This is a genomic window from Paraburkholderia monticola (assembly GCF_001580545.1).
Classification (GTDB): Bacteria; Pseudomonadota; Gammaproteobacteria; order Burkholderiales; family Burkholderiaceae; genus Paraburkholderia; species Paraburkholderia monticola.
Genome location: NZ_LRBG01000036.1, coordinates 115,343 through 172,177 on the forward strand (window position 1 = coordinate 115,343; position 56,835 = coordinate 172,177).

The following is a 56,835-nucleotide window of genomic DNA, read 5'->3' on the forward strand; positions in this document are numbered from 1 at the left end:
GTTTCGGTGACTTCTTCCGGCGTGTTGGTCAGCACGATGCCGCGGCGCGTGAGCTCGGGGACATCGAACGCATCGAAGCCGGCCGAGATGGTGGAGGCGACCTGAAGCAATGGCGCCGCGTCGAGGATCTCGGGGGTGATCTTGAGATTGTTGCCGATCATGCCGTGAGCCGTGCGGAGCGCACGTTTGAACGGCGCCAGGTCCCCGGATGACACGTCGACCTGCTCGACGGAACAATACTCAAGCAGTAGCCTCAACACGGCAGGAGATAACGATCGGTAGGCCACGACATGCTTCATGAAGACCTCGGCGCAATGCGTTTGAAGGGAAGTGGATCGGCGGTATCGACCGCGAGAAAAAGAACTGCTTGCCGACAGACTATAAGTATCGGTAACATCATCGTCAAGATTATTGATAATCGTATCGAAGATCAAGGAGCGGCAATGAGCGACAAGAAAAGCGGTTTGCGGCAGGGCCTGACGAACTACGGCGACGAAGGCTTTTCGCTGTTTCTGCGCAAGGCGTTCATCAAGGGCGCGGGTTACACCGACGACGCGCTGTCGCGTCCCATCGTGGCCATCGCGAACACGGGCAGTGCCTACAATCCGTGCCACGGCAACGCGCCGCAGTTGATCGAGGCCGTCAAACGCGGGGTGATGCTGGCGGGCGGCCTGCCGGTCGAATTCCCGACGATTTCGATTGCCGAGAGCTTTTCGCACCCGACCAGCATGTATCTGCGCAACCTGATGTCGATGGACACCGAGGAGATGATCCGGGCTCAGCCCATGGATGCGGTGGTGCTGATCGGCGGTTGCGACAAGACCGTGCCGGCCCAGTTGATGGGCGCGGCGGCCGCGGGTGTGCCGGCCATTCAACTGGTGACGGGCGCGATGCTCACGGGCTCGCATCGCGGGGAACGGGTGGGCGCATGCACGGACTGCCGTCGTTTCTGGGCGAGCTTCCGCGGTGACCAGATCGACGCAGCCGAGATCGAGGCGGTCAACAATCAGCTGGTCGCAACGGTCGGCACCTGTTCGGTGATGGGAACCGCAAGCACGATGGCGTGCATCGCGGAAGCCATGGGCATCATGTTGCCGGGTGGAGCGTCGGCTCCCGCCGTCACCGCCGATCGCATCCGCATCGCGGAGCGCACCGGTGCGCAGGCGGTGGCGATGATCGGTCAAGACCTGAGCCCCGCGAAAATCCTCACGCCGAAAGCGATCGAAAACGCGTTGCGGGTGCTGCTCGCCATCGGCGGCTCGACCAACGGCATCATTCACCTGACGGCCATCGCGGGCCGGCTCGGGATTCGCATCGACCTCGAACAGCTCGACCGGATGGCGCGTGAAACGCCGGTGCTGGTCGACTTGAAGCCGTCCGGACAGCACTACATGGAAGACCTGCATCGCGCGGGCGGTTTGACCACGGTCATGCGCGAGATGAAGGGGCTGCTGCATCTCGACGCGCTCACCGTCACCGGTCGCACGCTCGGCGAGGAACTGGATGCCGCGCCCCCGAGCTTCGCGCAAGAAGTAGTCCGCCCGTTTGATCGCCCGATCTTTCCGCAGGGGGGCATTGCGGTGTTGCGTGGCAATCTCGCGCCGGGCGGCGCGATCATCAAGCAGTCAGCGGCAAGCGCGAGCCTGATGGAGCACGAGGGCCGGGCTGTCGTGTTCGAGGATGCGGAGGATCTGGCTCGCCGTATCGATGATCCGGAACTGGACGTGCAAGCGCACGACGTGCTCGTGCTCAAGCGCATTGGCCCGGTCGGCGCACCCGGGATGCCCGAGGCGGGCTACATCCCGATCCCGCGCAAGCTCGGCCGCCAGGGCGTCAAGGACATGGTGCGCATTTCGGACGGCCGCATGAGCGGCACGGCGTCCGGAACGGTGGTCCTGCACGTCACGCCGGAGGCGGCGATCGGCGGTCCGCTCGCGATCGTGCAAAGCGGCGACCGGATTCGCCTGAGCGTCGCCAGGCGAAGCATCGAGCTCGTCCTCACGGACGAAGAAATCGCCGCGCGTCTCGCGGCCGTGCCGGCGCGCCAGCCCGATCCCAACGAGCGCGGCTACCGCAAGCTGTTCCTGACGACGATCACACAGGCCGACGAGGGCTGCGATTTTGACTTCCTGCAAGCATCGCAGATGACCGCGACGGTCCCCGGCAATGGAAACAAGGGCTAACGCTCGCCATTTCGTATAGGCTCGCGGCTTAAATCAATCTGGGTACTTTTTTTATGAGCAACGCTGCCAGGTCCCAACGCTCCGATGCACTTGCCGCGAAGCCGGCCGAACGCGATCGCAATATCGACGAGACCCTGCGCAGCGTCTCGGACCAGCTCGAGGAAGAGATCGTCCTTGGCGTTCTGCATCCGCGCGAACGGCTCGTCGAAGACGATCTGTGCGAGCGCTTCAATCTGAAGCGCCATGTCGCTCGGCTGGTGCTGGCGGAGCTGGAGCGGCGCGGGCTCGTGGAGCGCCGCAAGAACGTCGGCGCGCTGGTCAAGTCGTTCACGGCGCGCGAGGTCACCGAACTGTACGCGCTACGCGAGTTGCTGGAAGCCGACGCGGCGAGGCGCATCGTTTTTCCGGTCAGTCGCGAAGCGCTCGATAACTTGACGGCCATTCAGGCGGAGCACGACGCCGCCGCTATTGCTGGCGATCTGCGGCGTGTGTTCCGCGCGAACATGGCTTTTCACCACGCGTTTTTTGCGTTGTCGGAAAGTCAGGTGCTAACCGAGGCGATTCGCGAATACGAACGCCGCACGCATGCGATCCGTTCAGTATCGATCGTGTTTCCGCAGTACCTGGAGAAGGCTCGCGCCGAGCACCACCAGATGATCGAGGCGCTGCGCACCGGCGACCGAGAAGCGTTGATCGAACTGTGCCGTGAGCATTTGGTGCCAGCGCGCGATGCGTATCTTGAAGCGTACCACCGGCGCTCGGCCGCGCATGCCGCACGCAAAGGTGCAACCGATTAGGCGCATTGAGCTGAATCACAACAAGAGGAATCGATGACTCGAGTACTGATCACCGGCGCGGCCGGTCACATTGGGCGTGTGCTGCGCGCCGGTTTCCAGGGTCACTATGATCTGCGTCTCGCCGACATCGCGCCGCAGGCCCAAGCGCAGGCCGGCGAGGAGATCGTGAGCGCGGACATCACGCGGCTCGAAGAACTGCTGCCGGTCATGGAGGGCGTCGACGTCGTCGTGCATCTCGCGGGCATTCCTGACGAGGATCGCTGGGAGCGCATCCGCGATATGAACATCGAAGGTTGCTACAACGTGTTCGAAGCCGCGCGGCAAGCGGGCGTCAAGCGCGTGGTGTTCGCGAGTTCGAACCATGCAGTGGGCTTTCATCGTCGCGACCGGATGCTCGACGACACCGTTGCGCCGCGTCCCGATAGCCGCTATGGCATCTCGAAGGTGTTCGGCGAGGCGCTTGGCCGGATGTACGCGGACAAGCACGGCATGTCGGTGGCGTGCATCCGGATCGGCTCGTTCCGCCCGGACGATCGACCCACCGTACCTCGTCACCTGTTCACCTGGATCAGCCATCGCGACATGGTGCAGGTGGCGCGCCGCTGTATCGACTATCCGGACCTTCACTTTGCGGTCGTGTATGGCGTGTCCAATAACGCACGCAATCGCTGGGACAACGCCAACGTGCGCTATCTCGGCTACGAGCCGCAAGACGATGCCGAACTGTACGCGGCGCAGATCGCGGCCGCGGGGAAGGTGGAAGACCCGCGCGAGGCGCTGTTTCATGGCGGCTTCGGCTGCCTCGTCGAATTCGACGGCGATCCGCTGCGGGTCGATTGAGCGCGTCATCTTCCAGAGTGACGCCCATCACGACGAAAGAAAGCGCACCTGGGTAAGCTCTTCGCACACCTGCCACAGTCGTGCGGCCGTTGCGGCGTCTTTCGCCTGACGCGCGATGCCCGCCTCGCCGATCGTGCTGCCGCGTGTCTCCAGAAATCCCTGTGGACCATAGTAGCCCGCGTCGCTGACGTCGGGCGAGGTCGCCGCGTAAAGAGTCGGCAGCGCGCCTGCGCTATCGGTGTTCAGCACGGCGCCGATGATAGGGCCAATGAGCCCGCGAACAGCGCCCGAAAATGCCGAGTAGTCACCGCTTCGAAACAGATTCGTGTTTGCGACGCCAGGATGAGCGGCGACCGACATGACGCGCGAGCGGGCAGCGCGCAAGCGCCGGTCGAGCTCAATCGCGAATATCAGATCGGCGAGCTTCGACTGCCGGTAGGACCGCATCGGCGAATACGCCTTTCTCGATTGGAGGTCGTTGAAATCGATCTGTCCTTGCCTGTGCGCGATGGAAGCGATCGTGACGATGCGCGGCCGGTCAGGCGATTCGGCCGCGGCTCGTTGGAGCGCCGGCATCAGCAGCGCAGTCAGTGCGAAGTGGCCGAGCACGTTGGTGCCAAACTGCAACTCGAAGCCGTCGGCAGTCTCGAGCCGTTTGGGTGGCGCCATGACACCCGCGTTGTTGACCAGAATGTGTATGGGGCGTTGCGAGGCGAGCTCGCTCTGTGCAAACGCGCGTACGGCCGCGAGGGAGGCGAGATCGAGAATCGCCAGTTCGGCGTGAGCATCGGGCGCGGCGGCGTGCAGACGGGCTAAGGCCGCTTCGCCGCGTTGCCTGTCCCGGCACGCAAGTATGACCTGTGCGCCTTGGCGTGCGAGGGTCAATGCGGCGTGATAGCCAATGCCGCTGTTCGCGCCAGTGATCAGAACTCGCTTGCCGATCTGCGACGCAATATCGTTTATGGTCCATGGGTTGCGCATAGTTTTGATCCCGGCTCTCATTCCATTTTCGTGCGAGGCTTTTCCGGCTTTGGGTCGGGCCCGCGGCTTCTGAATCTCATCGTCAGCGACTTATATCGTACAGGGGGCTCGTCAGTTTGGTACGTGCCTAACGCGGATAGCAGCGGTCGTTGCGTTATAGTATTCGGGACAGGGCAGGCGCGATGGTGCGCCTCGACACCGGGCAGGGTGCAAGTTGACCAACGAGACAAAGAAAAGAGCGCCGCGTCGCAAGTCGAATGCGATTTCCGTCATTGATGTCGCGCGCGCGGCAGGCGTATCGACTGCGACCGTTTCGCGTGTGTTGAATGGTAAAGCAACGGTAGCGGCGGAATTGCAGAGCCGTGTGCGCGACATCGCGCGGGAACTCGGCTACACACCGCACGCCGCGGCGCGCGCGCTGGCCTCGCAGCGCTCGAAAACGATCGGCGCGGTGATTCCTTCGCTGGAAAACCAGAACTTCGCCATCGGCGTGTTCGCGCTGCAAAAGCGCATTGGGGAAGCCGGCTATACATTGCTGCTCGGATGCTCGTACTACGATCAGGAAGATGAGCTGAAGCAGGTCCGCGCCCTGATCGCCGATGGTATCGCCGGGCTGATGCTGGTGGGTCGCAGCCACTCGCCCGCGCTCTACGAACTGATCGAAAAGGAACAGATTCCGCTCGTCAACGGCTGGACCGTCGATCACGACCATCCGTATGTCGGCTTCGACAACGTCGCGGTGGGCCGTCGCCTCGCCGAGTATCTGCTCGATCTCGGGCATACGCGCTTCGGCATGATCACGCAAATGACCCAGCATAGCGATCGAGCGGCTGATCGGATCACGGGCGTGCGCGCGGCGCTACAGTCGCGCGGGCTGCAGTTGCGCCACGAGCATTTGATCGAGATGCCGCACAAGATCATCGAAGGCCAGATGGCGATGAAGGCGCTGATGAACGGTCCCGACCGTCCTACCGCGGTGATCTGCGGCACCGATCTGCTTGCGATCGGCGCGCTGGCCGAGGCCCGCGAAGCGGGTATCGACGTGCCGGGCGAGCTGTCGATCGCGGGCATCAACGACATCGAGTTTTCCAGTTTCACATCGCCGCCGCTCACGACAATGCGGCTTGCCGCCGACGAAATCGGCGCGCGCAGCGCCGAGTATCTGCTCGCGCGGATCGAGGGACGGCCCGTCAGTTCGCAGAACATCGTGCCAACCGACCTGATCGTGCGCGGCACGACGGCGCGTGCACGCAACGTCTAGGTCGACCTGGCGCGGCATGCCGCCATCGCAGTGCCTGGGGTGCCGCTTTGCGCCGATAATCTGATGGATCGTCGTTCGACTGGAGCCCCCGTCATGAACCTGGCCCGTCTTCGCGTTCCCTCTCTCGATGGGCTTCTCGCATTCGAAGCCGCCGCCCGCTATGGCACGTTCGAGCGCGCGGCCGAGGCGCTTTGCATCACCGGCAGTGCGGCGGCCAAACGCGTCGCGGCGGTCGAGCAGTTGCTTGGCGTGCAACTGCTGGACAGAAGCGGCAAAACGCTGGTGCTGACCGCCATCGGCAGGGAATATCTTCAGCAGGTGGCCGGCCCTCTGCGCCTGCTCGCGGCGGTGCCGTTGCATCGGTCCGATGAGAAACGCAAAGCGCGCCTGCGCGTATGTGCGCCGCCCACGTTTGCACGCCAGATCGTTGCGCCGAAGCTCCACGAGTTCACGGGCCGTGATGCCTCCGTCGAGCTGGAGCTGGTCCTGAGCACGCCGTACCCGGACGCCCCGAGCGCCGCGACGGACCTGTGGATTCGGGGCGGCGACCCCGTCGAGGCCGGTTGCACGATCCTGATGCGCGATTGCGCGACGCCACTGATCGCGCCTTCCCTGCTGCGCTCGATCGAACCGGTGCGCAGTCCCGCCGACATGGCGGCGGCGCCTCTCTTGCGAACCTCGCTGGAACCCTGGATTCCCTGGCTGCACGCGGCCGGGCTCGATTGGGCGGAGCCGCAGAGCGGCCCCCAGTTGATGGACCTCGGCCTGTTACTCGAAGCGGCGGTGAGCGGCCAGGGCGTCGCGCTCGGCCGCCCAACACTTGCGCTCGCCTGGCTGAAGACGGGCGCACTCGTGCCGCTGTTTCCCGAGATTGTGTGCGCTGTGCCGCCGTACTATCTGATGCCTCATGCGTCTTACGGGGCAGCGGGCGAGTTCGCGGACTGGCTGGTCGAGATTTGCGCACGGACAAGCAAGGAGGCAGCGGAATATCTTTCGCACTGCTCCCGAAAAAATGTCGCGGGTCGGAGCGAGGCCGGCACGTAGCATCACTCCGATACAACTGGAGTGAGACGAATGTCCGACCCGATCGCCTGTATTGAAGATCTCCGCGCCGTGGCCGAGCGGCGCATTCCACGCATGTTCTACGACTACGTGGACTCCGGCTCGTACACCGAGTCGACCTATCGCGCCAACGAGGCCGATTTACGGCAGATCCGTTTGCGCCAGCGAGTCGGCGTGGACATCGGCGCCAGGAACCTGACGACCGTCATGGCCGGCCGCCAGGTCGCGATGCCGGTCGCGCTCGCGCCGACCGGCCTGGCCGGCATGATGCGAGGCAACGGCGAAATCCTCGCGGCGCGCGCCGCGCAACGTTTCAACGTGCCGTTCACGCTCTCCACCATGAGCATCTGCTCGATCGAAGACGTCGCCCAGAACGTCACTGCGCCGTTCTGGTTTCAGCTCTATGTGATGCGCGACCGCGCCTTCATCGAGCAACTGATCCAGCGCGCGGCGGCCGCAGGCTGCACGGCGCTCGTCGTCACGATGGATCTGCAGGTGGGCGGCCAGCGCCACAAGGACGTCAGGAACGGCCTTTCCACGCCGCCGCGCATGACGCCGGGCAATCTCCTGAACATGGCCGCGAAGCCGGCCTGGCTGTGCAGCATGGCACGGGCCAAACGTCGCCATTTCGGCAACATCGTGGGCCACGTCAAGGGCGTCGACGACATGTCTTCGCTAGCCTCCTGGGTGAAGGACCAGTTCGACCCCACCATGACCTGGGCGGACATCGAATGGATTCGCAAGCTCTGGCAAGGAAAGCTGATCGTGAAGGGGATTCTCGATCCCCATGATGCGCGGCGCGCCGTCGAGGCGGGTGCCGATGTCATCGTCGTGTCGAATCATGGCGGCCGCCAGCTGGATGGCGCGGTGTCGTCCATTCAGGCGTTGCCCGCCATCGTGGACGCCGTCGGCGAGCGCGTCGAGGTATGGCTCGATAGTGGCGTGAGGACGGGGCAGGACGTGCTGAAGGCCGTCGCGCTCGGCGCGCGCGGCACGATGATCGGCCGGGCGTTCCTGTATGGACTCGCGGCGGCGGGGGAGGCGGGCGTGCACAAGAGCCTCGCGATCATCGCCGCTGAACTCGATACCACCATGGCGCTGTGCGGATGCACGGATATCGCCGCGGTCGGCCCTGACATTCTGGCGATGCGTGGTGTGTAGCGGCTGCGCATCGAGCCCACAAATGTAAATTTTCTGACGGTCTCAGCGCGATTTCCCGGGCAACGTGTGGTCGTGGGAAAGACGCGCGCTTGCGCGGTTTTCCTCACACCAGGCTTCGTCGCAAGTGCGAAGGCCAGGTCCAAGACGATTCGCAGTTCGAATAACCATAAAGGTTGGAGTTCTCACATGAGGAAGGCAAGGAGATCGTTCGTCAGTGCCGTTCGTGGCAGGCGAAACCGCGACGCGCGGAAATTACCGCGCAATACCACCGCGTTGCGCCGGCAGGTGCTGGCCGGCGTAATTTCAACGGCGACGCTGTATTCCATTTCGGCGCACGCCCAGTCGTCGGTGACGCTCTATGGACTCGTCGATGTCGGCATTCGCTATACGACGCACGCGAATCCAGCCGGCGACTCTCAGGTTCAGATGCTGAGCGGCGCGAGCGAGAGCGCGTTCGGCATCAAAGGCACGGAAGACATTGGTGGCGGCACGAAGGTCGTGTTCGAGATGGAGAACAGGTTCTTCCCGAATACAGGACAAACCGATCCCGCTTATCCATTCTTCAATACCGCCTTTGTCGGCTTGCAATCGAACACCTACGGCAAGCTGACGATGGGACGCCAGATCAATCCTCTCGCCGACGCCGTGGTCGGCGCGTTTGCGTCGAACCGTTGGCTGCCCACGTTCTATCAGTTCCGTCCCGAGGTCATGATGGCTCAGGGCGTCTGGACGAGCAACATGGTCAAGTACGCGGCGCGCTGGCAATATCTGACCGGCGAGGTCTCCTATGCCTTCGGCGGTACGGCGGGCCAGTTCGGCGCGGGCAGTCAGATCGGCGCGTCGCTGCTGTTCCTGCCTCCGGCGCCAATGAACCTCGCTGTCGCCTATCTCGACTCGCGCGACGCGGTGAACACTTCCGCGCACCTGAAGTCCTGGACGGCCGGCGGCTCGTACACGTTCGACTCGACGACGGTGAACGCCGGTTGGTCGGTCAACCGGCAGGATGCCGGCTTTGTCGGCAACTTCCCGAACGGCCCGTTTTCAGTGCCCGCGTTGACCGCACTGAAATTCAACACCTTCAGCGCGCGGGAAATGTTCTTTGGCGGCGTAACCCAGTTGATCGGTACTGCCACGCATCTTTCCGCCAATGTCTGGCGCACGATCCAGACCGGCAAGACCCCGTCCGCGGACGGCAACGCCACGCAACTCCAGTTGGTTGCCGACTATAACTGGACCAAGCGCACGGACACGTATCTGGAAGTCGACTACTCGATGTATAGCGGCGGCATGATCGGCGCGCAGTTCCAGGGCATCAACGCCGTGAGTTCGGCGTACAAGTCGACCCAGCTTGGCGTGACGGCGGGTTTGCGCCACACCTTCTAGGCCGCGAGGGCGCGGTCTTCAATCGTCCTGAAACGACGCGAGCAGGTCTTTCGAAAGAATCTCGATTCGACCATAGCGCAGCGCGATCGCGCCTTGTTCCGCCATGGCCTTCAGCTCCAGCGACAGCGTCTGGCGCGTGATGCCGAGCATCATCGCCAGCGTGTCCTGAGACAGGCTCACATCCAGGCGGCTCTGCGGCGAGAGCGTGGCGTCGCCTGAGGCCACCAGCAGCAGACGGCGGGCGATGCGGGCGCGCGTCGAATGAAGCGTCGCGTCTTCGACCATGCGATAGAGCCAGTTCATATGAAGCGACTGCAACTCGGCGATGGCGCGTACAAAGGCGGTGCTTTGCATCAGTTCCTCGAACGCGGCCGCTCTCACTACCAGAAGCGTGGCACGGTCGAGCGCCACGACATCGCGTGGACGCGGCTGCCGGCTCGTCAAGGAGGTTTGTCCAAACCAGTTGCCCGCTTCGATGACGGAGAGGATCGCTTCCTTGCCGTCTTCGCGGACTGTGAACGCCTTGAGCCGTCCGCTGACGATTCCATAGAAGCCGGTTGCCGCATCGCCCCGGTGGAACAGATATTCGCCAGGGTGCAGCGTCAGCGCTTCGCTGCGTCGAATGAGCGCCTCGCGCTCCTCGGCTGGCAGCGCGCTGAACCATTGGTTCGTCCGCATTGCTTCGGACGTGTCGGTCATGAGAGCCATAAGAAACAGTCAAGGGCGGAACGAGGTTCGGGCGCGGCACGATGGCCCTGCGCGAGACGAATATTATCGATCGAACGGCACGAAAAATTCTGCTCCATGGGAGAAATCGAAAAGGGCGCCCGCCGCGATTGCGGCGGGCGCCCCGGACCTCGGATCGGCGGTCAGGCTTATTTCGTATGATCGACGAGGGTCTTCAGGTCGGTCACGCTGTACGCCATCGAACCGCGGAAGCCCACACCAACGCGCACGGGTGCCAGATCAGAAATCTCTTCGCCATCCGCGAGCGGCAGCGACAGCTTGCCTTCTCCGGTCCACACGTCGGCGATCTGCGCATTGTCCATGACGGAAAGCACGAGCTCGTTCACGGCCGGCGTGTCATGCTGGCCGGCGGCAAGGCGCGGGAAATAGCGCAGGTTCACGACCGGGCGGCCGGCGATGCTGAGCTTGGACACGTCTTGCACCGCCGTCTCCAGCTTCACCTCGGCGCGCGCGAGCCGCTGGCCCGCGGCCGATGCCGTGGCGGCCAGGCGCGTCCCCGCGGCGAGCGGCGCCGCGGCCGGGCTCATTGCCGCGAACGTGCGGGTCTGGTGCACCTGGCCATAGCGCTTCGGGAAACCTTGAATCAGGCCGCGCATCATCGCGGAGTCGTTGTCCACGAAGATATACGGGCAATAGGAGACCGGCTTGCCGTCGTACAACGCGTCGACGAGGATAAAGAACTCGCGGTACTGATAGCGCGCGGGATCGAGCATCTCGTCGTTGCCGCCGGTGAATTGCCAGTCGATGAACAGCGCCGTGGCGTGTCCAGGCGATGCCGGATCGGCGGTCAAACTCTTGGGCAGCACGGCAGCCGCAGCGGCGGGATCGGCCCAGAACTCGACGAGGATGAAGTCGCCGGAATAGTGCCACGGCGGCGGGGGCGCGATGCTCGAAAGACCGCGGGGCGAAAGGGGAACGGCGTATTGCTTCGACATGATGACTCCGGATGGAATGATTGAACGAACTGAAGGTTGCGGCGTGCGCGCTTTAGCGGGCGGCTGCCTGGGCGGACGCGTCTGCCGCGGGAATGACGGAGTTGCGGCCCGCTAGCCCTTTGCCGGGCGACCAGTTCTCACTGGCGACTTCGATGATGTTGATAAACACATCCGCCGGATCGACGCTGAGGTTCGCCTGTAGCTTCGAGACAAGGTGCTCGTAGAAGCGTTGCTTGTCTTCGGCGGTGCGGCCTGCGGTTAGCGTGATCTGAATCAGCAGAAGGTTCGGACTCCGCTCGAACGGGAACGTCATGTTCGCGAGGAAGTTGGCTTCCTCGTGTTCGGTGATCGTCATGAAGAACGCTTCGGGGTGAACACCCAATGCTTCGTGAAGCGATTCGTGAATGTCCTTCAGGACGGTGGTGCGGAATTGCGCAGACTGACCGCTACGCATCGAGACATGTGTCATCGGCATGGAAGACTCCGTAAAGTGGTTGCTGTGGCGATTGCTGTGGCGATTGCTGTGCGTCAGCCGTCGATCAATCCGTTGACGGCGGCCTCGGTCGCTGCCAGATAGGGCGCACGCATCAGCAGATTCGATTCGCCGCCCGCGCTTTGAATGACGACGGGTTTCGCGTGGCTGAACGTGCGGTAGCCAAACTCGCCGTGATAGTGGCCCATGCCCGACGCGCCTACGCCGCCAAACGGCAGCGAGTCGAAGAACACGTGCGTCATGGCATCGTTCACGACGAGTGCCCCGGACGTGGTGCCCTTCGAAACGCGTTCCTGCCCGGCAGTGTCGTCTCCGAAGTAGTAGAGGGCTAGCGGACGCGGACGTGCGTTGATGTAAGCCAGCGCTTCGTCGAAGCTCTCGTAGGTCACCACCGGCAGCACCGGACCGAAAATTTCCTCTTGCATCACGCGCATGCTTTGGGTCGTGCCGGTGATGACGGTCGGCGCCATCTTGCGCACGGCCGGATCGCTGAGGTCTTCGTGCGCGGGCGCGAGGCTCACCACCTTCGCGCCTTGTTGCCTCGCATCGTCGACCAGTGACAACTGACGCTCGAAGCCGCGCACGTCGATCATGGCCGTGTAATTCGGATTCGCGCGAATCGATGGATACATCCGCGAGACTGCCGCCTTCGCGTGCTCGACGAACGCATCGGCGCGTCCGGCAGGCAGCAGCACATAGTCCGGCGACAGGCAGATCTGCCCGGCATTGAAGGTCTTCACCGTCATGACGCGCTCGGCGACGCGTTGCAGGTCCGCGTCCTCGCCCACCAGCACGGGCGACTTGCCGCCAAGCTCCAGCGTCACCGGCACGAGGTTGCCGGAGGCCGCGCGCATCACGTGGTGGGCGACCTGCGTGCTGCCCGTGAACACCAGGTGATCGAACGGCAGCGCGCTGAACGCCGCGCCCGTCTCGGCGCCGCCCAGCACGGTGGTCAGCTCGTCGCTGTCGAAGTCACGCGCGATCAGCTCGGCCAGCAGCTCCGAAGTGGCAGGCGTCAATTCGGACGGCTTGATGATGGCGCGGTTTCCCGCCGCGAACGCGCCCGCGAGTGGCCCGAATGCCAGCACGATGGGGAAATTCCAAGGGCTGATGATCCCCACGATGCCGAGCGGCTGATACTCGACCCTGGCCGCTACGCCGGGAAACGGCTCGCTCGCGGCCGGGCGCGTCATCCATGCGTCCAGATGCTCGTGATTGAAGCGCAATCCCTCGATCGACGCGAGGAGGTCCGCGAGCAAGGTTTGCTGCTTGCCGCGGCAGCTGTAGTCGGCGTTGATCGCCTCGACGAGTGCGTCCTTGTTCGAGCGCAGCAAGGCAATCGCGCGCCCGATACGGTCCTTGCGCAATGCGGCCGTCGGCGCACCGTCTCTGAGCTGCGCCGCCTTCATTGCATCGAGCTGGGTGTGGATTTGCGCGGCGGAAGGCGCCATCGGCAGCCTGAAATTCATCGGCATGGTTGATTCTCCTGGTTTGCAAAAAGGCGGCTTAGATGACGGCCTCGATCAACATCGGGCCGCGGCGCTTCATGGCGTGCGCGAGTGCGGTATCGAAGGCCGCTCTCGATTCGGCGCGGACAGATTCGACGCCCATGCCGCGCCCGAGCGCGACCCAGTCGAGCGACGGATTGCCGAGATCGAACATGGAGGCGGCATGTGCGCCATCTGTGCGGGCGCCCACGCGTTTGAGTTCGTTCGCGAGGATCTTGTAGCCGCCGTTCGAGTAGATGACTGTCACAATGTCGAGGTTTTCGCGCGCCATCGTCCACAAGGACTGCAGCGTGTACATCGCGCTGCCGTCGCCCACGAGATTGACGACCTTGCGTTCGGGACACGCCACACTGGCGCCGACCGAGACCGGCATGATGTTGCCGATCGCGCCGCCCGTGAGGGTGAGGAAGTCATGAGGAGCGGCCGACGCGGCCAGCCCGTAGTACGCCATGGCCAACGACGCCTCTTCGGCGACGATCGCGTTCTCGGGCAGATGCCGCGCGACACTGCGCATGATCGACTCGCCGTCGAGCGGACCATGCGTCGAAAATTCGGTTTCCTTCAGATCGGTCGTGCGCGCAATCGCTTGCTGCGCGCCGAGCGCTTCGACCAGCGATTCGAGTGCGCCCGTGCCGTCTTCATGCGGATGAGCGAGGACCGCGATGCGGCATCCTTGCGGTGTCAGCCAGCTCGGCTTGTCCGGGTAAGCGAAGAAGCTGACCGGCGGCTGCGCGCCCACCAGCACGAGCAGTTCCGTGCCCGCGAGGAAGTCGACCACCTGTTCGGCGAAATACGGCAGACGCTCGACCGGCACGCGACCGGCGCCACGCTGCAAGCGCGGCGTGAAGGTGTCGCACAGCAGGCGCGCGCCTGTCTTCGCAGCGATGCGGCCCGCCGCGCGCAGCCCGGGCTCCTGCAAGGCCTTGCCTCGCAGCAGGAAAGCGATTCGCACGCCGCTTTGCGCCAGCGCGGCAATCCGCTCGATGGTTTCGCCGCTCACCCGTGCGGGCGTCGGCGTGGGCAGCGGCGTGGCAACGGCGTCCGCGGGAGACCAGGCCGTGTCGGCAGGCAGGATCAGCGTGGCGACCTGGCCCGCGCCTTCCATCGAAGCGTGCACCGCCCGGGCGGCATCGGCCCCCACGGTCAATGCGCTGCTCGACGAGTGAATCCAGTCCGAGACCGGCCGCGCGAAACCTTTGATATCGGAACTCAGCGGGGCTTCGAAGCGGGCATGCGTCGATGCATGGTCGCCGACGATATTGACGACCGGGCTCGATGCGCGCCGCGCGTTGTGCAGATTGGCGAGTCCGTTGGCCAGTCCGGGTCCGAGATGCAGCAGCGTGGCGGCCGGCTTGCCCGCCATTCTTCCGTAGCCGTCGGCCGCACCGGTGACGACGCCTTCGAACAGGCCGAGAATCGGGCGCATACCTTCGACCGCGTCGAGCGCCGCCACAAAATGCATTTCGGACGTGCCCGGGTTCCCGAAGCAAACATCCACACCACTCGCGATTAGCGAACGCAACAGACTTTCAGCGCCATTCATAAGGATCACCTCGATATCGAACGAATCAATCAGGCCAGGCACCCTGTTTTCAGGGCGCGAGACGTCGTGCATCGACGAACGAACCGATCCTAACTATTGCGGCAACATGCGAAAATACAGTCTGTTTGGAAAATTTGTTACGTCATGCGCAAAAATCTCGACTACGGCGTGCTGCATGCGATGACGGCGTTCGTCCGCGTCGTGGACGCCGGCAGCTTTACCGCGGCGGCGGAGCACATGGAGCTGACGACCGCGCAGATATCGCGGCTCGTTGCGGGGCTGGAGAATCGCTTGCAGACGAAGCTGCTGCAGCGAACCACGCGGCGCATGTCGGTTACGACCGCCGGCGAGCGCTATGCGGAGCAGTGCCGCACGATCCTCGAACTGGTGGCGGAAGCGGAAAGCGAAGCGAGCGGCGCGCATATCCAGCCGACCGGGCGCCTGAAAGTGCTTTGCATGGCGAGCTTCGGCGACCGGTATGTGGCGCCGCTCGTGGAGAAGTACTGCGCGATGTATCCGAAGGTGAGCGTGGAGTACAGCGCCTCACAATACGTGCCGGACCTGCTCGCGGAAGGTGTGGATGTCAGTGTCTATCTCACGCATCGCCTGCCGGACTCGAGCATGGTTGCGCAACGTCTCGGCTCGGTGCATGGCGTGCTATGCGCCACGCCGGGCTACCTGGCCCGTCACGGCACGCCCGGCAATATCGACGATCTCGCTAGCCATGCGTGCCTGCGTCTCGTGAACCCCTCGACCACGCTCGACTGGGAGTTGACGGACGGGAAGTCGAGGCATTCGTTTCAGCCTGAGGGCCCGCTGGTCGGCGATCGTCCCGAGGTGGTTCGGCGCGCGGCTTGCGGCGGCTTGGGCATTGCGCTGTTGCCGGCATTCGTGGTGGTCGACGAGTTGCGCAGCGGCGAGCTCGTGCATGTGATGCCGCAGTGGCGCTCGCCTGAAGTCGGCGTGTATGTGCTGATGCCGTCAAGGAAGTTTCTCGAAGCGAAAACGCGGGCGTGGATCGAGCTTTTGAAGGCAGAGCTGCCGATCGCTTTGGAACGTGATGCGATGGCCGTCGATGCAGCCGTCAAGCCGGCAGGAAAGCCGAAAAGAAGCCGCTCGGGTAGAGGGAAAGCAACACGTTGATCTGGACCCGGTGAAACCTTGAAGATTCGGCGCAGCAGGTCGTTCAACGCGGCTTCAGCTCGACGGGCGGCTCAGCGCGATAGCCGCCGCCCAGTGCCTTCGTCAACGCAATCTCCTGACTGAGCATCTGGCCGTTGAGCGTGAGCAGCGCGACCTGTTCCGCGATCACAGGCTGGCGCGCTTCGAGCGCCGCGAGCTGGCTCGTCAGTCCGCGTTGGTAATAAGCCTCGACGCTATCTCTCGTGAACGCAGCCATGCCGATCCGTTGCTTCTGCAATGCGCTCTCTTCATCGAGGTCCTGCAAGCGGCTACCCGTCTGCGCGACATCGCGTACCGCGTTGAGGACGGCCTGGTTGTACTGCTCGATCAGCAGATTGCTGCCCTCGCGTACGCCGTTCAGGTTCGCGTTGAGCCTGCCGCCGTCGAAGATCGGCAGAGACAAACCAGGAATCAGGTTGATCTGCTGGCTTGCGTGGGTGAACAGATCAGCGAGGTGCAGGGCATTGACGCCGAAAAACGCCTTGATGTCGAAGCTCGGATAAAACGCCGCCTTCGCCGCGTCGATCTTGTCGAACGATGCCTGTACATACCAGCGCATCGCCTGCAAGTCGGGCCGGCGCGCAAGCAGTTCGTACGAGAGCATCGCCGGCAACGCCGCCTGTGAGGCCGGCAGCGCGACCGGCTCGATGGCTGGCAAGCCGTCCGGTCCCGCGCCGATCAGCGCCCGCAGCGACTCGCGAAGCTCCTTGATCTGCGCCTGCGCCGCCACGATCTGCCGCTCGATGGCCAATTGCCGAGATCGTGCCTCTTCGAGCTGGGTCAGTGCCTCGAGGCCGCGCGTCCCGCGCGCTTCGTGTGCCTGCACCGCGAAAACCGCAATCTGGTGCGACTGGTTCAGCAGATCGATCAGCTGATAAGTCGTCTGGATACCGTAGTAAAGCTGCGCGACATCCGCCGACATTTCGAGCTCGACAGCGGAGGTCTCGGCAAGCCGAGCATTGTGCACCCCGAGCGACGCGGCAATCTCCGCGCGCTGTTTACCCCAGATATCGATGTCGAGGCTTGCGCCGAGCCCGACAATGCCCTCGGTGTACCACGGACCCGTCAGTCCCGCTTCGGGCTCGTTCCTCGCGAATGGGCCCAGAAAGCCGTTGGCGGAAACATGGGTGCGATCCAGCGACGCCAGCGCAACCATCTGCAGGCTCGAACCCGCCGTGATCAACTCCACATCCGACTTGGCCTGCGCGACCCGTGTGCGCGCAATGACGATCGTCGGCGCGCCGGCAAGGGCCTGATCGACCAGCGCGTCGAGCTGCGCATCGTGATAGCGCGTCCACCAGCGCGCGGCGGGCCAGCCGTCGCGCGCGAGATGGATATCGTTGGCGAGATTGATCTGCTCGGGCGCGATCTCGTTGTAGGGCGTGCCGTTGTGATGGATCAGCGCGCATCCGGTCAGCGCGCTTGCGATCCACGCGACGCCAAGCAGGTATCGACGCCATCGCATAGCGCATACGCTCCATTGCGCGTTCATGTTCGTACGGTCGGTAACGCGGCGGCCGCCATCGGTGCGTCCAGACGCCATTCCGGTAGACTCGCGACCTGCCGCGACAACTCGAGCGCCGCCGCGATCGGCACGCTGTCGGCGGGCGCCACGGTTTGCGCTTCGATCGGGATGCGTCGCGGTGCGTGGGCGTCCGGCGGGCTGGCGACAAGCCCGTCCGCATAGCGGTTGAGTTCGACGAACGCCTGCTCCTGCGTGGAGCGCATGGCATCGGCCATGCGTGGACTCCACGGCCCCGCCGGCGGCACTTGCAGGTTGCGCAGTACGTTGGCCGCCAGCATGATCTCGCGACCCTGGGCGAGAACCGTTTGCGCGCGCAATGTCAGTTGCGCCTGCTCGCCTTCCTGCCAGTTCGGTTCGAGGGCGACACGCGAGAGCATGGCCTCGCAATCGGCCAGCATCGCCCACGCCTGCAACTGACGCTGCGAATAAGGCAATTCGTCCCGCTCCGCGGCGTCCAGCCGGCTCGCGTGCAACGGCGCGGCTATCGCGCGCAACATGCCTGCAAGCTTTTGCCGCAGCATATCGCTCTCGCCCTCCCGCCAGAACGACATCTGCACGAAGGTCGCGACGCCGACGCCCAGCATGATGCCCACCATCCGGTCGCGGATTTCGGTCAGATTCGAGCTTGGGCCGAACTCTCCGAGCAACGCGAGCGAGAACGTGAAGATCACCTGAATGCCGGCATAGCCGATCCGCTCCGAGCCGGCCGCGATCCACGCCGCGAGCGCGACAATGGGCAGCGTCATTAGCAGCAGACCGACAATGTCGTCGAGATGCGGCACGACGAACACCACCATGAACAGCGCCAGCGCACTGCCGAGCGCGGCTCCGGCGATCCGCAGCAACGCACGCTGGGTCGAGGCACCGAGGCTCGGCAGCGCGACGATCAGACAGGTCAGCATGATCGTGTGAACGCCCTGCCAGTCGACGGCGTTATAAAACACGTAGCAGACGAGCACGGCAAGCAGCGTCTTCAGCGAAAACCGTAGGTAGACGGGATTGGTCCACGCGTCGGGTACGATCATCGGTTCGCTAGCGGGCGGCTTGCCGGATGCCGCGTTGCTTGCGCTCAGATCGGCGAACGCGTGCAGCGCGCGCTGCAACTCGGCGGCGGCCGGAATCGCGTCGCAGGCATTGCGCTCTTCAGGCGTCGTCGTGCTCACGTAACGATAGGGCAAGCCTGACATCACGGCTTCGTCGAGCGCGCGGCCGTTTTCGCGCAACTCGCGCAACATCGCCAGTTGCGCGGCCGACGGGTTGGGCCAGCTGGGCGGCAATTCGCTCGCGCCGCGATAAAGACGCGACACCGTCGCAACACAGGCAAGCTGCAACGCCTGATGCTCGCGATAGTGGGCATCCCGCATCGTCGTGAAGCGCAGCAGCTTCTGCAGCGTGAGCGCGCCTTGCTGCACGGCGGTCAGCGTGATCGGCTCGATGTCGCGGGTGCCGTCGATCAGTTGCGTCAGGCGCGTGTCGAGCGCCGCGAGCTGCCGATGAATCTCCGCCTTGAGTTGCAATTGCGGTTCGGCAGGCAGCAGCAACGTATTGACCACGAGCGTCAACGCGATCGCATAGTTGACGGCGATCCACACCCACAACACCGAGCGGATCAGCAGGTCGGCCTGATCGGTCTGATCCACGAAGCTCTGCACGTAGATCACGACGATCGCGACGATGAAGAACACCACGCCGATTTTCAGCACCCGCATCAGATACACGCTGCCGAAGAACAGCACACTCGCGATCACGATGCGCAGCAACGGATAATCGAACGTGAATTTGAGCAGCACGATCGACGTGCCGATGGCGAGTGTCGAGCCGACGATGAACATCGCGCCGATCAGACGCGTGACCACCACATTCGATTGGGTGACGTAGAACACCAATAGCAGCGACAGCGCGAGCTCCGGCACTTCGAGTGTCATCGACGCGACGATGACGATGGCGCTCGTCAGCAGGCAACGCAACATCACATTGACGCGTCCAGGGAAGGGCGCAAGCTCACGTCTCAGGAAGGCGGCGAGATCGCGCAGCATGATCGGCAGATAGTCAGCGGTGGTCATGGGCTTCTCAATTGCGCGCGCCGTCGTTGCCGCGTCCGGGTTCCAGCACGGCCACCGCCGAGGTACCCACTCGAAACAGTTCCGGGTTCGGCTTGTCGATGCGGATCTTCACCGGGAAGCGTTGCGACACATGAACCCAGTTAAGCGTGCGTTGAATGCGTGGCAATCCGCCGGGCAATGCAAGGCCGCCTTCATCGGATGAAATGCCGTAACTGATCGAATCGACCGTGCCCTGGAAGCGCTGGCCGGTATCACTCATCAGGTAGACCGTGGCGGGTGTGCCCGCTCGAATGCCTTTCAGCTCGGTCTCCCGAAAGTTCGCAATCACGTACCAGTGGCGGGTGTCGATCAGCGTGAATACAGGCTTCAAGGCCGTGGCGAACTGGCCTGTCGATGTCTTCAAGGACACGACGCGCCCGTCGAACGGCGCCCGCACCGTCGCATACTCCAGGTTCAATTCGGCCAGCGAGATCTCCGCCATCACGACAGCGCGTTGCGCGACCAGCGCATCGACACCGCTGACCGCCGCCGCGGCCTGCTGCGCTTGCAGTTGCGCGGCGCTGAGTTCGGCCTGGGTGGCGCGTTGCGCGGTGCGCGCCCGATCGACTTCTTCCGCCGACACGAACCCTCGCGACAACAACGGTTCCATGCGATGCAGCGTATCGGACGCCTGACTGGCCGCCGCTCGCGCGCGTTCGACGGCCGCCTGCACCGACTGCGCGTTGTACTGCTGCGCATTGACCGTGCGCTGGGTCAGCTCGATCTGACGGTCGAGCGCGACGAGCGACGCCTGGCTGCGCGTCAGTGCATCCTGATACGGACGCGGATCGATGCGAAACAACAGGTCGCCCTGCCGGACCAGCTGGTTGTCGCGCACGGCCAGCTCAACGATGCGTCCGTTGACCTCGGGGACCACGTCGATCGTATCCGCGTAGACGTAGGCATCGTCGGTACGCGGTGCGCGATCGAGCACGCGCAGGACGTAGACGAGCAGGACCAGCGTCACGACGACCATGACGAGGGCCAGCCATTTCTTCTTCGATGTCCTGTCGGCTATCGTCGTCATGCAGTCCCCGAAGGCGATTCAATGTTGGAACAACATCAGCCAGGTCGCGAGCGCAAAGAACGTGACCAGCGTGGGATACACCACGGCTGCGGGGGCGATCAGATCGTTGGCCTGAAAACGCCCGAGTATCAGATGAATGACGACCGTGAGCACGACGCCCGCGACGATGCAGAACAGCCAGTCGGGAAAGTACGCGCCCAGCACGTTGATCGATGGCGAGTTGACGCAACCCGACAGCAGGGGGGCGGCGAGCGCGGCCATGCCAATTGCACGCGTTGAACCTTGGCCTCTGGTGACTGACATGTGTCGTTTCAAACTCGTCCCTGTGGCCCGAATCGACGTCACGCGCAGACATGCCGATCGGCGTCAACCCGGATTCTGGGTTTATGGGCTACTGAGGAATGCGCCTTGGGAGGCGCCGTTCCTGTACCGGTTTAGCGGAGATTGACAGAATGTAAGTCTAGTTCGTCCTCACATTAATGCCAGCGAAGGCAATCCGCATCACATAAAGCTGCAATATCGCCACAAAAAAATAGCGGGCACAATCGGGCGCTACGGCATCGGGCCCGGTGCTTGCATTTAGCTGTCGATTGGAAGCGTGAAGCTGAAGGTGACGCCCCGGTTCTGATTGGGCGCGGCCCAGATGCGGCCGGCGTGCGCTTCAATGATCGTGCGGCAGATCGAAAGCCCGATGCCCATGCCCGCCTTCTTCGTCGTGAAGAATGGTTCGAAGACCTTCTCGAAGTCGGCAAATCCCGCACCGTGATCCTCGACATCGATCACCACGCCGTCGGTGCTGCGACGCGAGCGGATCAACAGCAGCTTCGGGCGCTCCGTCGTTGCGGCCAGCGCCTCGATGGCGTTGCGAACGAGATTGACGAGGACCTGTTGGATCTGTACCGCGTCGGCGCGAACCTTCGGTATGTTCTCGCCGAGTGCCGTCTCCAGCGAGATCGCGTTGCGCTGAATATCATCAGCCATCAGCGTGCATACCTGAAGTATCAGTTTGTTGATGTCGAGGTCGACCATTTCAGGATCTGTATGCTTGAAAAGGGCTCGGATGCGGCTGACCACGTCCGCCGCGGCATTGCCGTCCTGCACGATGGACTCGGCGCAACGTCTGGCTTCGAGAATATTGGGCGGCTCGGCGCAGAGCCATCGCACACAGGCACGTGCATGCGCGATCACCGCCTGAAGCGGCTGATTGATCTCGTGCGCGATCGATGCGGAGAATTCGGCGACCGCCGCGATCCGCGATGCTTGCGCGAGCTTCTCCTGCGCATCGCGTAACGCCTCCGCCAGCTTCTCGGTGTCGTCGATGTCGACTTCCAGGCCGAAAAACTGCATCACGTGCGCGTCGGCGGATTCGCCGGGGCGTTGCTCGGGTGCGGGCGCGAGTTCGAACGTGGAGAGCAGATGCGGCTCGCTCGCCAGTTGCTCGCGCAGCTTCAGCAGTTCGCGCCGAACGCCTTCGGAGCGGCGCGCGGCGGCTTCGGCAGCGCTTGCCCAATGAGTCCACCGATCCGGATGGGCACGGTCGGCCGGATAAGTGCGGCCAATGGTCTGGGTGATCAGATCGAAGTAGTCGAAAAGGTATAGCGAGACGTCGAACAGCAACTCCCTCGTGAGGGTGCCGTCCCGCTCGCCGAGCGCGATGTAGGTGCTCCAGATTTCCCGCAAGCCGTAGCGCAATGCCTGCAGCAGGCTGTTCAACGGCACGCGCTGATGCTCACCTCGCTGTCCGATCTCGCGGAACACGGCCATATCGCGAGCCGACGGGGCTTCCCCCGACAGAAGCGTGTCGAACCATACCTTGGCCGACAGCTCGACCGAATCTTCGACGTCGCGCATCGCGGGAGGTGAAAGCCGCCTGTAGCCATCGAGCGACTTCACGATGCCGAGCACACGCGCAACGATATGGGACCGGTTCGCGGCAAGCGAAGCGGTCTTTTCCCGCAAATGGCTACTGATTCTTGGTACGTTGGCAAACACGGCGAGTGTCCAGAATGATCGGGCTGCCGGCGTGGATGAACGAATGCTTACGCCCGCGGTGTATGCATGGTCTTGCGGTATGGCGTGGCGGGGCATCCCCCCTTTGGGGGAGAGGTGCCCTGGGCGATGGGGGAGGGCGCGGCGCTTATTCCAGATTCCTGTAATTGCAGTTCGCGGCCCCGCGAACTACCATCCAACGGATCGTTACCGCAGCAACTCCTCTTCGCTAAGGAGATCTGACATGACAACGACAGCTGCCGACTACATGGTTGGCGCGCTAGCCAGTGCAGGTGTAAAGAGGGTTTTCGGCGTGGTGGGGGATTCGCTCAATGGCTTCACGGACTCTCTGCGCCGTGATGGTTCGATTGAATGGGTTCACATGCGGCATGAGGAAAGCGCGGCGTTCGCCGCCGGCGCCGAAGCGCATCTCACCGGGCAACTCGCAGTCTGCTGTGGGAGTTGCGGTCCGGGGAATCTGCATCTGATCAACGGGCTGTTCGACTGTCATCGCAGCGGCGTCCCGGTTCTCGCTATCGCTGCGCATGTTCCCAGCACGGAAATCGGCATCGACTATTTTCAGGCCACTCATCCTGAAGTGCTATTCAAGGAGTGTAGCCACTACGTCGAGCTGGTCCACCGTCCTGACCAGCTACCGCAGATCCTGAGCCGTGCCATCCGTACGGCGGTTGGGCGTAAGGGCGTCGCTGTCGTCGTCATTCCCGGAAATGTGGCGCTCGGGCCCCTCACGAAGCCGCTGCCGAAGTGGAGCGCGCCTTCGGCTCCGGTCCTTTGTCCATCGAACGACGAGCTTGCGGAACTCGCGAGGCTGTTGAACCGGTCGTCGCGAGTGACGATGCTTTGCGGAGCGGGCTGTAAGGATTGCCATACGGAAGTCGTGGACCTTGCGCGCAAGCTGCAAGCGCCAATCGTCCACTCGTTGCGAGGCAAGGAGTACATCGAATACGACAACCCGTTCGACGTGGGCATGACGGGGCTTGTCGGCTTCTCATCCGGCTACTCCGCCATGAAGAGTTGCGACATGCTGCTGATGCTGGGCACTGACTTCCCCTATCGGCAGTTCTACCCGGAGGGCGTCACCGTCGCGCAAGTCGATACAAGGGCGGAGGCACTCGGTAATCGATGCCCGCTCGAACTCGGCGTGTTGGGAACGGTCAAGGACACGCTCACCGGACTTCTTCCGATGATTCAGGACAAGACCGACAGCACGTTCCTGAATCGCGCGCTCGACGACTATCGCGCGGCTCGCGAGAGTCTCGACGAGCTTGCCGAGCCGCAACCGGGAAGCAGCACCATCCATCCGCAGTACGTGACCCGGCTCGTCAGCGAACTGGCCGACGACGATGCGATTTTCTCCTGCGACGTCGGCACCCCCATTGCATGGACAGCCCGGTATCTGAAGATGAACGGCAAGCGGCGTCTGGTCGGCTCGTTCAATCACGGCTCGATGGCGAACTCGCTGTTGCACTCGATCGGCGCGCAAGCCGCGTTCAGGGACCGGCAGGTGATTTCGATGTCGGGCGACGGCGGTTTCAGCATGATGATGGGCGAGTTCCTCACGCTGATTCAATTGGGTTTGCCGGTCAAGGTCGTCCTGCTGAACAATGGAACGCTGGGGTTCGTGGAACTCGAGATGAAGGCGAGCGGCTTCGTCGATACAGGATGTGATCTGGTCAATCCGAACTTCGCCGCGATGGCCAATGCGATGGGAATCAAAGGCGTGCGCGTCGAGCATCCGGCTGAGTTGGAAGGTGCGCTGAGCGAAGCCTTCGACCATCCGGGTCCCGCTCTCGTCGACGTCGTGAGCGCACGCCAGGAACTCGTGATGCCTCCCACCACGTCCGCGGACCAGGCGTATCACTTTGGTCTCTTCATGCTTCGCGCTGTGATGGACGGTCGGGGTCAGCAGCTGATCGATCTCGCCAAGGTCAATCTGTTCCGGTAGCGCGCGGAGTTCAGGCGTTCAGCGTGATCGACGGTGAGATGTCGAGTTGCAGTTTGCCCGCTTGTCTGACGAGCGTGGCGAACGTGTCCGCCTGCATTTTTCGCATGATGTGGCTGCGATGCACCTGCACCGTATATTCGGTGATGCCGAGGTTCGCCGCGATCTGCTTGTTGAGCATGCCGCGCGTCAGCAACGGCAACAGTTCCTGCTCACGAGGCGTGAGCGACCGATAGAGCGCCTGGAGAGTCGCCGCATCCTCCGCCTCCTTGCGTAGAACGCGCGCCCGCGCGAGGGCCGCATCGACGGCGCGCATCAGGCCGTCTTCATCGACGGGCTTGGTGAGGAAGTCGACCGCGCCGCCCTTCATGGCCAGCACGGTGGAGGGCACGTCTCCTCGTCCTGTAATGAAAATGATGGGAAGCCGCGCGTCCACGCCGACCAGCTTCTGGACTTCCAGTCCATTGATGCCCGGCATGCTCATATCCAGAATCAGACATGCCACGACATTGCGGCGGCGAGTGTCCAGAAATGCTTTGCCGGAATCGAAGGACTGAACGTCTTTGCCATTCGCACGCAATAGGGTCGAGAGTGCTTCTCGCACCCGCTTGTCGTCGTCGACCACATAGACCAGCTCGTTTGCGGATTCCATGACATTCCTCCGTGGTGCGGAAATTATAGCCATCGGAACCGTCGCGCGTTTTCCTCGGTTGCCTCGGTTGCCTCGTTCGCCGCGAAGATAACGATCTTGTAACGAACGGGTCAGCTTCGGGACAGGCGCCACTGCCCAGAATGAAGGCAACTCTTCATCGATGCCGATGGAGAGTTTCAAGGCCTCGTTCCCGGTGAATGCGGCCGCCATGCTCTCGAAGGAGATTCATCATGAAAGCACTGATCAAGGCCGTACTGATTGCCACCGCGCTGAGCGCGCCCGCTTTCGCGTTTGCCCAAACCACCAATGGGCCGGTGACCCGCGCTCAGGTGCGGGCCGACCTCGTTCGGCTCGAACAGGCGGGTTATCGTCCGGCGGGGACCGACCCGTACTATCCCGCCCGCATTCAGGCGGCCGAGGCGAAGGTAGCCGCGCAGAACCAGACTCCCGAGGCGACGTCGGTCGGCGGCGTTGCGGCGGGAACCTCACAGACCGGTGCGCCGCTCGCATCGAACGACGCGTCGCCGCTCTACGCTCATCATTGAGTGCGTGTCATGATGCCGGCTCGACACGACGTGTCGCGGTGTCGAACCGGCCGGAATTTCGCGGTTCCTGGACTTGAAACGTCACTCTCTATTTTCCGCGTTATCCATTCTGCGGCCGCGAAAACTCGCGAACGGTATCGACGTCGCTTATAGATCAGCGGCGGCGGTGTCAGCGGGGATCGCGAAGTTAGCGCGGGCCCATTCGGCAAATTTCGTCGGTGGCTGGCCGGCAACCTTGTCGGCGAGAGCGATTGCGTCGCGCGAATCGACGCCGAGGTACGTGTGCGCCTCGAAGTAGGCGAGCATCGACGCAATGCCGTCGGCGTGAGGAAACCAGCCAGCAAAAACCGCGCGCGGAACCTGCTGGAACGAGAACCGGTTCCCCAGGCGATTCAGCGTGGCGATGATCTCGTCAAAGCTCAGGAAATCGCCGACGAGCGGCAAATGTTCACCGTGCCCCGCGAGTTCCGGATGCGCGAATGCACCGGCCACGATACGGCCGATTTCAGTGATGTCGGCCATGTGGATGACCCGTTTCGAGGGGTCGAGCGGGAGCGCCCAACCCATGGCGCCGTCCGCCTGTTTCTGCGGGGCCATGACGTCGAGCAGATTCTGATAGTAAAACGAAGCAATCACGAACGTGTGATACGCAAATCCGGCTTCGCTCACGATACGATCGATCTTCGCCTTGTCCGTGAAATGGGGGACATCGATCTTGCCGCGGCTGATCGTTTCCACGTCCGGCAGCGTCGACCAGATGAAGTGCTTCACACCGGCGTCTTTCGCCGCGCCCACCGCGGCGCGCGCCTGCCTCGATTCGTCCGGACCCGCTTCCCAGGCATTGGTCACGACGAAAACGCCATGCGCTCCGGCGAATGCGGCGCTAAGCGTTTCGGGACGATTGAAGTCCGCCAAAGCGACCTCGTCACCCAGTTTCGGATGGCTGGCCGGATTGCGCGTCAACGCGCGCACCTTGAATTGACCACTCGCCTGCAGGGCGCGCACGACGGCGCCACCTTGTTGACCGGTTGCGCCGACGACGGCGATGAGCTTCTTCGGGCGGTTCGACATGTTGCTGCTCCAGTGAGAATGTTACTGACGCGACGCGGCTTCACGCGGCGAGGGCGGCGGTCTCCGTCTTCGCCGAGGCGAGCGCCGCGCTGCGTGCGTCCGGACCCATCGCCACGCCTTCCGCGCGAATGAATGTGATGTCCGTGATGCCGAGGAATCCGAAGGCCGCCTTCAGATAGGCTTCCTGATGATCGAAGACGGCGGCTGGCGACCCTTCGCTATAAACGCCACCGCGCGAGGACGCGACGACCAGCTTCTTGCCGCCGCACAGTCCGACCGGGCCGCGGTCCCCGTAGCGGAACGTCCTGCCGGCCACCGAGATGCGGTCGATCCAGGCCTTCAGTTGCGAGGGGATACCAAGGTTGTACATCGGCGCGCCGATGACGACGATATCGGCTGCCAGGAACGCCTCGAGCGCGGCCTCGCCGAGCGCAATGTCGTCCTTCAACGCATAGTCGACCGGCGCGCCCTGGGCGGCCGCGAGATGTGCCGCTGTCAGATGTCCGATCGGTGTGCTGGCAAGATCGAGACGGGTGACGGCAAGGCCCGGACAGTGCCCCTGGAAGGTCGCAACGGCATCGGCTGACAGATCACGGCTCACGGAGCCGGGCCCAAGGATGCTGGAATCGATGTGCAGTAGTTTCATAAGGCTGATCTCCGAGCGGCATTACTGCTTGAGCGCTTCGGCCGAAATCAGCAGCTTCGTCTTCATACTGAAACCGTAGGTCTTGCCAAAGTCGACGCCGAAGTCGCTGCGATCGAATTCGCCCACTGCATCGACGCCACATACTTCGCGCTTGAGCATCGGATGCGGGATGCACTTGAACGAGTCGATTTTCAGCGTCAGCGGTTTGGTCACGCCGTGCATCGTCAGGCTGCCGACGACATAGGCCGGTTCGTCGCCCTTGAAGCGGATCGTGCCTTTATAGGTCGCTTCGGGAAACTTCGACGCATCGAAGAACTGATCCGTCTGCAGGTCCTGGTCGAGCTTCGTGCTACCCGTGTGAACCGACGCGACGTCGGTCGTCACTTCGACATTGCCGGTCTTCGCCGCGCGATCGAGCGTGACCGTGCCCTGCGATCTGTCGAACTTGCCGCGCCAGACCGACAGACCGCCGATGTGATCAGCCTCGAAGCTCGGGTACGTATGGCTCGGGTCAAACTGGTACGTCGACACGTCCGCGAATGCGGAGAACGACAGAGAGGCGGCGAAGGCGCCGGCCGCGATCATCAGATGCTTCTTCACAAACAATCTCCTTGAGAAACTGCCGCGCTCATGCGCGGATACGGTGCTGCGCCGCCTCTACGCTTATTTGCTAGCGGCGATGTGAAACTTGATCTGCACGTCGTTCGGGGCGCAGGCAGAACTCGGCCTGCGCCCGTCGTCCGCGCAACGAGGTGACTGGTTATGCGTGGTCAGGCAAACAGCTTGTTTGCCGTCCTGGCGATCAGTGCGCCCTGATGACGCGCGCCCTCGAGTTCGATCGCGCTCGGCTGTCGTTGACCTTGTCCGCCGGCGATGGTCGTTGCTCCATAAGGGGCGCCGCCCACGATTTCGTCCAGCGTCATTTGCCCTTGATGGCTGTACGGCAGGCCAACGATGACCATCCCGAAGTGCAGCAGGTTGGTGATGACGGAAAACAGCGTCGTTTCTTGTCCGCCGTGCTGACTGGCGGTCGAGGTGAAGGCGCCACCCACCTTGCCGTTGAGCGCGCCGCTCATCCACAGCCCGCCGGCCTGATCCAGAAACGTGGCCATCTGGGAGGAGATGCGGCCGAACCGCGTCGGCGTACCAACGATGATCGCGTCGTAGTTGGCCAGATCAGCGACTGCCGCGACGGGCGCTTGCTGATCGAGCTTGAAGAATGCCGCCTTCGCTACATCCAACGGCGCCGTTTCAGGAACCCGCTTGACATCGACTGTGGCGCCCGCCGAGCGCGCGCCTTCCGCCACGGCTTCCGCCAACGTTTCGATGTGTCCATACGATGAGTAATACAACACCAGAACCTTCGACATTTCGAACTCCTTTCTCTTGCGAGACATAGTTGCCGCCCTTGTGGAACAACCTAGATTCGACGACGCGCAGTTGCATTGCGGTAGCTGATCGTCATCGACCTGCGTGAGATCGCACGGGCATTTTCTTCCAGATAATTCGGGGAATCATCACGCTGCTAGGACGGCATGGAATCCAGAAAGACGTAGAGCGCGGCAATCTTCTCGTCGCGAACGATGATCACATCCACGCCCGTATAGTCCGGGGCCTCACCGCGCAGGCCTGAACCCCATGCGAGGCGGCCAGCGTTGTGGAGCGCCTGAGCCGCACCGTGCGGCGTATAGGCGAAATGCGGATGCGTGGCGCGCAGTTCCCCGGCGAACGCGTCGAGAGCGTCGCGCCCGACGATGACACCGTGAGGCGTATAGATCTCGCAGTCCTCGGCGTAGAGTTCCTCGATTGCTTCGCGCCGGCGAGTGACGTCCCCTTCGCCGAAGACTTCCTGAAGGTTGCGATACAGCAGTTCGTTGATGCGGTCGGTCATGTCGATTCTCCTTGCTGATTGACCGGGGACCCAACCCGGTCTGGCCCCGCAGCGTTTGAGCAAAGCGATGCTGCATCGCAGTGCTGATCGCGCGCCGGCCAGAAACTCATGGGAGACAAATCTACGGCCGCGTGCTACTTTTCGAAATAGAAATGACTGAAAACCATCGTTGCAAAATTGTCGATGTCCAGGTTGCCTGACTTTGAAGGGTTCGCGATGTTCGCGAAGGTCGCCGAAGAAGGTTCATTCGCCGCGGCTGCCGCGGCAATGGGCGTGTCGGTTGCGACGGTTTCCCGGGCGGTCGCCCGTCTCGAAGAGCGGCTCGGAGGCAGACTTTTTAATCGCACCTCCCGACGATTCGCGCTCACGGACTATGGCCATCTGCTTGCCGAGCGCGCGTCCAGAATCTATGCCGACGCCGAGGAGGCCGAGGATTTCGCGCGTGAGACGTCGAGCCGGCCGCGTGGCCTGGTCAAGCTCGCCGCACCGCTGTCGTTCGGCGTGCAATGGGTTGCGCCGCTGTTGCCAGAGTTTTTTCAAACCTATCCTGACATTGCCGTCGAACTTCATCTCACGGATGCCCATGCCGATCTGATCGGCGATGGGTTCGACGCCGCGCTGCGTATTGCCATCATGGAAGATTCTTCGTTGGCGGCGCGTCTCATTGCTCCGATGCGGCGGATGGTGGTGGCGTCTCCAACTTACCTGTCCCGCTATGGTCGCCCGCAGCACCCGCATGATCTTGGCGCGCACCAATGCTTTACCTACGTCAACAGGAGCAAACGGGACGTTTGGCGCTTCACCCACACGAATGGCGAGCAATGCGCGATCACACCGAGCGGAGCGCTGCGGACGACGAACGCGGAAGCACTACTGCCCACGCTGCTTGCGGGATTCGGCATCGCAGAGCTTCCCGAGTTCGTTGCCACTCAGTATGTCGCGGACAAACAGCTTGAACCGATTTTGACGGAGTGGCACTTGCCGGAAGGCGGGTTGTATTTCGTCACCCCCACTGTTCGGGCGAGGCCGGCAAAGGTGAGTGCTTTGGCCGATTTCTTCATATCCAGACTCGCCGCGGCGCAATGGAATGCCGGGACGCTGACGGGCTCCAGGCGATCTGCGCGGCGCAGCAGATGATCGTTCATCGGGAATAGCCACATCGCGGCGCGAAAGGCGGCCATTTTGCCGCCTTCGAGCAACCGGAACTAGCGCGATGGTTCGCACGCTCCTACGCGCGATGCGCGGAGACCAGCCACTGCACAAAGGCGTGAACTGCACTGGACCTCGCATGCTCCGCAAGATGTGCGACGTAGAAGCCGTAGCCAGGCAACGCGAACGGATGCACTTTCATGAGCGCTCCGCTCAGCAGTGCCTGCTCCAGCACGATGTCGCTGCACAGCGCGATGCCCTGCCCGGCGAGTACGGCGTCGATTGCATGGAGCTCTTCCCGAAAGCTCAAATCACGCTTGCTGCGAAGAGGCGTGGATGCGGATACCGGAACACCCGAAGCAGAAAACCAGCGCGGCCAGCAAGGCGCTTCGGGATCGCCATTCGTCCACTCGTAATGGATCAGAGGAAATCGAAGCAGGTCCAGCGCCGCTATCGGGAGAGCATTGTCTGTCCCGAGGAGGCCGGGGCTAGCCACCGGGTAGAACGCGTCGCGCGCGATCTCCCTGGATACCAGACCTTTTGGCGCCGAGTGCGCGTAGCGGATCGCGACGTCTGCTTCGCCTGCGTCCAGGTCGAGGACTGCATCGGTACCGATGATCTGCAGCGGAATATCGCGGTGAGACTCGTGCCATAGCGACAACCGCGGAACCAGCCAGCGACTCGCGAAGGCATTCGGGCTGGTGATCCGTAGTGCGCTCGTGCCACCCATTTCGGCAACCATGGAGAGGGCATCCGCGAATGAATCGAATCCCCTGCGCAGGGCCGGATAGAGAAGTTGTCCGGCAGCGGTGAGCCGAATGGGGCGTGGCCGCCGCGCAAACAGTTGCCTGCCGCACGCTGCTTCCAGCGTGCGGATCTGGTGGCTCAGGGCCGTGGGCGTCACGTTGAGCTCTTGCGCGGCGTCCTTGAAACTGCGATGCCGCGCAATCGCCTCGAACGCCTGCAGCGAACGCAACGGAGGCAACTTCCGCATTTGTTCAGTCTAGATGAAGTTTACTCATCTGAAAGCTGAATTCTTTGATTTTGCTTCGCCGCCTCGGTAATGCAACCATCCAGCGATCGAACCTTGAATTCCGGCTTCAGCTCTAGCGAACGCGAAGGAGGCAAGATGAGCACGCAAACGGAGTCGTCCCATGTCTCGAAGGACGAAATCGACGCGGCCTCGCGTCAGGTCGAACAATTGCGTGACACGCTTCGCGGCACGTTGACCATGCCTCGCGATCCGGATTACGACGAGGCGCGCCGGGTCTGGAACGGGACCGTTGACAAGCGGCCGGCCATGATCGTCTATTGTGCTGACGCTGACGACGTGGTCGCCGCCGTGCGCTTCGCCAGGTCGGTTGATTCGCGAGTGGCGGTGCGCAGCGGCGGTCACAACGTGGCGGGCCTTTCAGTCTGCGATGCAGGCATCGTCATCGATCTCTCGCGGATGAAACAGATTGACGTCGACGCTGATCGGCGCATCGTGCGTGCGGAGGCTGGCCTCAACCTCGGCGAGTTCGATCGGGCCACGATGGCCCACGGCCTCGCGACGACGACGGGTGTCATCAGCGACACGGGCATTGCCGGCCTGACGTTGGGCGGTGGGTTCGGCAAGCTCGGCCGCAAATACGGGTTGACTTGCGACAACCTCGTCGCCGTCGAAATGGTCACTGCCGACGGGCAAAAACTGTTAGCGAACGACAGCGAACATCCCGACCTGTTCTGGGCCGTCCGGGGCGGTGGAGGCAACTTCGGCATCGCGACAGCCTTTCACTTGCAGCTTCACCGGCTGGATCCCGAGTTGCTCGTTTGCTCTTTGCTGTACCCGTTCGAGCAGGCACGCGCGGCATTACGCTTTTATGATCAGTTCGCGCGCAATGCACCAGATGAGGTGAGCGCAGACGCTGCATTCGTCGCCAATTCGTCCGGCGAGCGTTTCTTCAACCTATCGGCTTGCTATGTCGGCGCGCCCGAGTCTGGTCGAGAGGTTCTCGAGACGCTGATGGCGTTAGGCTCTCCAGTCGACTGTCGCCTCGAGCGCGTACCCTACCTCCAGATTCAATCAAACGGCGACAGCGTATTTCCGCGAGGCCGGAGGTACTACTGGAAGGCGCAGTTCCTGCGAGAGATCCACGATGGCGCGATCGAAGCGTTAATGGACGCCTATGAACGCTCGCCTTCGCCGTCGTCGCTGCTGGTCTTTCAGCATGTGGGGGGAGCCATCGCCCGCGTCGCCAGGTCCGCGACCGCGTACCTGCATCGCGATGCCAACTTCGACTGCTTTCCCGTCGCCATCTGGGACGATGCAGCCGAAGATGCCGCGAACGTGCAATGGGCGCGTAGCGTATGGGAAGCGTTAAGGCCGTATTCAACCGGAGGCGTCTATCCAAACAGCCTCGGTGATGAAGGCGACGAGCGCGTGAAGGAAGCCTATGGCGATAATTATTCGCGGCTGGCTTCCATAAAACGCCAGTACGATCCCGACAACTTCTTTCGCATGAATCAGAACATCGTTCCCGCCTGAGTACGTTCGGCTGCAGGTGTTCCTTTCGCGCTACCGCTGTAGATCGGCGCCGTGTCGGCGTTGCGGGGCGCCGGCGATCGGTGCCTCGAGAAGGCAACCAAACTCACGGGCAAAGTCAACAGAGACGCGCGCGTGAACGGCACCCTGCTTGTCGAAGAACCGCTGGGTTCCTTCAAGAGTGAACACACCTTCATGCCAGATGTTCGGATGGATGTAGAGACCTTGCTGTCCATCAAAGCGAAAGCACACGAACTTCTCCGGAGCTATGTCGTCCCCGGGCAACGCCAGGGGAACGTAGAACGGACGATGGTCGAGAGGAAAGAACAGTTGTCCGCCGTCTGGATGGTAGTTCGCGTGCCAAAGCAACATGCGTTCCGGGACATGGGTGTGGTTCTCGCGGGATGCTTCAGGCTCCGTTGCGTACGCAAGGACGTAGTTGCCGCCCACAGCCTCGTTTCGACCGTAGAGAATGTCCCCGCGCCATTCGCTCACAAACGTGCCTTCGGTGGTGCCTGCCTCGTCACCGGTTCCGGCGTCAACGGGTCTTGTGCCCACTGCCGGCCACTGCACGATTTCGATGGAGCATTCGCGCGGGTCTGCTACGAGCTTGCCGAATCCATCGAGCGTGATAGGGGTCGCGTCGACCACGGGCATTGACACGCGCCGTAGGCCGGCAGGAAGGGCGGGATTGAGGTAGTCGATTTCTTGGTTCATTGCGGCAGTTTACACGAGTAGAACACGCCGATCGCTGATGGTCGAATAAAGTATTCGACCGCCTCTTGTCCAGGTGGAAGCGGGCATTGGCACCACTTCGGATCTGACTACGTCGCAACCCCTATTGCATGAAGGGCCGTCGGCACTGGCGGGGTAGGGCTCACGCGATCACCTATTCAGGTTATGTTCGGGCGTCATCGAATAACCTACGATGAGATCTAGGTTGCTACTGAACAGGCCGCCATATGACGAAGCCCGCGTCGGTTGGGTTTGAGGTTATCAAACGCCGTCAGCCACAGAAAAACGTAGAAGCCGGGGGTGTCATGCGAAAGGGAAGTCACTACTCAAGCTATTGATGAGTAGCGCTCAACGATGGGCCACGCTTAAGGAGCCGCGACATGAGCTACCCAAGCCGCGTCATATCCGTTCTAACCTGCTGCGTGTTCACGGGGATGGCCACCGCCGGATTTCAGTGCTGAATTGCCGCGACCGGTACCGCCGAGTTCGAGGCCGGACTGGATGACTCCGCCCAGGTGCCCCATGCTTCAGGAAACACGCCGTTTCCGCGCTTCGACCCAGCGCGGATTCAGCTCGCTTCACAGCCGGCACTGGCTGACTCGATTGCCCTTTGCATTCCAGACCTCTATTGCTCACTCGAAGTCCGATAGAGGACCCACCGCGACCACGCTGAAGGAGCATCGATGCGCGCACACGACATCATGACTGCGTCCGTCGTCACCGCCACACCGAACATGACGATCCACGATGCGGCAACACTGTTGGTCGAAAATCATATCGGTAGCATGCCGGTCGTCGGCGAGAACGGACAGGTTGTCGGGATCGTCGGCGAACGCGATCTTCTGCATCGGGTAGAGAACGGCACCTGCCACAGGAAGCGCCAGTGGTGGCTCGAACTCCTGTTGTCGTCCCCCCGGGCTCAGGCCGCGAGGTATCTGAAGGAGCACGGGCGCGTCGTCGGCGACGTGATGTGCGAAGAGGTGATTTCGATTTCAGGGGATATGCCGCTCCAGCAGATCGTGGACCTCATGGAACGTCGACGTCTCGACAGCGTGCCAGTGCTGAAGGGCGGCAAGCTGATCGGAAATGTGAGTCGCTCGAACCTGATTCGCGCTCTCGCGCGGGTTGCTCCGATCGAGGAATCGGCTTCGCGCGATGATGCGAGCCTGCGCGACGCGATCGTCCTGGCAATGCACGGGCGGAGCTGGGGGGTGCCCAAACACGGCGTGCGCGTCGAGGACGGTGTCGCGCATCTATGGGGGGTGATCGAATCCGTGGAGGAAAAGCAGGCCATCCGCATTGCGGCTGAGAGCGTGCCGGGTGTCAAGCGTGTGGAGTACCACCTCGAATTTCCAAACGTGATTCCGGCGCTGTAGTCCGCACACGGTCGCAAAGCGGCGCAGCATTGCATCGGGCAGACGGCGGCTCGGCGGCGTTGCCTGCAACGCCACCGCCTGCGCTTCGCTATCTCAACTTGCCGAGCCACAGCGCGGTGAGCGTTGAGCGACTCCCGACGTTGAATTTGGTGTAGATCGACTTGATGTGGACATGCGTCGTGTTCGGACTCTGGTCGAGCTTCTGCGCAATCTGCTTTTCCGTGAGTCCGTCGAGCAGCGCCAGCAGCACCCTTCGCTCGGACGACGTCAGGGGAGCGTCGGCGATAAGCAGGCCGTGGCTGAGCAGTTGCTGCCGGTAGTACCATCTCAGCCCATGCATCACGAAGCCCAGCAGCTCGAGATCCAACGCGGAGAAGCGGGGTGCATGCACATCGCGAAACACGAAGAGATGAATCCGCACATCGTCGTTGAGCGAGCAACGCACCTGGATGCTGTCGCCGTGACCGACTTCGAGGTAGTGACGGCGATAGTGCTCACCTTCAAACCATTCGGTGGGCATCGCCTCGAAGAGCAGGTTGGCGCAGAACGCCTCGTTCCCCGACGCGGCGACGACATGTGAGGAGTCGACGTTGCCGGCCCAGAGCGTGTCGAACTGCTCCTGCACCGAAGCGACCATCGCGGGTACCGGATGCAGGAGCCGAACCAGGCGTGGACGCCAGCCGAACAAAGGATCTTTTGGCGTGGGTGAAGGCAATCGCACCACTACGGCCCAAAGCGCATTCTGTGCCGTGACCATCGCACAGAGCGTGGTTAGCAAATGGGTCAGCGCGGCATCGCCTTCGCCTGCCGAGAACTCGGCCAGCCGATCCCACAGCGCAAAGACGTCATCGTGGACCGCTGGATTGGCGGAATTCGCGAATGGATGCATGTTGTCCCCAAGAAGAATGCGCTTCTTAGACAGTACTTCTCTAAAGGTACTGATCTTTCTGTCCATCCACAGGCCAGGCTTAATACCGTAGCGAATCCGCACCAGACAACGGTCCTTCGCGTGCGGTTCACGCCGGTCACGTCGTCGGGCAATGATCACTTTACGCCACGTCGGGCGGCCGATTCAGCCGGAGCATCGTGAATATCGCTGCGCTACCTCATCTGAAGGATCGGCGACCTATACTTTTCACGAATATGTCGTGCAACGCTATTAGCGCCGATATTTCGTATGAGGAACACTTCATGACCCGCAAGTAGATCGATTGCCGGGCGTTCCCTGAGCGAAATGAAATGTTCCATCGCGCGATCCGGGGATTCCGAAAGCGAGTGGCCGGAGGCGGCCGTACAGCACTCGGTCGCGGGGATCGAGAGTGAGGGACATTGTGCATATCCCACGTCCATGACCACACATTCGGATCTCGATCTGGTTATCGTCGGCGGTGGCATCGGCGGTGTCATCTGCTTGAAGTACGCCAAAGACGCTGGGCTCAAGACCGTGCTCCTGGAGCGCCGTGAGCGTATCGGCGGGCTGTGGCGCGATCTTCCTTCGTGGCAGGACATTCAGTTTCGCAAGGAAGACTGGACGCTCGGCAATGTCCCAGTGTCCGAAGAAAGGCAGCCGGGTATTCTGCGCAACATCGAAGCCTGGGTCGAACGGTTCGATCTCGTGCCTCAAATCGTCCTCAATGCACCGGTCACGAGCGCGCAGTCCTACGAAGGCGGTTGGCAAGTGGCAACAGACGGAGCCTTGTATCGATCGAGGTGGCTCATCGCTGCCACCGGGGGACACAATCGCCCGGTCGTTCCGCAGGTCAAGCGGAATGATTCGTCGATCACCGAATATCACTCGTTCGAGCTGCGCAATCCGGAAGAGTTGAAAGGCAAGCGCGTCACTGTCGTGGGCGGCGGCGCATCGGCATACGACCTGCTTGACTTGTGCTTCACATACGAGGCGAGCAGCATCGCGTGGGTCTATCGTTCCATCAAGTGGATGCGCCCGACGCGCCAGGTCAAATATCTCGGGACCGACATACGTCTGTTGGCGAAATACCAGATGCTTGGTCTTTCCACGAGCGCAATGAACCGTCGCATCAACGAGGACTTGCGGGCGAGGTACAAGAAAGCCGGAATCACGGAGATCATGCCGGAGGGCGACTTCGACATCCGTCGCGACCAGCTCATTCCGGGCCGGCCAGGCATGATCCGGGGCTTCCGCAGCATCGAGCGCCACCGCAGTGAAGTGCAGTCCGTCCACGGCAAGACGATTCGCCTCTCGAACGGTGAAGAGATCAGTTCGGACCTGTTGCTTTGGGGAACCGGATACGCCATGGAACTTGGCTATCTCGGGCTGGATTCGCTGACAAAGGCAAGGCGGCTGAATGAGATCTCCGCTCGCTGCTACTCCGTTTTTCGCTCGAGCGACGCCCCCAACCTTTTTCTGCTGGCACCCGGCGTGCTCGAGACAAATACCTCGACGCCCTGGGCCTACGCCCATGTGGCGAGGTCGATCATGTCCCACATCGCAGGCACCTCCGTCTTTGTGGACCCGCCGGTTCAGGATCTCACTAATCATTATGATCTGGTCAAGATGTTGGCTCTGCACGACCGGCAGAACTACCCGGTCGGGCTTTGGTACCTCAAGTATCTTTGGCTCGCGATGTTCCACCCAAAGGCGCGACCGATGCCCATCCCCTGAACTACACCGGTGGTCGTCGGCCGAGACATGGAGGCTACCCAATGGGTTCGATTGCCATTTGTTCTCAAACCCGCGCCCTTACAGGTCGATCTCGACTTGCCCGCCGCTTCTCGGCAGGCGCCGAACACCGCGCGGTACGCAGCATTCTGGGCAACTGGCCTGACGGCCGTTGTCCCTCTCCAGTGACTTCAAATACCGTAGCAACACGAACGGCAAACCGAAGGGGCGTTGGATATGGCACACCAATCGAAGTCCGGGCTGACGTATGAGTCTGAATCTACGGGGCTGTTGATCGTCGATCCGTATAACGACTTCCTGTCGGAGGGCGGCAAGCTCTACGAACTGAGCCGCTCGACCCTCGAAGCCAATGATGTCGTCGAACATATGCGGCAGGTGCTCGCCGCGGCTCGCGCGGCTGGCTTGCAGGTCTTTATCGCCCCCCACCATCGCTGGCGCGACGGTGATTTGCATAGTCATTGGAAGACGATTCCGCCGATTGGGGCCGCTGCCGACAAGAGCCGCGTTTTCGCCGACGGCACGTGGGGCGGCAGCTTTCACCCCGGTTTCGAGCCGCGCCCCGGTGAGGTCGTGGCCCAGGAACATTGGCTCTCGAGCGGATTCGCGAATACGGATCTCGACCTGCAACTGAAGAAGCACGGCGTGCGCAAGGTCATCGTGATCGGGATGCGGGCCAACACGTGTATCGAGTCCACCGTGCGCTTTGCCGCCGAACTCGGTTACGAAGTCACGCTGGTGAAAGACGCGATCGGCAGCTTCGGTCACGCCGAGATGGACGCCACGCTCCAGTACAACATGCCGTCTTACGCAAACGCCATCGTCTCGACCGACGAGATCCTCGCAACACTGTCAGTCTGAGGGCCTTGAGATCGACGAACGTCGTCCGTACCCATCGCGGCACGTATTTTGCGTCCTGTCCAGACCTGACAGCGAAGGGGAGGACATGATGACATTGGCCATTTATCTGATCGGTTGGCTGATCTTCGTTGGGGGCGTTGCGTGGGCTCTTATCAGCATGCACGTGGCCCAACACTACGTCTTGATCGCCGCGGTCATTCTGGTGGGCATCGGCGTTATCACGGGCGCGACGCACGCACGGAGTCGCGATCGTTCCTCATAGGAGTCGAGGTTGGGGGACGAACAATCACGATGACACCCTCGCCGGCGGCAACCTGATTGTCGCCATCGACAAAGGCTTCACCGGTGCGCGAGATCACCGTCGAGAGCAACACGGAGCCGGAAGGCGACTGCACGGTCGCATCTTTGGCGCCCATGTTCAACGCGACGAAGAGTCGTTGATTGCGATATCGCCGTTCATAAGTCAGCACGTCGCCGTAGGCGGCGATGTTCTCTATTGCGCCGCACATTAGCGCGGTGTTGCTGCGCCGCAAGCTCAGCAGCCGGCGATAGAGCGTCAACATGCTCGACGGGTCGCCCTCCTGGTCGCGCACGCTCGTCGTCGTAGCAATCGGCAACCAGGGTCTGCCGTCCGTAAAGCCTGCATTTGGCAGCGAACTGTCCCATTGCATTGGCGTGCGCTCGGGATCTCGCCCCTGACCAATGCCGGGTTGCCGAACCTCGGCAGGATCCTGAATTTGGTCTGGTGCGATATCGCCATCCGTCATGCCGATTTCATCGCCGTAGTAAAGCGTCGGCGTTCCTCTGAGTGTCAGCAGAAGTACAGCGGCCACACACGCCTGTGCCATGCCCACGCGCGAGGCGATGCGGGAATTGTCGTGGTTTCCGAGCACCCAGTTCGGCCAGGCGTGCTCGGGCAGGGCGTTGTCGTAGTCCCGGATCATGTTGGCGATTCCGGCAGCGTTCCATCTAGCATTGAGCAACTGAAAATTGAACGGCATGTCCGCGCCGTCGCCGTGCGCGCCGTAATATTTGAGCAATTGCGGAACAGGCAGGTAAATCTCGCCGATCAGCACGCGATCACCATATTCGTTCAGTGTGGCCCGCATCGAACGGACGATGTCATGCACTTCCGGCTGGTCTTCCGTGTAACTTTGCAATAGCCGATGATGGGCCGGCTCGCCCACCACATAGTTGGGATTCGCAGGGTTGTCGCGGTATTGCGCGTCCTTGATCAACAGCCACAGCACGTCGACGCGAAATCCGTCGACGCCGCGATCCAGCCAGAAGCGCAGAGCAACATCCATCGCGCGGCGAACTTGGGGGTTCCTCCAGTTCAGGTCGGGCTGTTCGGGCAGAAACGCGTGATAGTAGTACTGCCCCGTCAACGGGTCCCACTCCCACGCCGAGCCGCCCATACGGCTTAACCAGTTGTTCGGCGGTCCGCCATCGGGCGCGGGATCGCGCCACAGATACCAGTCCCGTTGCGGACTGTCCCGCGACGAGCGGCTTGCCTCGAACCACGGGTGCCGGTTCGACGAGTGATTCGGCACGAAGTCGAGCAGCACCTTGAGCCCAAGCCGATGGGCCTGGCCCATCAATTGCTCGAACTCGTCCAGAGTGCCGAATAGCGGGTCGATGCCGCAGTAATCTGTGACGTCGTAGCCAAAATCGGCCATGGGCGACGCATAGATCGGGGAGATCCACACTGCGTCAATCCCCAGCGTCGCAACATATTCGAGTCGCGCGCCGATACCGGGCAGATCACCGACGCCGTCGCCGTTGCTGTCCTGAAACGAGCGGGGATAGATCTGGTAGATCACACTGCGTTGCCACCACGGCATCTGCGACATCGCCGTTCCTTTTCACGATTGTCTGTTTTGGCGTCACATGCGGATCCTATGCTCAATGACCTCTGGTACAAGAACGCGATCATCTATTGCCTTTCGGTAGGCACGTTCATGGACGCCAACGGCGACGGCGTCGGCGACTTCCAGGGTCTCATGCGCAGGCTTGACTATCTGCAGGGTCTCGGCATGACGACGATCTGGCTCATGCCCTTCCATCCGTCGCCCGGACGCGATCACGGCTACGACGTCTGCGACTATTACAACGTAGATTCGAAGTACGGCACGCTCGGTGACTTCGCCGAATTCACCCACGCGTGTGCCCAGCGGGGTTTGCGCGTGATCATCGACCTCGTGGTCAATCACACGTCCGACCAGCACCCCTGGTTCGTGCAAGCACGCAGCGATCCCGAGTCGAAATATCGCGACTGGTATGTATGGTCAGATTACAAACCGCCCGATGCCGAACGCGGCGTCGCGTTTCCGGGTATTCAGAAGTCGACCTGGAGTTTCGACAAGCGGGCAAGACGTTGGTACTTTCATCGCTTCTATGATTTCCAACCGGACCTGAACACCTCGAATCCTCATGTGCAGGCTGAATTGCTGAAGATCATGGGCTTCTGGATTCAGCTTGGAGTTTCCGGATTCCGCATGGACGCGGTGCCATTTGTCATCGCGAAGAAGGGCCCCAAGGTACGCAGAACGGTCGAGCAATATGACATGTTGCGGACCTTTCGCGAATCTCTGCAGTGGCGCGAGGGCGACGCGATCATTCTGGCGGAAGCCAATGTGCTGCCCGATACCGACCTTCAATACTTCGGCGACGCCGGCGAGCGCTTGCCAATGATGTTCAACTTCCAACTCAACCAGAACACGTTTTACACGCTCGCAACGGGCGACACGGCACCATTGAAGAAGGCGCTCCTTGCGACCAAACCGCGACCGCCGAGTGCGCAGTGGGGCGTATTTCTGCGCAATCACGACGAACTCGATCTGGGACGCCTGACGCCCGAGCAGCGTGCGATCGTGTTTGCCGCGTTCGCGCCGGACCCCGACATGCAGCTATATGGGCGTGGCATTCGCCGCAGACTTGCGCCAATGCTGTCGGGCGACCGACGCCGGCTCGAGCTTGCCTATAGCCTGATGATGAGTTTGCCGGGCACGCCCGTGTTCCGTTACGGCGACGAGATCGGCATGGGCGACGACCTGCGGCGGCCCGAGCGCGAATGTGCGCGCACGCCGATGCAATGGTCGAACGAGCCACAAGGTGGCTTCACCAAGCATCCAAAGCCGCCCGTCGCCACGATCTCGGACGGAGCTTACGGCTTCGAACGGGTCAACGTCGCGAAGCAGCGGCGCGATCCAGATTCGTTTCTCAACTGGATGGAGCGGATGATTCGCATGCGCCGGGAGGTGCCGGAGATTAGCTGGGGTGACTTCGAGGTGCTTCGCACCTCGCGAAACGACGTGCTCGCGCTGCGTTATGACTGGCGTAACAATTCGGTGCTGTTCCTGCATAACTTCGGCGCCGAGGCGTGCACCGTCAAATTCCGCTGCGGCCGCAAGGATCTGGATGGCGAACCGCTGATCAATCTCCTCTCCGACGACCACAGCGCGGCAGCCGATGGCGGCCGCCACGCGGTGGTGCTCGAGCCGTTTGGATACCGGTGGTATCGCATCGGCGGCCTTGATTATCTGCTCAGGCGTACCGAGGCGTAGTCAGGCCGGGGGGAACGGATGCTTGTCCAGAAGCTTGCGTCGCGCGAAACGACCATCGGATGACGCTTGCGGCGCTGGTGCACGGCGACAGATGCCCCGACCGCGTTCCTTTGTGCGACGCAGCAATTTGTGCTATAATTTTAGGCAGTGGTTTTCCTGCGCTGTTTTTCTTGCGCTGTTCCAACCGGCCCGCCGTGCAAGCGGGCTGCGTTCCTTGCTCGTTGCGAGCCTGCAATTCGTCCCTGCCTGCAGCCGTAAGTTTTCGTGGCTCATCGGTCGCAGCGTGGGGCGCCGATGCTCTCGCCATCGCCGGGCAAAACTCCAGGAGAAGATATGGCATTTTTGGATCGGGAAGATTCAGGGCAAGACACGGTCTTCGCGCCGAAGACCTTGGGCCGACGCACCTCGAAGGGCAAGGCCACCGCAGCTTTGCTACCGGTCGAAGCTGTGTCCACGGAGTCGCAGAACGAAGAGCGGCAGCGCCAGATGCGCGCACTCATCCAGTTGGGAAAGGAGCGCGGCTACCTGACCCACGCCGAAATCAACGACCATTTGCCGGACAACTTCGCGCAGACCGCTGCCATCGAAACCATTGTCAGCACCTTCAATGACATGGGCGTGGCGGTCTACGAACAGGCGCCCGACGCGGAGACGCTGCTTCTGAGCGACGCTGCGCCGGCAGCCGTATCGGACGAGCAGACCGAGGAGGAAGCAGAAGTGGCGCTTTCCACGGTCGATTCGGAATTCGGGCGCACGACCGATCCGGTCCGCATGTACATGCGTGAAATGGGCGCGACCGAATTGTTGACCCGCGCCGGCGAGGTTGAGATTGCCAAGCGCATCGAAGACGGCCTTCAGGAAATGATCCAGGCGATCGCGGCCTGCCCGGCAACGGTCGCCACGATCCTGGCGCATGTCGAGCAAATCGAGGCCGGTGAACTGCGCATCGATGAATTGGTGGACGGTCTGAACGAAGAGTCGGCGGCAGCCGACCCGTCAGTGTCCGATCTGGATGACGTACCAGACACCGACGCCAATACCGCCGATAGCGACGACGAAGCCGACGAGGACAGCGAGATCGGACCGGGAGATTCGGCCAAGGCAAACGAAGCGCGGCTGAAACAGCTCACGAGCGACAGCCTCGCCATATTTGCGCGAGTGCGCGAGTTGTTCGATCAGATTCCGCGTGCCGACAGCGCGCAAGGCAAGGGCCGCGCGAACTTCGCACGCGTGTGCGAGGCGATCCAGCGCGAACTGGCGCCCATTCGCTTCACGGCGCGAACCATCGATCGGCTGTGTGGCGACGTGCAGCAACAGGTTGCGCAGGTGCGCGCGGTCGAGCGGCGCATTCTGGCGATTGCCGTCGACCAGTGCGGCATGCCGCGCGAGAAATTCGTCGAGTCGTTTCCGGGACATGAAACCGATCTGGGGTGGGTCGGCCGCAGCGCCGCGGCATCGCGCAAGTACGGCGCCGCGCTCGAACGCAGTCTGCCGGCGATTCAGGCCGAACAGCAAAAGCTGATCGAAGTCGAAACGAACGCGGTACTGCCGTTGCAACAGTTAAAGAAGATCAACCGGCAGATGATGGCGGCCGAGTCGAAAATGCGGCAGGCTAAGCGCGAAATGATCGAGGCCAACCTGCGCCTCGTGATCTCCATCGCGAAGAAGTACGTGAACCGCGGCATGCATTTTCTGGATCTGATTCAGGAAGGCAATATCGGCTTGATGAAGGCCGTCGACAAATTCGAATATCGACGCGGCTGGAAGTTTTCGACCTACGCAACGTGGTGGGTCAGGCAAGCCGTCACGCGTTCGCTCGCGGATCAGGCGCGCACGATTCGCGTGCCGGTGCATATGGTCGAGTCGATCAACAAGCTCAACCGTATTTCACGCGAAATCCTGCAGCAGACCGGACAGGAGCCGCATCCTGCCGTGCTGGCGCATCGCATGGAACTGACTGAAGAGAAGGTTCGCGGCATGCTGAAGGTCGCGAGGCAACCCGTGTCGCTCGAGACGCCGGTGGGCGAGGACGCCGACGCGACGCTGGGCGATCTGATCGAAGATCCGACGGCGGCATCGCCCGCGGAGGCCGCGGTTCAGGCGAACCTGCGCTCCGCGATCGATGAGGCGCTCGACGCGCTGTCGCCGCGTGAGGCGAAGGTGCTGCGGATGCGTTTCGGGATCGATACGACGTCGGACCATACGCTCGAGGAGTTGGGCAAACAGTTCGACCTGACGCGCGAGCGGATTCGGCAGATTGAAAGCAAGGCGATGCGAAAACTGATGCACCCGAGCCGTGCCGACAAGCTGCGGCAGTTTCTCGACCGTTGATCCATCGAGCAGGGCGGCAGTTCGAACGGTTTTGAAATCAGGGATTAAAGAACGCGAGGACAGCGGAGTAAAACCGGGTCACCCGCCAGGCTGATCCCTGGCTTTTGCGAGTGTTTGAAGAGTATTGGGCCAACATCGTTTATCCGGTGTTGGCTTTTTTTTCGGCTGCAGCTTCTGAACCCATCGTGGCCTGCCGTTTCCCTGGTCAACGCCGCGGATGATCGTGCTACGATGGCCATTGCCAGGGTGTTGGAGGTAAATATCATGGCTACATTTGGTATCGACGCAGTGCGCATGGACCCTTCGAACGACAGGATCACGCACGTGCGCTGGGCTGCGGTCGACCCGGCGACCCGTGAGTGGTCGTCGGCAACTTCAATCGCCGATGTGGGCCAGGTTGTCGACGCGATCCACCGCGGCGACGCTGTCTGGTCAGTTTTCACACTCGGCGGCACGCGTTTTCTCGGGCCGAAAATCATTGTGGTCTCACACGTCAACGGGCACGACGGAATCAACACCGACGTCCCCGAGGGCCACATCGAGAAATGCATTGACGACTTGCCGCATATTTAGACTGCGCGAGGTGTTTGCGATCTATCTGTTGGCATCAGCCTCGCACCGCGTCCCTGCGTCATGACCGCGGCGCCTCGCCCGCACCGCCTTCGTTCTTTTCATCCGCGGGGCTGGCCGCGCCTTGCGCCTGAACCTGAACCTGACCCTGACCCGGAGGCACCGCCCGCGCCAGCGCAGCTTCCGCGGCGGCCGCCTTCTGCTCATGAAGCAACGACGGCGTCAGGAAACACCCCATCACGGCGGACAGAATGATAAAAATCGCCGCGGCGTCGACGAGGAACCCGAAGCGGACGAAGATGTAAAAGCAGCCCAGCACATTCAGCAGGTGCAGCGACACGCCGACCAGCGTGATGCCCTTCGGAAAGGTCTTCACGAACGTCGAGAACCGCGTGCTCTTGCGCGGCACGTACCAGACGATCAGCAGCCCGACTGCCATGATGAAACCCGTCTCCACCCATTTCAGCCAGGTGGGACGGCGCAGGAAGCGTCCCTCGAAGATCGTCTCGATCACCTGAGCCTGAATCTCGATGCCCGGCACCAGTTCGCCGAGCGGCGTCGTGCGCATGTCGGTCACGCCCGCGCCGGTCAGACCGACCAGCACGAGTTTGTCGCGAAAGCGCTGCGGATCGACCTTGCCTTGCAGGACGTCGCGCGCTGACACGTAGCGGTCCAGCGTGGAGCGGATCGACGCGAAGTGCAGCCAGATGTCGCCGCCTGGTTGCGTGGGCACCTGGACATCCGCGACGCCGACAGCCTGCACGCCCGCGTTGTCGGCAGAGACGTCGATGGCCGGCGAACCGGTCGCGACGCGCAGCATTTCGATCGGCAGGCTCGGCACGAGTTTGTCGCCGAGACCCATGACGAGCGGCAAGTGCCGGACCACGCCCAGTTCGAGCGCGACGCTCAGCAGCGCTTGCCCATGCGCCGCCGCCTGCAGTACCGGCAGGCTCGCGAGCACATACTCGAAGCGTCGCACGCGATCGAGCGGATCGCTGCCATGCAGCAGGACCGGCGCGCTACGCAGCGCGGTACGGGTGGCGAACGCGGCGTGATCGAGCGCGGCCGCGCCGAGGACGGTCGGCGCGGCGTGCAATGACTGCGCGAGGATCTCGTCATGCGTGGGTAGCGCGCGCAGCGCGGCGGCGAGCGTCGTGGTGCCGGGCGGCAGATTGTCGGCGACGCGCTCGGGAGACGTTTGATCCGGCTCCGGCATGTAGATGTCGAGTCCGATCGCAAGCGGCTTCTGCGCCGCGATCGCGTCGACGAGACCGGCGAGCCGGTTGCGCGGCCACGGCCACTGGCCGACGCTCGCGAGCGTCTCCTCGTCGATCTCGACGATGATCACCGGCTGGGTGGTCGGCATGCGCGGGTAGTGGCGCTGGTACTGATCGAACAGCAGCTGCCGCGCCGACTTGAACGAATCCGGCAGCGCGTCGTCGACCGTATCGACGAACGATGGACGCGGGATGTCGCTCGGCCATTCGCTGATCAGGTTCAGCAGGCTCAGGCCGAACAGGATCGTCAATGCCAGCGGCCGCCCCTGAGACGCCCTCGCCAGGTTGCCGATCCGCGCGCGCCAGAGGTCGTAGAGGCGTTTCATGGCGGGCAAGGGCGGTCAGCGGTGCCGGGCGGGGTGCGTCATTGAATGGTGATGACGACCCGTCGGTTCATGCGGTTGGGCACGCCGTCTGGCGTCTGGACCAGTGGCTCGCGTTTGCCGCGCCAGGTGGTTTCGATCTGCTTCGCGGGAATGCCTTCCTTGATCAGGAATGCCACGGCGCTTTGGGCCCGCCGCATCGACAGCCGGTCGTTGAACTCCTGTGAGCCCGCCAGATCGGTGTGGCCGATCACGACGACCTGAGGCGCGGGCCAGGTCGCCAGCACCGCTTTCATCTTCTGGACCGTGGCGGGCGACTCCGGCGCCAGCTCGGTCGCGGAGTCGAACAGGAAGAACAGCGTGAAGGTCATCGGGCGAGGCGGGCGCGCCGCGAGCAGATCGCTATAGCGCGTTTCCACATCCTGCTGGCTGTCCATCGTCGTTTCGATCTTGCCGCTCTGCGCGACGTCGACGCCGGCGTAAGCCTTGTCGATGGTGCGCTCGCCGCTCGCGCTATGAACCACGACCGCGCCGACCTTGCCGTCGGGATCGGGTAACAGGATGATCTTGTCCGGCGGCGTACTGCACCCGGCCAGCCATCCCAGCACGACGAGCGTCGCCGCTGGCGCGACGCGCCCACGTCGGATCGCGGCTTTCAATGCGTCGTCTCCCCTTGGTCGCCTACTTCGATGATGAACTGCGTGCCGCGCACGCCCAACGTGGTGGTCGGCGTGCTGAAGCGAACCGAGTCGGGATTCGCCTTGGCCAGCTTGCCGGAGATCACGGCGAGCGATCCGCGTTTGACGCTCGCATGGAGCTCGCCGCCATAGGTCGTGCTGTCGAAGGCGAACCGGTCGAGTTCGAGCGTGGTGTTGGCGCCGGCCGAAAGCTGGGTGGTGTCGCGCAGCGTGATGCCGACCGACGATTCCGGGCCGGTCACGACGCGGTCGCGGCTGTACACGTCGCTGCCGATGACCGCCGACGCATTCCCGCCCGATCGCTCGATCCGCACCGTTCCCTTGACGGTCTTGACGACGCCGGCGACATCGGAGGCGACGGCCGGCGCGGTCGCCGACGTGGAATCGGAGGCGGCCGGGTCGGCGGCGAGCGTGGCAGTGGCGGTGAGAGCGCTAAAGGCGATGACGGCAGGGGCCGCCAGGCCGCACGCAAAAGTCACGACACGGGTGATGGATGGGGCACGCATCGGTGGCACCTGCTGGCGAAAACGCTAATTCCACGCGGCAGCGCGGCTAGCCGATGTCGACGTGGGACTGTGACCGATATTGACCGACTGCTCGCGGCTTGGGACAGGTGTTGGGTCTGCGCAAACTGCGGCCTTTGAAACCCGGGCTTCGTTGGTGCGGCAGCGAGCAGAATAGGATGCCCGGCGCGGATCGCTCTGTGCGGTTCCCCGCATATCATGGCCAGCACTTCCAGTGCGCGCCGGATATCAGCACAGTGAGCCTGTGTGGCTAGAACGCAAATCGCGGAGCGCCGCACGCGTTTGTTGCGGAACACTTCGAAACGAGCGTTTCTGTTGTGAGATGTCCCCGCGTCCGATGAAGCAGCGGCGGTCCGATCGGCTTGACGCTAACGACCGATTCGGAACGCCGGTGCGGTGGGTGTCGGTCGCCGATCGGGCCGGATGTGTTCGGGGCGAGAGGTGGGCGGATCGCCGACGCGCGCAAGGCCCGAAAAGTCGAGACTGAACGAGCGAAGCACGGTGGCGTGTGGTTCACGAGCCGGAATAGGGATTGCAGAAGCTGACAGGTCCGACGCAGGTCGAAGGATCCGCCGGAGCGATCTTTGGTGTTTTGTGGCCGGCCTCGGTCGCGCCTTTCATTTCAGTGCCCAGGCCACTGTCCGTGTTTGGCTGGGGAGGCGTGGCGGCTTGTTGCTCTGCGTCCTCAGCGGCTATTTTCGCCTCCGCAGCCTGGATATCGGCAGGATAGTTCACGTCGTTGACGGTCGCCGGATTGTATCCGGCCTGTTCGAGCCGGATGAGGTCGGCGCGGACCTGCGCTCGGGTCAGCGGGACGGACGCGGACTGCGCAAATGTTGCTGTGGAACCGACGAGCGCACTGAGCGTCAACGCCAGCAGGGCGAGCTTTTTCATGATCTTGACTCCTTCCAACAGGGGACCCGGGTTGCCGGGAAACGAGTGAAGCACGTTGAGGTGTGGCTCAGGAGCCGGAGTAGATATTGCAGAAACTGACGGGTCCAACGCAGGCCGACGGACCCGAAGAAGGCATGTTCCGTTTGACGTGGCCGGCATCGCTCGTGCCTGTCGCCGCAGTTCCCATCCCACCGTCGCTGTTTTGCTGCTTGAGTCGTGCGACCTGCTGTTGAAAGATCGGCGCAACGTCGGGGTACGACGTCTCACTCACGAAGTTCAGACCGTTGTGTTCGGCTTCGATCAACTCCTGCCGCACCTGTGCCCGGGTTTTTTCCTGAGCCTGCGCGTTCATCGCGCTGCCCGCTCCGGCGACGAGCATCAGGGCGAAAATCATGGTTCGTTTGTTCACTTGGGACTCCGATATAAGTGTTGGGCGTTTGCTCGTTCTGCATCATGATCGGCACAAAGCCACCGTGCTCTGCTCGACGTGAGGGGACCGAAACGCGGCGGTCATCATCAGTGCGCTCACACCACGGTAAACCACGGGTGTGCGCCGCTTATTCCCGAAGCCGCCAGGAATTTGGAAAAACTTGATGTCCAGGTGACCGCGTCACGCGGGCATGGGCCCGGCGCGGGAAAAGCCTTCACCTGCACGCCGACGGGGCAGGGAATAACCGGCGCATGCTCGCGGTATTACAGGCATGGCATCGGAAATGGGAGATCGAAATGGACATCATCGACATGGCCCGTGCGTCGGGATTGACCGTTATCCTCGATGGCAGGATTGGCCGCGAGGAATACCGCAGCGTATGCGGTTCGGTATCGGCGTTACAGCGGTTCGCCGAGTCGCTACGGGTATCGGCGTCACATCAGGATGACGGCGCCCCGCGTCGGTCATCGGCGGGCAGCGTGTTTGGACGGTTACGCCGGCGCATCGGCAGACTTGCGAGAATAACGGGCGCCACGTTGCCCCCCGCCCGGCGCGTGTCCCGCTTCGTTCATCGGAGTCGGATGTGAGAGGTTGATTTCGGATGTCGCCGCTCGACCTCGCCAGCATCGCGATTGGCAAGGTCGTTGTGTTGGGCATTGCCAAAGAAGTACGTGGGGGAAGGTATTAAAGCAACAACTAGAGTATCAATGACCCCCTTGCCGCCTCTTTGCCAGGCGCGGGCAGGTCAGTCGGACGCTGGATGCTTTCTCTCGGAAAGACGAGCTGGTACCGCTTTTCGAGCTCGTGGGCAGTCTCCGCAGCCTTGGCCCATTGTCGCGCCATGTCGAGATCGAAGTCCCCGGGCCCGTAACTCCGCTCTGGATTATCGGAAAGAAGTTGGAGGCTGCCGTTACGGCTTTTGCTGCGCTCGTAAAAGTACTGCTTGCCGTCCATCGCTCGCCAATACACGTCCCCAACGATCTCCCGGTAAGACTGAAGCCTCAGGCGCAGGCGCGCATAGCGAAAGTCCTGGTCGGCCGCCTCGGATTGCAAGCCAAACTGGATCATCAGGAAGTGGTAAGCGGTAAGCTCATTGATGAGGACGTTGATGATGCTTTCGACCTGATTGGGGTCGAACTCGATGAGATCGCGGATTGCCTTGCGCGCGCTTTCAAGGGTGAGGAACATCATATAGACGACGCTTTTCAAGGCTTCGTGCCAAGGGTCATCGGGGCTGCCGCCGGTCAATGGAGCGTCTATCCTGGTCATGATTCTCAGGGTGTCTCTCATCGCCTTGAAGTAGGTATAGAAAGCTGTCACGTTCGTCACGACCCTGACCTCAAGGACGCGAAGATCCGCCGCGTTGTGATCGAACACGGGCGTGTAGTCCTCGGTCGCATCGAAATGACTGAACGCGTGCCGGATCCGCTCGACCATCTGCGGATCAGGCGGCCCGTGAAGGTCGACATTGAATGCCTCCACATATCGTCTTGCGACGTCTGTTATCGCAAAGACGCGGCAGATGGTGCCGATCTCACAGGCGAACAGATCGACGATGCCTATGCGCGCACTGCCCGATTGATATGCCCACGCGGTCACGCCGCACGCAAGTGCGATGACAGGACCGATCAGGCTCGAGACAGCGAATAGCGAGTCGCCAAACAAGCGTATCCATGGCCAGAGATTCTTCGCCCCAGCCACTACTTTCCAGTTGTCGGAAATGGTGTGCCAGTAAGAGAAAATAATCGCCAGGAGGCTCCCGAGACCGGACACATAGACTGTCGCCCAGGTGATCAGCCGAAGGTCGGCGACATGCTGCGACTTACCCAGCCGGTTCAACGTCTCGGCGGCCCGCTTCTCGCCTGAACGCCGCACCAGCCATCCGGGGACAACCGCGATCATGGGCATGATTGCCTCCGTCTTTTTCGACGCTAGTCATTCGCGAGGGACGCTCAGAATGTAAGCGCCTTCGGAGTGACGGTATAGGTTAGACGACCCCGTCAGGCAGTTTTTCCAACTGCGGAAGCGGATCCGACCAGCGAAGGCAGGTTTGCGCGGAGGGTGGGGGCAGTATCGTCTTCGAAGGAATAATCCAGAACGCGTGTAACTGTTCAACGTCAAGGCAGCCGAGTCCAGAGCTGGGCAAGGAAGACCGGTGGCCTGCTCTGCGTGCGTGGAGCAGGGCGCACCATGACCAAGGGAAATCCACGAGACAATAACATCGGACGGCTGATGTAAATTGACGCTCGACGCAGCCACCAAAGGCAACCATGCACCTGAGCGTATGATCCCCCACGGCTTGCTCACACGCCTGCATGGCAAGTGCGCTGTCGTCAGTCAGACCGCGCTGACCACTGCGCCAGCATCTGCAAGTTCGATCTCGTACGCGAACGACGTTAGACGGCCCCGCGCACCACTGTCCGGAGAGGAAAACTATGCAATTTGAGGCTTTCAGCTCTTCCGACCTGGCGGCATACCTGAGGGGTATTCCGGCCGTCAATGCACGGCTCGGCGACGACAGCGAATTGCAAGTCGTCGAAGTGGGCGACGGCAACCTGAACTACGTCTATTTCGTGAGCAGCACGCGCGACCCGCGGTGCAGCGTGGTCGTCAAGCAGGCGCCGCCGTACCTGCGGCTCGTGGGCGAAGCCTGGCCCTTGCCGCGCGAGCGCATGGAGCGCGAAGTGGCTGCGTTGCGCCGCTTCGGCGCGCTGTGCCCGCAGCATGTGCCGACCGTCTATCACGCCGACAGTGAGAAGTACCTCATCGTGATGCAGCGGCTTGCCTCACATCGTGTGTTGCGCCAAGGCCTGACCGAGGGCATCGTCTATCCGCACCTTGCCGATCACATCTCCACCTTTCTCGCGCGCACGCTCTTTCACGGCTCTGACTTGTATCTCTCGCCCGAGGCGAAGAAGGCGGAGGCAAGTGGCAGCATCAACACAGCGTTGTGCAAGATTACAGAGGATCTTGTCTTCACGTATCCGTTCGAAGACCATGCATCGAACGTGTACAGTCCTGCGTTGCCTGCGGTCGCCATCGAGCGGCTGCGCACGCACGAGCCGCTGCGCCGCGCGGCGGGCGAGATGAAGTGGGCGTTCATGAACCATGCGGAGACGCTCGTGCACGGGGACCTGCATACGGGCTCGATCATGGTGAACGAGCACGAGACGTACGTGATCGACCCCGAGTTCGCGTTCTACGGGCCAATGGGCTTCGACATTGGCGCGTTCATTGCGAACCTGCTGCTCGCGTACTATGCGCGTGATTGGCACGACTGCATCGCCGGCCGTGAGCCGCTCGCGTTTCAGCGCTGGCTGCTCGAGCAGGTCGAAGCGGTGTGGAACGGCTTTGCGCAGAAGTTTGCGCAGCTCTGGCGCATGCATGAGCGCGAGGCGGGCCGTGCCTGGATCGGCGGACCCGCGGAGGCGCGCGCAGCCGAGTCGTTCCGCGAAGAATTCATGCGACGGCTTCTCGCGGATACGCTAGGCTTCGCGGGCTGCAAGATGATCCGACGCATCGTCGGCATGGCGAAGGTCGCGGAGATCACCAGTATCAAGGACGAAGCGGTGCGCGCACGCGTGGAAGTGCGCTGCCTGCGCCTCGCCGAAGCGCTCCTCGTGCAGCGGCGCGAACTGGCATCGGTAGAGGCGGTCACCGCGCTGGCCGCGCAGGTGCTCGCTCAGACGGTGGACGTCTGAGCGAGCCCGCGTAACATGAGGCAATCCGCCGCCCACGCGGCGTGGTCCGGCTTACCGGAATCGACGGAGACCCTATGGCTTTGCAGCCACTCAATTCGAGTCTGCCACCCACCATCGAATGGCGCGACGACACCCTTTATCTACTCGACCAGACGCGTCTGCCTCGGGAGTGCGTCGTCGAGACGGCCGACAGTGTCGAGGCGGTGTGGCGAGCGATACATGAGTTGCGCGTACGCGGCGCGCCCGCAATCGGCGTTGCGGCGGCGTACGGTCTGTGCGTGGCGATGAAGCACGAGCGGCAGGCATCGCGCGAAGCGTTCCTCGCGCGGCTCGAACATCACGCCGCCTATCTGGACAGCGCGCGACCGACAGCCGTGAATTTGCATTGGGCGCTCGAGCGGATGCTCTCGCACGCGCGTGGCATTGCGGCCCAGACGGGCGCGGCAATCTACGATGCGCTCGTTGCCGAGGCAATGCGCATTCATCGTGAGGATGTCGAACTGTGCGCGCGGATCGGCGAACACGGACGTGCGCTGATTGCTCCCGGCAGCGGTGTACTCACGCATTGCAATGCCGGCGCGCTCGCGACGACGGGGATCGGCACCGCGACCGCGCCGCTATATTGCGCGCATCGCGACGGCGAATCCTTTCGCGTCTATGCGGACGAGACGCGCCCGCTCCTGCAAGGCGCGCGGCTCACCGCGTACGAGCTGCAGCAGGCCGGGCTCGACGTCACACTGATCACCGACAGCATGGCGCCAACGCTGATGGCGCAGGGGCTCATCGATCTCGTGATCGTCGGCACCGACCGCGTGGCTGCGAACGGCGACGTCGCCAACAAGATCGGCACGCTCGGCGTGGCGATCGCGGCGAAGCATTTCGGCATTCCGTTCTACGTGGCTTGTCCTTCGTCCACGCTGGATCTGCGCACGGCGTGCGGCGTGGACATCGTGATCGAAGAGCGCGGCGCCGACGAAGTGGCGCAGTTCGCGGGCCGGCGTATCGCGCCGGAGGGCATCCAGGTCCGCAATCCGGCGTTCGACGTCACGCCGCATGCGCTCGTCACTGGGATCGTGACGGAGCTGGGCATCGTGCGCGCGCCGTTCGAAGCCAATCTGGCGGCGCTCTTCGCGAAGGGAGAGGCCGTATGAGCGACACGAACGAGGGAGGCGGCCAGCGTCGTGTGGGCGAAGCGGCGGCGCGTGCGCGCGTCGCTCGGGCCGAAGCCGAATTGCGTCAGCAGATCGTCGATACCGCTCTCGAGATGGAGCGCCTCGGCATCAATCAGGGGACCTCGGGCAACGTCAGTGTGCGCTGTCGTGACGGGCTCCTGATCACGCCGAGCGGCGTGCCGTGCGCGGCGCTCACGCGTGATCGTATCGTCTGGATGCCGCTCGATGTGCGCGAAGACGATCCGCTCTTCGAGGCAGACCGTCCGTCTTCGGAGTGGCGCTTTCATCGTGACATCCTGCGCGCGCGGGCCGATGTGGACGCGGTCGTCCATACGCATTCGAATGCGGCGACGGCGCTCGCGATCCACGGCCGCGGCATTCCTGCGCATCACTATATGGTGGCCGCGGCGGGCGGTAATTCGATTCGCTGCGCGCAGTATGCGACCTTCGGCAGCCAGGCGCTCTCCGATCATGCGCTCGAAGCGCTGCGCGACCGCCTCGCGTGTCTGCTCGCGCATCACGGTGTGATTGCACTTGGGCGCGATCTCGCGCGGGCCTTGTGGCTGGCGAACGAAGTCGAGGTGCTGGCGAAACAATACCTGCTCGCGTGCCAGCTTGGTGAGCCGCCGCTGCTCTCGGATGCGCAGATGGATGAGGTTATCGAGAAGTTCAAGGGCTATGGACCGCGCAAGTGATTCGCGGGGCGGTGTCAACACGGCGGACCATAGTGGCGCAGCCCACATGAGTTTCATCGCGCCAGTCGCTGCCGCTCGTGTATTCCAGGATGCCGTCGCTCGAATGGCTGGTCCGCAACTGAAAACTGCCCGATTCCCTGGTGGTGCTTTTCGGCCATTGTGGACATTCGACACTCGTCGATCGGAAGGCAGGTTCCGGTCGCTCTTCTGTCATTCGAAACTCTGTAACCGCGAATGCCGCGCTCGCTTTCTGCGGATGCGCACTTTCGACCCACACGGGACACTCACTCCTGCGGCAAGCGGACGCCCGAATAGGAGCTTCTGTGTGGATTGCCAACGATTTCAGGTGGTAGAGCTATCGCATCAGACCAGCTCCGGTGTTGCTCAACTTTCGAGGCCTAGCAGTACAGCTTTGTAATGTGAGCGGGCGACAAGTACCGTAGCTTGTCCAAACACGAAACCGCCAACGCCGCCTCCGATAATCGCTCCAACGATCGGGTGGGCGGAAAATGCACCAAGTCCTCCACCCACTCCAGCGCATATGGCGCAGGCGAAAAGACCGGCCCATGTTTGCCAATGGCGCCAGGTACGACGATAGGCGCGTCGCCAGTAAACGCGTCTATCGCTAGCGGGAAGATTGGCTAGCTCAGGGATACTTTTCAAGGTCCAAAAGATTGTCATCGTCGATCTCCTAGCCGTTTGTTCGCGCCACGGAATTGTCGACGATCTTCAACACGCTGTCGACTGACCGGTCCTGGCCGCGCGTTGACACCCGAGTCAGTCCTCGATCTTTCCATCTTAGCCGGGTTGAAGGTGCTGGCACTCCGTTTGGAGCCAATAGTCGACCACGCGCTGTGCCGCTTGTAGATCATCCGGGTAATACGGATCGTCAAACCACGGTGACGGGTTGTAGCCCGCTTTCCTCAAAGCAGCGAGCTCGCTTTGGTGCTGCGCCATCGTAGGAGGCGCATTTGTCTTGAGCGAAGCCAGGTCGCGGCACTCCGTCGGGGTGAGGTGAGGCCCGGCATACGGCATGTCGCCAGCGACACAGCCGGTGAGCAAAATAACCAGAGCGGGAAGTGTTGACCGTATTCCAGGCCGATTTCTCATAGTGCCTCTCCTTCCCTGCGTCGCGCCGTGAACCAACTCGTATTGCGCACCTTTGCTGCTGCTTATGGGCGGAAAATGCTCGCCTTCGACTCATGCCTGTGGTGCCGATCTATTTGAGCCCCAAGCGCTGTCTGACCAACCTATGCAACTCAATGAGAGCTTTCCGCTGCACGAAGGACTCCGGGTCGTCTATATCGAGTTCGTGAAGAGTCTGATCGGGTCCCGCTACGGGGGCTGAAACCGACAGCCCAGATATGGGGCTCTGCGGCGGTATCCAGGTTCCTACCAATCTGCCTTTTTGGCTGATGACCGTGATTTTCGACATTTCAGAACCAATCCTGGACATTCAAATTATGCGGAACGGGACGTGGACCGGGATTGGTGATCGTAATCGTATAATTCAGACCGTTATTGGTCGCGATCACCCCCTGATTGACGATCACAAGCACGTCGCTGCCGATCACATCGTCGATGATGTTTGGAGCTTGAACAACGACACCTCCGTCGAGCCCGCTGCCGATTGTTGTGGTCCAGGTGACCGTTTGCTCTGGCTCCAAAGTGAAAAGGCCACCTACTGAACGATATTGAGCCATGGTGTTCGGACCTCCAATGCACGCCTTGCGAATATGTAAAGATCATATTCCATTCCAGCGGCAATAGATGTCGAACGACCGCAGATGAATGTCCAGGTAGCCGTTGACACCTGGCACCATCATTGTTCCCCACGAATTTACGAACGTCGGCAGCGACCCG

At 62.3% G+C, this 56,835-nt stretch carries 52 protein-coding genes (2 of these 52 only partly in view); 21 read left to right on the forward strand and 31 right to left on the reverse strand.

Annotated elements, in window-relative coordinates; genetic code table 11:
• On the reverse strand, nt 1–299 hold the 5' portion of the coding sequence (locus CI15_RS23595) for a 2-hydroxyacid dehydrogenase (RefSeq protein ID WP_062131942.1). Its footprint begins 700 nt before the window's first position; the window shows 299 of its 999 coding nt (coding positions 1–299); the start codon lies at nt 297–299; the stop codon falls past the left edge of the window.
• Between the two features lie 144 nt (nt 300–443).
• Between CI15_RS23595 and CI15_RS23600 the strand changes: the two genes are divergently transcribed.
• Genes CI15_RS23600 through CI15_RS23610 form a run of 3 tightly spaced genes read left to right on the forward strand, consistent with a single transcriptional unit; the run spans nt 444 to nt 3,820 of the window.
• Nucleotides 444–2,183 carry an IlvD/Edd family dehydratase gene (locus CI15_RS23600; RefSeq protein ID WP_062131945.1) on the forward strand — a complete coding sequence of 580 codons (1,740 nt, stop codon included), beginning with the start codon at nt 444–446 and terminating at the stop codon, nt 2,181–2,183.
• A 53-nt stretch (nt 2,184–2,236) separates the two neighbouring features.
• Nucleotides 2,237–2,980 (forward strand): GntR family transcriptional regulator, encoded by a 744-nt coding sequence (locus CI15_RS23605; protein WP_062131948.1) that lies wholly within the window; start codon nt 2,237–2,239, stop codon nt 2,978–2,980.
• 33 nt (nt 2,981–3,013) lie between these two features.
• Nucleotides 3,014–3,820, forward strand: a complete 807-nt coding sequence (locus CI15_RS23610) for an NAD-dependent epimerase/dehydratase family protein (protein ID WP_062131951.1) — start codon at nt 3,014–3,016, stop codon at nt 3,818–3,820.
• A gap of 27 nt (nt 3,821–3,847) precedes the next feature.
• Here CI15_RS23610 and CI15_RS23615 read toward each other — a convergent pair whose 3' ends face one another.
• Nucleotides 3,848–4,801, reverse strand: coding sequence for an oxidoreductase (locus CI15_RS23615; RefSeq protein WP_062131953.1), 954 nt, complete (start codon nt 4,799–4,801; stop codon nt 3,848–3,850).
• A gap of 214 nt (nt 4,802–5,015) precedes the next feature.
• Between CI15_RS23615 and CI15_RS23620 the strand changes: the two genes are divergently transcribed.
• From CI15_RS23620 to CI15_RS23635, 4 genes are all read left to right on the forward strand, one after another.
• Entirely contained in the window at nt 5,016–6,062 is a 1,047-nt protein-coding gene (locus CI15_RS23620) for a LacI family DNA-binding transcriptional regulator (RefSeq protein ID WP_062131956.1), read from the forward strand.
• A gap of 93 nt (nt 6,063–6,155) precedes the next feature.
• On the forward strand, nt 6,156–7,106 hold the full coding sequence (locus CI15_RS23625; protein ID WP_062131959.1) for a LysR family transcriptional regulator: 951 nt from the start codon (nt 6,156–6,158) through the stop codon (nt 7,104–7,106).
• Between the two features lie 30 nt (nt 7,107–7,136).
• Nucleotides 7,137–8,285, forward strand: coding sequence for an alpha-hydroxy acid oxidase (locus CI15_RS23630; protein WP_062131962.1), 1,149 nt, complete (start codon nt 7,137–7,139; stop codon nt 8,283–8,285).
• A gap of 186 nt (nt 8,286–8,471) precedes the next feature.
• A complete protein-coding gene (locus CI15_RS23635) occupies nt 8,472–9,668 on the forward strand; it encodes a porin (RefSeq protein ID WP_082814276.1) in 1,197 nt (398 codons plus the stop codon).
• An 18-nt stretch (nt 9,669–9,686) separates the two neighbouring features.
• Here the strand turns inward: CI15_RS23635 and CI15_RS23640 are convergent, their stop codons facing one another.
• From CI15_RS23640 to CI15_RS23660, 5 genes are all read right to left on the reverse strand, one after another.
• Nucleotides 9,687–10,346 (reverse strand): Crp/Fnr family transcriptional regulator, encoded by a 660-nt coding sequence (locus CI15_RS23640; protein WP_063910568.1) that lies wholly within the window; start codon nt 10,344–10,346, stop codon nt 9,687–9,689.
• 197 nt (nt 10,347–10,543) lie between these two features.
• Entirely contained in the window at nt 10,544–11,350 is an 807-nt protein-coding gene (locus CI15_RS23645; protein WP_062131965.1) for an acetoacetate decarboxylase family protein, read from the reverse strand.
• A 52-nt stretch (nt 11,351–11,402) separates the two neighbouring features.
• Nucleotides 11,403–11,825, reverse strand: coding sequence for a tautomerase family protein (locus tag CI15_RS23650; RefSeq protein ID WP_062131968.1), 423 nt, complete (start codon nt 11,823–11,825; stop codon nt 11,403–11,405).
• Between the two features lie 53 nt (nt 11,826–11,878).
• Nucleotides 11,879–13,318: a coniferyl aldehyde dehydrogenase gene (locus CI15_RS23655; protein ID WP_206597779.1), complete on the reverse strand. Its 1,440-nt coding sequence runs from the start codon at nt 13,316–13,318 to the stop codon at nt 11,879–11,881.
• Between the two features lie 31 nt (nt 13,319–13,349).
• Nucleotides 13,350–14,894, reverse strand: a complete 1,545-nt coding sequence (locus CI15_RS23660) for an acetolactate synthase large subunit (RefSeq protein ID WP_062132163.1) — start codon at nt 14,892–14,894, stop codon at nt 13,350–13,352.
• 144 nt (nt 14,895–15,038) lie between these two features.
• On the opposite strand from CI15_RS23660, the gene CI15_RS23665 reads away from it, so the two are divergent.
• Nucleotides 15,039–16,037 (forward strand): LysR family transcriptional regulator, encoded by a 999-nt coding sequence (locus CI15_RS23665; protein WP_062131972.1) that lies wholly within the window; start codon nt 15,039–15,041, stop codon nt 16,035–16,037.
• Between the two features lie 43 nt (nt 16,038–16,080).
• On the opposite strand, the gene CI15_RS23670 is transcribed toward CI15_RS23665, so the two are convergent.
• From CI15_RS23670 to CI15_RS23690, 5 genes are all read right to left on the reverse strand, one after another.
• Nucleotides 16,081–17,541 (reverse strand): MdtP family multidrug efflux transporter outer membrane subunit, encoded by a 1,461-nt coding sequence (locus CI15_RS23670; protein WP_062131974.1) that lies wholly within the window; start codon nt 17,539–17,541, stop codon nt 16,081–16,083.
• A gap of 23 nt (nt 17,542–17,564) precedes the next feature.
• Nucleotides 17,565–19,664, reverse strand: coding sequence for an FUSC family protein (locus tag CI15_RS23675; protein WP_062131977.1), 2,100 nt, complete (start codon nt 19,662–19,664; stop codon nt 17,565–17,567).
• Nucleotides 19,665–19,671: 7 nt separating this feature from the next.
• Nucleotides 19,672–20,730, reverse strand: a complete 1,059-nt coding sequence (gene mdtN, locus CI15_RS23680) for a multidrug transporter subunit MdtN (RefSeq protein ID WP_062131980.1) — start codon at nt 20,728–20,730, stop codon at nt 19,672–19,674.
• Nucleotides 20,731–20,748: 18 nt separating this feature from the next.
• Complete coding sequence (locus tag CI15_RS23685) at nt 20,749–21,033, reverse strand: YtcA family lipoprotein (protein WP_075643760.1); 285 nt, start codon at nt 21,031–21,033, stop codon at nt 20,749–20,751.
• 276 nt (nt 21,034–21,309) lie between these two features.
• Nucleotides 21,310–22,722, reverse strand: coding sequence for a sensor histidine kinase (locus CI15_RS23690; protein ID WP_062131986.1), 1,413 nt, complete (start codon nt 22,720–22,722; stop codon nt 21,310–21,312).
• A 241-nt stretch (nt 22,723–22,963) separates the two neighbouring features.
• Here CI15_RS23690 and poxB point away from each other — a divergent pair, with 241 nt between their 5' ends.
• Nucleotides 22,964–24,685: a ubiquinone-dependent pyruvate dehydrogenase gene (gene poxB / locus CI15_RS23695; RefSeq protein WP_062131989.1), complete on the forward strand. Its 1,722-nt coding sequence runs from the start codon at nt 22,964–22,966 to the stop codon at nt 24,683–24,685.
• A 10-nt stretch (nt 24,686–24,695) separates the two neighbouring features.
• Here the strand turns inward: poxB and CI15_RS23700 are convergent, their stop codons facing one another.
• A complete protein-coding gene (locus CI15_RS23700; protein ID WP_241495905.1) occupies nt 24,696–25,514 on the reverse strand; it encodes a response regulator transcription factor in 819 nt (272 codons plus the stop codon).
• Between the two features lie 50 nt (nt 25,515–25,564).
• Here CI15_RS23700 and CI15_RS23705 point away from each other — a divergent pair, with 50 nt between their 5' ends.
• The gene (locus CI15_RS23705; protein ID WP_062131995.1) at nt 25,565–25,879 is read left to right on the forward strand and encodes a DUF4148 domain-containing protein; all 315 of its coding nucleotides are present in this window, start codon (nt 25,565–25,567) and stop codon (nt 25,877–25,879) included.
• 147 nt (nt 25,880–26,026) lie between these two features.
• Here CI15_RS23705 and CI15_RS23710 read toward each other — a convergent pair whose 3' ends face one another.
• The 5 genes from CI15_RS23710 to CI15_RS23730 form a co-directional block, all read right to left on the reverse strand.
• Nucleotides 26,027–26,950, reverse strand: coding sequence for an NmrA/HSCARG family protein (locus tag CI15_RS23710; RefSeq protein WP_062131997.1), 924 nt, complete (start codon nt 26,948–26,950; stop codon nt 26,027–26,029).
• 40 nt (nt 26,951–26,990) lie between these two features.
• Entirely contained in the window at nt 26,991–27,596 is a 606-nt protein-coding gene (locus tag CI15_RS23715) for an FMN-dependent NADH-azoreductase (RefSeq protein ID WP_062132001.1), read from the reverse strand.
• Between the two features lie 21 nt (nt 27,597–27,617).
• On the reverse strand, nt 27,618–28,196 hold the full coding sequence (locus CI15_RS23720; RefSeq protein WP_062132004.1) for a YceI family protein: 579 nt from the start codon (nt 28,194–28,196) through the stop codon (nt 27,618–27,620).
• Nucleotides 28,197–28,366: 170 nt separating this feature from the next.
• Nucleotides 28,367–28,966, reverse strand: a complete 600-nt coding sequence (gene wrbA / locus CI15_RS23725; protein WP_062132007.1) for an NAD(P)H:quinone oxidoreductase — start codon at nt 28,964–28,966, stop codon at nt 28,367–28,369.
• A 155-nt stretch (nt 28,967–29,121) separates the two neighbouring features.
• Complete coding sequence (locus tag CI15_RS23730) at nt 29,122–29,487, reverse strand: nuclear transport factor 2 family protein (protein ID WP_062132009.1); 366 nt, start codon at nt 29,485–29,487, stop codon at nt 29,122–29,124.
• Nucleotides 29,488–29,670: 183 nt separating this feature from the next.
• On the opposite strand from CI15_RS23730, the gene CI15_RS23735 reads away from it, so the two are divergent.
• Complete coding sequence (locus CI15_RS23735; protein ID WP_062132012.1) at nt 29,671–30,624, forward strand: LysR family transcriptional regulator; 954 nt, start codon at nt 29,671–29,673, stop codon at nt 30,622–30,624.
• 91 nt (nt 30,625–30,715) lie between these two features.
• Here CI15_RS23735 and CI15_RS23740 read toward each other — a convergent pair whose 3' ends face one another.
• Nucleotides 30,716–31,612, reverse strand: a complete 897-nt coding sequence (locus tag CI15_RS23740; RefSeq protein WP_241495906.1) for a LysR substrate-binding domain-containing protein — start codon at nt 31,610–31,612, stop codon at nt 30,716–30,718.
• 153 nt (nt 31,613–31,765) lie between these two features.
• Here CI15_RS23740 and CI15_RS23745 point away from each other — a divergent pair, with 153 nt between their 5' ends.
• Nucleotides 31,766–33,163, forward strand: coding sequence for an FAD-binding oxidoreductase (locus CI15_RS23745; RefSeq protein ID WP_062132018.1), 1,398 nt, complete (start codon nt 31,766–31,768; stop codon nt 33,161–33,163).
• 30 nt (nt 33,164–33,193) lie between these two features.
• Here CI15_RS23745 and CI15_RS23750 read toward each other — a convergent pair whose 3' ends face one another.
• Entirely contained in the window at nt 33,194–33,877 is a 684-nt protein-coding gene (locus tag CI15_RS23750) for an ureidoglycolate lyase (protein ID WP_062132021.1), read from the reverse strand.
• Nucleotides 33,878–34,578: 701 nt separating this feature from the next.
• On the opposite strand from CI15_RS23750, the gene CI15_RS23755 reads away from it, so the two are divergent.
• Nucleotides 34,579–35,271, forward strand: a complete 693-nt coding sequence (locus CI15_RS23755; RefSeq protein ID WP_062132025.1) for a CBS domain-containing protein — start codon at nt 34,579–34,581, stop codon at nt 35,269–35,271.
• Between the two features lie 88 nt (nt 35,272–35,359).
• Here the strand turns inward: CI15_RS23755 and CI15_RS23760 are convergent, their stop codons facing one another.
• Nucleotides 35,360–36,160, reverse strand: a complete 801-nt coding sequence (locus CI15_RS23760; protein WP_062132028.1) for a helix-turn-helix transcriptional regulator — start codon at nt 36,158–36,160, stop codon at nt 35,360–35,362.
• Nucleotides 36,161–36,619: 459 nt separating this feature from the next.
• On the opposite strand from CI15_RS23760, the gene CI15_RS23765 reads away from it, so the two are divergent.
• Both CI15_RS23765 and CI15_RS23770 read left to right on the forward strand, forming a co-directional pair.
• Complete coding sequence (locus tag CI15_RS23765) at nt 36,620–37,915, forward strand: NAD(P)-binding domain-containing protein (protein ID WP_062132031.1); 1,296 nt, start codon at nt 36,620–36,622, stop codon at nt 37,913–37,915.
• A 234-nt stretch (nt 37,916–38,149) separates the two neighbouring features.
• A complete protein-coding gene (locus tag CI15_RS23770; protein WP_062132034.1) occupies nt 38,150–38,791 on the forward strand; it encodes a cysteine hydrolase family protein in 642 nt (213 codons plus the stop codon).
• A gap of 218 nt (nt 38,792–39,009) precedes the next feature.
• On the opposite strand, the gene CI15_RS23775 is transcribed toward CI15_RS23770, so the two are convergent.
• Nucleotides 39,010–40,644, reverse strand: coding sequence for an alpha-amylase family glycosyl hydrolase (locus CI15_RS23775; RefSeq protein WP_062132037.1), 1,635 nt, complete (start codon nt 40,642–40,644; stop codon nt 39,010–39,012).
• 48 nt (nt 40,645–40,692) lie between these two features.
• Between CI15_RS23775 and CI15_RS23780 the strand changes: the two genes are divergently transcribed.
• The 3 genes from CI15_RS23780 to CI15_RS23790 all read left to right on the forward strand — a co-directional run bounded on the left by CI15_RS23780 (nt 40,693) and on the right by CI15_RS23790 (nt 45,261).
• Nucleotides 40,693–42,357, forward strand: coding sequence for an alpha-amylase family protein (locus CI15_RS23780; RefSeq protein WP_062132040.1), 1,665 nt, complete (start codon nt 40,693–40,695; stop codon nt 42,355–42,357).
• A gap of 333 nt (nt 42,358–42,690) precedes the next feature.
• Nucleotides 42,691–44,688: an RNA polymerase sigma factor RpoD gene (rpoD, locus tag CI15_RS23785; protein ID WP_062132043.1), complete on the forward strand. Its 1,998-nt coding sequence runs from the start codon at nt 42,691–42,693 to the stop codon at nt 44,686–44,688.
• A gap of 264 nt (nt 44,689–44,952) precedes the next feature.
• On the forward strand, nt 44,953–45,261 hold the full coding sequence (locus tag CI15_RS23790; protein WP_062132166.1) for a hypothetical protein: 309 nt from the start codon (nt 44,953–44,955) through the stop codon (nt 45,259–45,261).
• A 58-nt stretch (nt 45,262–45,319) separates the two neighbouring features.
• On the opposite strand, the gene CI15_RS23795 is transcribed toward CI15_RS23790, so the two are convergent.
• From CI15_RS23795 to CI15_RS23820, 6 genes are all read right to left on the reverse strand, one after another.
• On the reverse strand, nt 45,320–46,861 hold the full coding sequence (locus tag CI15_RS23795) for a CHASE2 domain-containing protein (protein WP_082814278.1): 1,542 nt from the start codon (nt 46,859–46,861) through the stop codon (nt 45,320–45,322).
• Between the two features lie 38 nt (nt 46,862–46,899).
• Nucleotides 46,900–47,517 carry an OmpA family protein gene (locus CI15_RS23800; protein ID WP_062132046.1) on the reverse strand — a complete coding sequence of 206 codons (618 nt, stop codon included), beginning with the start codon at nt 47,515–47,517 and terminating at the stop codon, nt 46,900–46,902.
• Nucleotides 47,514–48,062, reverse strand: a complete 549-nt coding sequence (locus CI15_RS23805; RefSeq protein ID WP_075643761.1) for a FecR family protein — start codon at nt 48,060–48,062, stop codon at nt 47,514–47,516. The genes CI15_RS23800 and CI15_RS23805 overlap by 4 nt, the downstream gene beginning before the upstream one ends.
• A 531-nt stretch (nt 48,063–48,593) precedes the next feature.
• On the reverse strand, nt 48,594–48,974 hold the full coding sequence (locus tag CI15_RS23810; protein WP_062132050.1) for a DUF4148 domain-containing protein: 381 nt from the start codon (nt 48,972–48,974) through the stop codon (nt 48,594–48,596).
• Between the two features lie 67 nt (nt 48,975–49,041).
• Complete coding sequence (locus CI15_RS23815) at nt 49,042–49,368, reverse strand: DUF4148 domain-containing protein (RefSeq protein ID WP_062132052.1); 327 nt, start codon at nt 49,366–49,368, stop codon at nt 49,042–49,044.
• A gap of 732 nt (nt 49,369–50,100) precedes the next feature.
• Nucleotides 50,101–51,312 (reverse strand): hypothetical protein, encoded by a 1,212-nt coding sequence (locus CI15_RS23820; RefSeq protein ID WP_062132054.1) that lies wholly within the window; start codon nt 51,310–51,312, stop codon nt 50,101–50,103.
• Nucleotides 51,313–51,839: 527 nt separating this feature from the next.
• Between CI15_RS23820 and mtnK the strand changes: the two genes are divergently transcribed.
• The 3 genes from mtnK (at nt 51,840) to CI15_RS23835 (ending at nt 54,972) form a co-directional block, all read left to right on the forward strand.
• Entirely contained in the window at nt 51,840–53,105 is a 1,266-nt protein-coding gene (mtnK, locus tag CI15_RS23825; RefSeq protein WP_062132056.1) for an S-methyl-5-thioribose kinase, read from the forward strand.
• Nucleotides 53,106–53,179: 74 nt separating this feature from the next.
• Complete coding sequence (gene mtnA, locus CI15_RS23830) at nt 53,180–54,256, forward strand: S-methyl-5-thioribose-1-phosphate isomerase (RefSeq protein ID WP_062132058.1); 1,077 nt, start codon at nt 53,180–53,182, stop codon at nt 54,254–54,256.
• Nucleotides 54,253–54,972 (forward strand): class II aldolase/adducin family protein, encoded by a 720-nt coding sequence (locus CI15_RS23835; RefSeq protein ID WP_062132059.1) that lies wholly within the window; start codon nt 54,253–54,255, stop codon nt 54,970–54,972. Before mtnA ends, CI15_RS23835 begins: the two co-directional genes overlap by 4 nt.
• 798 nt (nt 54,973–55,770) lie before the next feature.
• On the opposite strand, the gene CI15_RS23840 is transcribed toward CI15_RS23835, so the two are convergent.
• The 3 genes from CI15_RS23840 to CI15_RS36675 form a co-directional block, all read right to left on the reverse strand.
• Nucleotides 55,771–56,082, reverse strand: a complete 312-nt coding sequence (locus CI15_RS23840) for a DUF4148 domain-containing protein (RefSeq protein ID WP_062132061.1) — start codon at nt 56,080–56,082, stop codon at nt 55,771–55,773.
• Between the two features lie 326 nt (nt 56,083–56,408).
• A complete protein-coding gene (locus CI15_RS35640; RefSeq protein ID WP_075643765.1) occupies nt 56,409–56,675 on the reverse strand; it encodes a hypothetical protein in 267 nt (88 codons plus the stop codon).
• 42 nt (nt 56,676–56,717) lie between these two features.
• Nucleotides 56,718–56,835 carry the 3' end of a hypothetical protein gene (locus CI15_RS36675; protein ID WP_062132065.1) on the reverse strand. It continues 254 nt past the right edge of the window, so only the last 118 of its 372 coding nucleotides appear in the window; its start codon lies beyond the right edge, outside the window — the gene reads right to left on this strand; the stop codon is at nt 56,718–56,720.

What these genes read in the sequence shown, in the direction of transcription:
- CI15_RS23760 (WP_062132028.1), bottom strand. Translation starts at nt 36,160, where the DNA reads ATGCATCCATTCGCGAATTCCGCCAATCCAGCGGTCCACGATGACGTC.
- CI15_RS23770 (WP_062132034.1), top strand. Translation starts at nt 38,150, where the DNA reads ATGGCACACCAATCGAAGTCCGGGCTGACGTATGAGTCTGAATCTACG.
- CI15_RS23775 (WP_062132037.1), bottom strand. Translation starts at nt 40,644, where the DNA reads ATGTCGCAGATGCCGTGGTGGCAACGCAGTGTGATCTACCAGATCTAT.
- CI15_RS23780 (WP_062132040.1), top strand. Translation starts at nt 40,693, where the DNA reads ATGCTCAATGACCTCTGGTACAAGAACGCGATCATCTATTGCCTTTCG.
- CI15_RS23630 (WP_062131962.1), top strand. Translation starts at nt 7,137, where the DNA reads ATGTCCGACCCGATCGCCTGTATTGAAGATCTCCGCGCCGTGGCCGAG.
- CI15_RS23715 (WP_062132001.1), bottom strand. Translation starts at nt 27,596, where the DNA reads ATGAAACTACTGCACATCGATTCCAGCATCCTTGGGCCCGGCTCCGTG.
- CI15_RS23660 (WP_062132163.1), bottom strand. Translation starts at nt 14,894, where the DNA reads ATGAATGGCGCTGAAAGTCTGTTGCGTTCGCTAATCGCGAGTGGTGTG.
- CI15_RS23705 (WP_062131995.1), top strand. Translation starts at nt 25,565, where the DNA reads ATGAAAGCACTGATCAAGGCCGTACTGATTGCCACCGCGCTGAGCGCG.
- CI15_RS23820 (WP_062132054.1), bottom strand. Translation starts at nt 51,312, where the DNA reads ATGCCCATGATCGCGGTTGTCCCCGGATGGCTGGTGCGGCGTTCAGGC.
- CI15_RS23615 (WP_062131953.1), bottom strand. Translation starts at nt 4,801, where the DNA reads ATGCGCAACCCATGGACCATAAACGATATTGCGTCGCAGATCGGCAAG.
- CI15_RS23735 (WP_062132012.1), top strand. Translation starts at nt 29,671, where the DNA reads ATGTCCAGGTTGCCTGACTTTGAAGGGTTCGCGATGTTCGCGAAGGTC.
- CI15_RS23685 (WP_075643760.1), bottom strand. Translation starts at nt 21,033, where the DNA reads ATGTCAGTCACCAGAGGCCAAGGTTCAACGCGTGCAATTGGCATGGCC.
- CI15_RS23730 (WP_062132009.1), bottom strand. Translation starts at nt 29,487, where the DNA reads ATGACCGACCGCATCAACGAACTGCTGTATCGCAACCTTCAGGAAGTC.
- CI15_RS23790 (WP_062132166.1), top strand. Translation starts at nt 44,953, where the DNA reads ATGGCTACATTTGGTATCGACGCAGTGCGCATGGACCCTTCGAACGAC.
- CI15_RS23610 (WP_062131951.1), top strand. Translation starts at nt 3,014, where the DNA reads ATGACTCGAGTACTGATCACCGGCGCGGCCGGTCACATTGGGCGTGTG.
- CI15_RS23710 (WP_062131997.1), bottom strand. Translation starts at nt 26,950, where the DNA reads ATGTCGAACCGCCCGAAGAAGCTCATCGCCGTCGTCGGCGCAACCGGT.
- CI15_RS23810 (WP_062132050.1), bottom strand. Translation starts at nt 48,974, where the DNA reads ATGAAAAAGCTCGCCCTGCTGGCGTTGACGCTCAGTGCGCTCGTCGGT.
- CI15_RS23600 (WP_062131945.1), top strand. Translation starts at nt 444, where the DNA reads ATGAGCGACAAGAAAAGCGGTTTGCGGCAGGGCCTGACGAACTACGGC.
- CI15_RS23795 (WP_082814278.1), bottom strand. Translation starts at nt 46,861, where the DNA reads ATGAAACGCCTCTACGACCTCTGGCGCGCGCGGATCGGCAACCTGGCG.
- CI15_RS23675 (WP_062131977.1), bottom strand. Translation starts at nt 19,664, where the DNA reads ATGACCACCGCTGACTATCTGCCGATCATGCTGCGCGATCTCGCCGCC.
- CI15_RS23625 (WP_062131959.1), top strand. Translation starts at nt 6,156, where the DNA reads ATGAACCTGGCCCGTCTTCGCGTTCCCTCTCTCGATGGGCTTCTCGCA.
- CI15_RS23755 (WP_062132025.1), top strand. Translation starts at nt 34,579, where the DNA reads ATGCGCGCACACGACATCATGACTGCGTCCGTCGTCACCGCCACACCG.
- CI15_RS23605 (WP_062131948.1), top strand. Translation starts at nt 2,237, where the DNA reads ATGAGCAACGCTGCCAGGTCCCAACGCTCCGATGCACTTGCCGCGAAG.
- wrbA (WP_062132007.1), bottom strand. Translation starts at nt 28,966, where the DNA reads ATGTCGAAGGTTCTGGTGTTGTATTACTCATCGTATGGACACATCGAA.
- CI15_RS23670 (WP_062131974.1), bottom strand. Translation starts at nt 17,541, where the DNA reads ATGCGATGGCGTCGATACCTGCTTGGCGTCGCGTGGATCGCAAGCGCG.
- mtnA (WP_062132058.1), top strand. Translation starts at nt 53,180, where the DNA reads ATGGCTTTGCAGCCACTCAATTCGAGTCTGCCACCCACCATCGAATGG.
- CI15_RS23840 (WP_062132061.1), bottom strand. Translation starts at nt 56,082, where the DNA reads ATGAGAAATCGGCCTGGAATACGGTCAACACTTCCCGCTCTGGTTATT.
- CI15_RS23665 (WP_062131972.1), top strand. Translation starts at nt 15,039, where the DNA reads ATGCGCAAAAATCTCGACTACGGCGTGCTGCATGCGATGACGGCGTTC.
- mdtN (WP_062131980.1), bottom strand. Translation starts at nt 20,730, where the DNA reads ATGACGACGATAGCCGACAGGACATCGAAGAAGAAATGGCTGGCCCTC.
- CI15_RS23655 (WP_206597779.1), bottom strand. Translation starts at nt 13,318, where the DNA reads ATGCCGATGAATTTCAGGCTGCCGATGGCGCCTTCCGCCGCGCAAATC.
- CI15_RS23805 (WP_075643761.1), bottom strand. Translation starts at nt 48,062, where the DNA reads ATGCGTGCCCCATCCATCACCCGTGTCGTGACTTTTGCGTGCGGCCTG.
- CI15_RS23745 (WP_062132018.1), top strand. Translation starts at nt 31,766, where the DNA reads ATGAGCACGCAAACGGAGTCGTCCCATGTCTCGAAGGACGAAATCGAC.
- CI15_RS23645 (WP_062131965.1), bottom strand. Translation starts at nt 11,350, where the DNA reads ATGTCGAAGCAATACGCCGTTCCCCTTTCGCCCCGCGGTCTTTCGAGC.
- CI15_RS23765 (WP_062132031.1), top strand. Translation starts at nt 36,620, where the DNA reads ATGACCACACATTCGGATCTCGATCTGGTTATCGTCGGCGGTGGCATC.
- CI15_RS23650 (WP_062131968.1), bottom strand. Translation starts at nt 11,825, where the DNA reads ATGCCGATGACACATGTCTCGATGCGTAGCGGTCAGTCTGCGCAATTC.
- mtnK (WP_062132056.1), top strand. Translation starts at nt 51,840, where the DNA reads ATGCAATTTGAGGCTTTCAGCTCTTCCGACCTGGCGGCATACCTGAGG.
- CI15_RS23640 (WP_063910568.1), bottom strand. Translation starts at nt 10,346, where the DNA reads ATGCGGACGAACCAATGGTTCAGCGCGCTGCCAGCCGAGGAGCGCGAG.
- poxB (WP_062131989.1), top strand. Translation starts at nt 22,964, where the DNA reads ATGACAACGACAGCTGCCGACTACATGGTTGGCGCGCTAGCCAGTGCA.
- rpoD (WP_062132043.1), top strand. Translation starts at nt 42,691, where the DNA reads ATGGCATTTTTGGATCGGGAAGATTCAGGGCAAGACACGGTCTTCGCG.
- CI15_RS23835 (WP_062132059.1), top strand. Translation starts at nt 54,253, where the DNA reads ATGAGCGACACGAACGAGGGAGGCGGCCAGCGTCGTGTGGGCGAAGCG.
- CI15_RS23815 (WP_062132052.1), bottom strand. Translation starts at nt 49,368, where the DNA reads ATGATTTTCGCCCTGATGCTCGTCGCCGGAGCGGGCAGCGCGATGAAC.
- CI15_RS23635 (WP_082814276.1), top strand. Translation starts at nt 8,472, where the DNA reads ATGAGGAAGGCAAGGAGATCGTTCGTCAGTGCCGTTCGTGGCAGGCGA.
- CI15_RS35640 (WP_075643765.1), bottom strand. Translation starts at nt 56,675, where the DNA reads ATGGCTCAATATCGTTCAGTAGGTGGCCTTTTCACTTTGGAGCCAGAG.
- CI15_RS23750 (WP_062132021.1), bottom strand. Translation starts at nt 33,877, where the DNA reads ATGAACCAAGAAATCGACTACCTCAATCCCGCCCTTCCTGCCGGCCTA.